The 57,500-nt window shown below is 55.3% G+C and carries 56 protein-coding genes and 1 pseudogene (2 of these 57 running past the window's edge); 24 read left to right on the top strand and 33 right to left on the bottom strand.

The genetic code is table 11. From position 1 onward, the window contains the following. The 4 genes from IPM58_15525 to IPM58_15510 all read right to left on the bottom strand — a co-directional run. Window positions 1-246 carry the 5' end (the start) of a hypothetical protein gene (locus IPM58_15525; protein MBK9308452.1) on the bottom strand. 393 nt of this gene lie to the left of the window's left edge, so only the first 246 of its 639 coding nucleotides appear in the window; it begins with the start codon at window positions 244-246; its stop codon lies off the left edge, out of view. A 291-nt stretch (window positions 247-537) separates the two neighbouring features. Further along, complete coding sequence (locus IPM58_15520; protein MBK9308451.1) at window positions 538-879, bottom strand: hypothetical protein; 342 nt, start codon at window positions 877-879, stop codon at window positions 538-540. Between the two features lie 397 nt (window positions 880-1,276). Next, entirely contained in the window at window positions 1,277-1,492 is a 216-nt protein-coding gene (locus tag IPM58_15515; protein ID MBK9308450.1) for a hypothetical protein, read from the bottom strand. After that, entirely contained in the window at window positions 1,489-1,827 is a 339-nt protein-coding gene (locus tag IPM58_15510) for a PilZ domain-containing protein (protein MBK9308449.1), read from the bottom strand. Before IPM58_15510 ends, IPM58_15515 begins: the two co-directional genes overlap by 4 nt. Window positions 1,828-1,934: 107 nt before the next feature. Here IPM58_15510 and lnt point away from each other — a divergent pair, with 107 nt between their 5' ends. The 7 genes from lnt to IPM58_15475 all read left to right on the top strand — a co-directional run bounded on the left by lnt (window position 1,935) and on the right by IPM58_15475 (window position 10,177). After that, a complete protein-coding gene (gene lnt, locus IPM58_15505) occupies window positions 1,935-3,551 on the top strand; it encodes an apolipoprotein N-acyltransferase (GenBank protein MBK9308448.1) in 1,617 nt (538 codons plus the stop codon). A 17-nt stretch (window positions 3,552-3,568) separates the two neighbouring features. Further along, window positions 3,569-4,715 (top strand): peptide chain release factor 2 gene (prfB, locus tag IPM58_15500; GenBank protein MBK9308447.1). Its coding sequence is split into 2 segments (ribosomal slippage): window positions 3,569-3,634 and window positions 3,636-4,715, totalling 1,146 coding nucleotides; the frame shifts between segments, so codons are not numbered across the junction. An 18-nt stretch (window positions 4,716-4,733) separates the two neighbouring features. Further along, on the top strand, window positions 4,734-6,218 hold the full coding sequence (gene lysS / locus IPM58_15495; protein MBK9308446.1) for a lysine--tRNA ligase: 1,485 nt from the start codon (window positions 4,734-4,736) through the stop codon (window positions 6,216-6,218). A 2-nt stretch (window positions 6,219-6,220) separates the two neighbouring features. Continuing rightward, window positions 6,221-7,498: a lipoprotein-releasing ABC transporter permease subunit gene (locus IPM58_15490; GenBank protein ID MBK9308445.1), complete on the top strand. Its 1,278-nt coding sequence runs from the start codon at window positions 6,221-6,223 to the stop codon at window positions 7,496-7,498. Between the two features lie 69 nt (window positions 7,499-7,567). Further along, entirely contained in the window at window positions 7,568-8,230 is a 663-nt protein-coding gene (locus IPM58_15485) for an ABC transporter ATP-binding protein (protein ID MBK9308444.1), read from the top strand. 180 nt (window positions 8,231-8,410) lie between these two features. Continuing rightward, window positions 8,411-9,556: a conjugal transfer protein TraF gene (gene traF, locus IPM58_15480; protein MBK9308443.1), complete on the top strand. Its 1,146-nt coding sequence runs from the start codon at window positions 8,411-8,413 to the stop codon at window positions 9,554-9,556. A 15-nt stretch (window positions 9,557-9,571) separates the two neighbouring features. Then, window positions 9,572-10,177: a hypothetical protein gene (locus tag IPM58_15475; GenBank protein ID MBK9308442.1), complete on the top strand. Its 606-nt coding sequence runs from the start codon at window positions 9,572-9,574 to the stop codon at window positions 10,175-10,177. Window positions 10,178-10,535: 358 nt separating this feature from the next. On the opposite strand, the gene cydB is transcribed toward IPM58_15475, so the two are convergent. The 14 genes and pseudogenes from cydB to IPM58_15405 all read right to left on the bottom strand — a co-directional run bounded on the left by cydB (window position 10,536) and on the right by IPM58_15405 (window position 22,811). Further along, a complete protein-coding gene (gene cydB / locus IPM58_15470; GenBank protein MBK9308441.1) occupies window positions 10,536-11,573 on the bottom strand; it encodes a cytochrome d ubiquinol oxidase subunit II in 1,038 nt (345 codons plus the stop codon). Further along, window positions 11,573-12,931 (bottom strand): cytochrome ubiquinol oxidase subunit I, encoded by a 1,359-nt coding sequence (locus IPM58_15465; protein ID MBK9308440.1) that lies wholly within the window; start codon window positions 12,929-12,931, stop codon window positions 11,573-11,575. Before IPM58_15465 ends, cydB begins: the two co-directional genes overlap by 1 nt. Before the next feature lie 1,066 nt (window positions 12,932-13,997). Beyond that, entirely contained in the window at window positions 13,998-14,294 is a 297-nt protein-coding gene (locus IPM58_15460) for a tryptophan synthase subunit alpha (GenBank protein ID MBK9308439.1), read from the bottom strand. A 61-nt stretch (window positions 14,295-14,355) separates the two neighbouring features. Further along, window positions 14,356-14,556 (bottom strand): annotated as a pseudogene (locus tag IPM58_15455) (CopG family transcriptional regulator). 131 nt (window positions 14,557-14,687) lie between these two features. After that, a complete protein-coding gene (locus IPM58_15450; GenBank protein ID MBK9308438.1) occupies window positions 14,688-14,954 on the bottom strand; it encodes a helix-turn-helix transcriptional regulator in 267 nt (88 codons plus the stop codon). Next, window positions 14,954-15,235: a type II toxin-antitoxin system mRNA interferase toxin, RelE/StbE family gene (locus IPM58_15445; GenBank protein MBK9308437.1), complete on the bottom strand. Its 282-nt coding sequence runs from the start codon at window positions 15,233-15,235 to the stop codon at window positions 14,954-14,956. The genes IPM58_15450 and IPM58_15445 overlap by 1 nt, the downstream gene beginning before the upstream one ends. Window positions 15,236-15,494: 259 nt before the next feature. After that, the gene (locus IPM58_15440; protein ID MBK9308436.1) at window positions 15,495-16,298 is read right to left on the bottom strand and encodes a tryptophan synthase subunit alpha; all 804 of its coding nucleotides are present in this window, start codon (window positions 16,296-16,298) and stop codon (window positions 15,495-15,497) included. Next, window positions 16,295-17,482, bottom strand: coding sequence for a tryptophan synthase subunit beta (gene trpB / locus IPM58_15435; GenBank protein MBK9308435.1), 1,188 nt, complete (start codon window positions 17,480-17,482; stop codon window positions 16,295-16,297). The genes IPM58_15440 and trpB overlap by 4 nt, the downstream gene beginning before the upstream one ends. A gap of 53 nt (window positions 17,483-17,535) precedes the next feature. Next, complete coding sequence (locus IPM58_15430; GenBank protein MBK9308434.1) at window positions 17,536-18,162, bottom strand: phosphoribosylanthranilate isomerase; 627 nt, start codon at window positions 18,160-18,162, stop codon at window positions 17,536-17,538. A 10-nt stretch (window positions 18,163-18,172) separates the two neighbouring features. After that, window positions 18,173-19,000 (bottom strand): indole-3-glycerol phosphate synthase TrpC, encoded by an 828-nt coding sequence (trpC, locus tag IPM58_15425; protein MBK9308433.1) that lies wholly within the window; start codon window positions 18,998-19,000, stop codon window positions 18,173-18,175. Between the two features lie 3 nt (window positions 19,001-19,003). Next, window positions 19,004-20,020 (bottom strand): anthranilate phosphoribosyltransferase, encoded by a 1,017-nt coding sequence (gene trpD / locus IPM58_15420; GenBank protein ID MBK9308432.1) that lies wholly within the window; start codon window positions 20,018-20,020, stop codon window positions 19,004-19,006. A 22-nt stretch (window positions 20,021-20,042) separates the two neighbouring features. Further along, a complete protein-coding gene (pabA, locus tag IPM58_15415; protein ID MBK9308431.1) occupies window positions 20,043-20,606 on the bottom strand; it encodes an aminodeoxychorismate/anthranilate synthase component II in 564 nt (187 codons plus the stop codon). Window positions 20,607-20,683: 77 nt separating this feature from the next. Beyond that, on the bottom strand, window positions 20,684-22,183 hold the full coding sequence (gene trpE / locus IPM58_15410; protein MBK9308430.1) for an anthranilate synthase component I: 1,500 nt from the start codon (window positions 22,181-22,183) through the stop codon (window positions 20,684-20,686). A 10-nt stretch (window positions 22,184-22,193) separates the two neighbouring features. Next, window positions 22,194-22,811 (bottom strand): LysM peptidoglycan-binding domain-containing protein, encoded by a 618-nt coding sequence (locus tag IPM58_15405; GenBank protein MBK9308429.1) that lies wholly within the window; start codon window positions 22,809-22,811, stop codon window positions 22,194-22,196. A 226-nt stretch (window positions 22,812-23,037) separates the two neighbouring features. Between IPM58_15405 and ligA the strand changes: the two genes are divergently transcribed. Then, window positions 23,038-25,101: an NAD-dependent DNA ligase LigA gene (ligA, locus tag IPM58_15400; protein MBK9308428.1), complete on the top strand. Its 2,064-nt coding sequence runs from the start codon at window positions 23,038-23,040 to the stop codon at window positions 25,099-25,101. On the opposite strand, the gene IPM58_15395 is transcribed toward ligA, so the two are convergent. From IPM58_15395 to IPM58_15375, 5 genes are all read right to left on the bottom strand, one after another. After that, a complete protein-coding gene (locus IPM58_15395; GenBank protein ID MBK9308427.1) occupies window positions 25,098-26,372 on the bottom strand; it encodes an HlyC/CorC family transporter in 1,275 nt (424 codons plus the stop codon). The two genes, ligA and IPM58_15395, sit on opposite strands and share 4 nt — an antisense overlap. 272 nt (window positions 26,373-26,644) lie before the next feature. Then, the gene (locus IPM58_15390) at window positions 26,645-27,322 is read right to left on the bottom strand and encodes a septal ring lytic transglycosylase RlpA family protein (protein ID MBK9308426.1); all 678 of its coding nucleotides are present in this window, start codon (window positions 27,320-27,322) and stop codon (window positions 26,645-26,647) included. Window positions 27,323-27,324: 2 nt separating this feature from the next. Then, window positions 27,325-27,735 (bottom strand): ACT domain-containing protein, encoded by a 411-nt coding sequence (locus IPM58_15385; protein MBK9308425.1) that lies wholly within the window; start codon window positions 27,733-27,735, stop codon window positions 27,325-27,327. A gap of 246 nt (window positions 27,736-27,981) precedes the next feature. After that, entirely contained in the window at window positions 27,982-31,518 is a 3,537-nt protein-coding gene (locus IPM58_15380) for a vitamin B12-dependent ribonucleotide reductase (GenBank protein ID MBK9308424.1), read from the bottom strand. Between the two features lie 279 nt (window positions 31,519-31,797). Next, entirely contained in the window at window positions 31,798-32,169 is a 372-nt protein-coding gene (locus tag IPM58_15375; protein ID MBK9308423.1) for a DUF4359 domain-containing protein, read from the bottom strand. A 137-nt stretch (window positions 32,170-32,306) separates the two neighbouring features. On the opposite strand from IPM58_15375, the gene IPM58_15370 reads away from it, so the two are divergent. After that, the gene (locus IPM58_15370) at window positions 32,307-32,597 is read left to right on the top strand and encodes a hypothetical protein (GenBank protein MBK9308422.1); all 291 of its coding nucleotides are present in this window, start codon (window positions 32,307-32,309) and stop codon (window positions 32,595-32,597) included. Here IPM58_15370 and IPM58_15365 read toward each other — a convergent pair whose 3' ends face one another. Continuing rightward, window positions 32,598-33,830 carry an MFS transporter gene (locus tag IPM58_15365; protein MBK9308421.1) on the bottom strand — a complete coding sequence of 411 codons (1,233 nt, stop codon included), beginning with the start codon at window positions 33,828-33,830 and terminating at the stop codon, window positions 32,598-32,600. Window positions 33,831-34,036: 206 nt separating this feature from the next. Next, window positions 34,037-34,432: a hypothetical protein gene (locus IPM58_15360; protein ID MBK9308420.1), complete on the bottom strand. Its 396-nt coding sequence runs from the start codon at window positions 34,430-34,432 to the stop codon at window positions 34,037-34,039. Between the two features lie 95 nt (window positions 34,433-34,527). Here IPM58_15360 and mtaB point away from each other — a divergent pair, with 95 nt between their 5' ends. The 3 genes from mtaB to IPM58_15345 all read left to right on the top strand — a co-directional run bounded on the left by mtaB (window position 34,528) and on the right by IPM58_15345 (window position 38,829). Next, window positions 34,528-35,904 carry a tRNA (N(6)-L-threonylcarbamoyladenosine(37)-C(2))-methylthiotransferase MtaB gene (gene mtaB, locus IPM58_15355; protein MBK9308419.1) on the top strand — a complete coding sequence of 459 codons (1,377 nt, stop codon included), beginning with the start codon at window positions 34,528-34,530 and terminating at the stop codon, window positions 35,902-35,904. After that, window positions 35,901-37,232, top strand: a complete 1,332-nt coding sequence (gene miaB, locus IPM58_15350; GenBank protein ID MBK9308418.1) for a tRNA (N6-isopentenyl adenosine(37)-C2)-methylthiotransferase MiaB — start codon at window positions 35,901-35,903, stop codon at window positions 37,230-37,232. Before mtaB ends, miaB begins: the two co-directional genes overlap by 4 nt. A gap of 679 nt (window positions 37,233-37,911) precedes the next feature. Further along, the gene (locus IPM58_15345; protein MBK9308417.1) at window positions 37,912-38,829 is read left to right on the top strand and encodes a hypothetical protein; all 918 of its coding nucleotides are present in this window, start codon (window positions 37,912-37,914) and stop codon (window positions 38,827-38,829) included. 12 nt (window positions 38,830-38,841) lie between these two features. Here IPM58_15345 and IPM58_15340 read toward each other — a convergent pair whose 3' ends face one another. Genes IPM58_15340 through IPM58_15330 form a run of 3 tightly spaced genes read right to left on the bottom strand, consistent with a single transcriptional unit; the run spans window position 38,842 to window position 40,683 of the window. Next, a complete protein-coding gene (locus IPM58_15340) occupies window positions 38,842-39,558 on the bottom strand; it encodes a ribonuclease H-like domain-containing protein (GenBank protein ID MBK9308416.1) in 717 nt (238 codons plus the stop codon). After that, entirely contained in the window at window positions 39,555-39,959 is a 405-nt protein-coding gene (gene mutT / locus IPM58_15335) for an 8-oxo-dGTP diphosphatase MutT (protein ID MBK9308415.1), read from the bottom strand. The genes IPM58_15340 and mutT overlap by 4 nt, the downstream gene beginning before the upstream one ends. A 7-nt stretch (window positions 39,960-39,966) precedes the next feature. Then, entirely contained in the window at window positions 39,967-40,683 is a 717-nt protein-coding gene (locus tag IPM58_15330; GenBank protein MBK9308414.1) for an A/G-specific adenine glycosylase, read from the bottom strand. Window positions 40,684-40,863: 180 nt separating this feature from the next. Here IPM58_15330 and IPM58_15325 point away from each other — a divergent pair, with 180 nt between their 5' ends. From IPM58_15325 to IPM58_15315, 3 genes are all read left to right on the top strand, one after another. Then, the gene (locus tag IPM58_15325; GenBank protein MBK9308413.1) at window positions 40,864-41,334 is read left to right on the top strand and encodes a hypothetical protein; all 471 of its coding nucleotides are present in this window, start codon (window positions 40,864-40,866) and stop codon (window positions 41,332-41,334) included. A gap of 211 nt (window positions 41,335-41,545) precedes the next feature. Further along, complete coding sequence (locus tag IPM58_15320) at window positions 41,546-41,905, top strand: PilZ domain-containing protein (protein ID MBK9308412.1); 360 nt, start codon at window positions 41,546-41,548, stop codon at window positions 41,903-41,905. A gap of 94 nt (window positions 41,906-41,999) precedes the next feature. Further along, the gene (locus tag IPM58_15315; GenBank protein ID MBK9308411.1) at window positions 42,000-42,362 is read left to right on the top strand and encodes a PilZ domain-containing protein; all 363 of its coding nucleotides are present in this window, start codon (window positions 42,000-42,002) and stop codon (window positions 42,360-42,362) included. Window positions 42,363-42,427: 65 nt separating this feature from the next. Here the strand turns inward: IPM58_15315 and IPM58_15310 are convergent, their stop codons facing one another. Continuing rightward, the gene (locus IPM58_15310) at window positions 42,428-42,970 is read right to left on the bottom strand and encodes an NUDIX hydrolase (GenBank protein MBK9308410.1); all 543 of its coding nucleotides are present in this window, start codon (window positions 42,968-42,970) and stop codon (window positions 42,428-42,430) included. 200 nt (window positions 42,971-43,170) lie between these two features. On the opposite strand from IPM58_15310, the gene lon reads away from it, so the two are divergent. Beyond that, on the top strand, window positions 43,171-45,579 hold the full coding sequence (gene lon / locus IPM58_15305) for an endopeptidase La (protein ID MBK9308409.1): 2,409 nt from the start codon (window positions 43,171-43,173) through the stop codon (window positions 45,577-45,579). Here lon and IPM58_15300 read toward each other — a convergent pair. The 3 genes from IPM58_15300 to IPM58_15290 are packed head-to-tail and all read right to left on the bottom strand — an operon-like array spanning window position 45,576 to window position 48,184. After that, the gene (locus IPM58_15300; GenBank protein ID MBK9308408.1) at window positions 45,576-46,844 is read right to left on the bottom strand and encodes a hypothetical protein; all 1,269 of its coding nucleotides are present in this window, start codon (window positions 46,842-46,844) and stop codon (window positions 45,576-45,578) included. The two genes, lon and IPM58_15300, sit on opposite strands and share 4 nt — an antisense overlap. Window positions 46,845-46,898: 54 nt before the next feature. Next, window positions 46,899-47,357: an LPP20 family lipoprotein gene (locus IPM58_15295; protein ID MBK9308407.1), complete on the bottom strand. Its 459-nt coding sequence runs from the start codon at window positions 47,355-47,357 to the stop codon at window positions 46,899-46,901. Further along, complete coding sequence (locus IPM58_15290; GenBank protein ID MBK9308406.1) at window positions 47,354-48,184, bottom strand: hypothetical protein; 831 nt, start codon at window positions 48,182-48,184, stop codon at window positions 47,354-47,356. The genes IPM58_15295 and IPM58_15290 overlap by 4 nt, the downstream gene beginning before the upstream one ends. 263 nt (window positions 48,185-48,447) lie before the next feature. Between IPM58_15290 and IPM58_15285 the strand changes: the two genes are divergently transcribed. From IPM58_15285 to IPM58_15255, 7 genes are all read left to right on the top strand, one after another. Beyond that, the gene (locus IPM58_15285; GenBank protein ID MBK9308405.1) at window positions 48,448-49,470 is read left to right on the top strand and encodes an alkaline phosphatase family protein; all 1,023 of its coding nucleotides are present in this window, start codon (window positions 48,448-48,450) and stop codon (window positions 49,468-49,470) included. A gap of 5 nt (window positions 49,471-49,475) precedes the next feature. Beyond that, window positions 49,476-49,949, top strand: coding sequence for a hypothetical protein (locus IPM58_15280; GenBank protein ID MBK9308404.1), 474 nt, complete (start codon window positions 49,476-49,478; stop codon window positions 49,947-49,949). After that, window positions 49,942-51,297, top strand: coding sequence for a HEAT repeat domain-containing protein (locus IPM58_15275; GenBank protein MBK9308403.1), 1,356 nt, complete (start codon window positions 49,942-49,944; stop codon window positions 51,295-51,297). The genes IPM58_15280 and IPM58_15275 overlap by 8 nt, the downstream gene beginning before the upstream one ends. A 103-nt stretch (window positions 51,298-51,400) precedes the next feature. Continuing rightward, the gene (locus IPM58_15270; protein ID MBK9308402.1) at window positions 51,401-52,498 is read left to right on the top strand and encodes a HEAT repeat domain-containing protein; all 1,098 of its coding nucleotides are present in this window, start codon (window positions 51,401-51,403) and stop codon (window positions 52,496-52,498) included. Further along, complete coding sequence (locus IPM58_15265; protein MBK9308401.1) at window positions 52,462-53,604, top strand: HEAT repeat domain-containing protein; 1,143 nt, start codon at window positions 52,462-52,464, stop codon at window positions 53,602-53,604. Before IPM58_15270 ends, IPM58_15265 begins: the two co-directional genes overlap by 37 nt. Next, window positions 53,597-54,364: a HEAT repeat domain-containing protein gene (locus IPM58_15260; protein ID MBK9308400.1), complete on the top strand. Its 768-nt coding sequence runs from the start codon at window positions 53,597-53,599 to the stop codon at window positions 54,362-54,364. Before IPM58_15265 ends, IPM58_15260 begins: the two co-directional genes overlap by 8 nt. Before the next feature lie 28 nt (window positions 54,365-54,392). Further along, on the top strand, window positions 54,393-55,097 hold the full coding sequence (locus IPM58_15255; protein ID MBK9308399.1) for a HEAT repeat domain-containing protein: 705 nt from the start codon (window positions 54,393-54,395) through the stop codon (window positions 55,095-55,097). On the opposite strand, the gene IPM58_15250 is transcribed toward IPM58_15255, so the two are convergent. Continuing rightward, window positions 55,094-56,434 (bottom strand): UDP-glucose/GDP-mannose dehydrogenase family protein, encoded by a 1,341-nt coding sequence (locus tag IPM58_15250; GenBank protein MBK9308398.1) that lies wholly within the window; start codon window positions 56,432-56,434, stop codon window positions 55,094-55,096. The two genes, IPM58_15255 and IPM58_15250, sit on opposite strands and share 4 nt — an antisense overlap. 188 nt (window positions 56,435-56,622) lie before the next feature. Between IPM58_15250 and IPM58_15245 the strand changes: the two genes are divergently transcribed. Further along, window positions 56,623-57,500, top strand: partial view of a fused MFS/spermidine synthase gene (locus IPM58_15245; protein MBK9308397.1) — the 5' portion only. It continues 673 nt past the right edge of the window; only the first 878 of its 1,551 coding nucleotides appear in the window; it begins with the start codon at window positions 56,623-56,625; its stop codon lies off the right edge, out of view.

Raw genomic sequence — 57,500 nt, 5'->3', positions numbered from 1 at the left:
AATGGTCCAAAAGAAGAAGCCGAACACGAGGAGGTTCATAAAAACGGCCATAAAAATGCCACTATATTTATCTTCGTCGCCGATGACCCTGAACTCACTTTGACGATCCACGACCAGAGGTGGCTCCGCTTGTTTGGACAGTTTCTGCCAGTTCATAAGCTGCCGTGTCGTCAGATTGTCGTAATAGACTTGATCAGGCGTCTGGCCGTCAAGCGCCTGATGCGGTCGGGTCTGGTTGTAGAACATCAGATATTGCGTAAGCCGCTGTGCGCAGCCCCAACCGTCTCGTAGGCGTCAAATACACTCCTCGTAAGATACTTTGAATCGTTCCACGAATACATATCCCGCCAACCGCCTTTGCCGTCCCTTGATCTGAGTCCCTTGGTCTTTCAAGAGCCCCGTGAACTCCTGGCTGGTGAACTGACACCCCTTGGTCGGTGTTGAAGATCTCGGGACAGCCATACGCGTGATCGTCTCTGCGGCCTGATAAAGTCCGTGGTCAACGTACCGCCAGGCTAACACCCGGCGACGACCCAGTCAAACGGCAAATGAGCCATCCATTGGAATTTGATATCGGCCGCCAGCGTGATTGGACGTGTCGTGAGATGCGGAGGAGATACGGTAGATGGTTGGCCGGTGCCGCCGATCAGATGCGGTTTCCGTACAACGCTCAATCCCATCGCGTATGAGCGTGGCCACCTGGCGCGTCCAATGGCTGGTTCTCCTGCGCAAGAGATCGCGCAACATCGCGCTTCGGCAAACGGATAGTAATGCAGCTCGTCGTCGCATCAACGCCAGCGTCGTCTGAACCGGCGTCGGCTGGTTAGGCGGTCGAGCGGGCCAGTTCAGTGCATTCGCGATGGTGCGTGCGTCGATCATCGCTTTGCGCTCGGCAAGCCGACCTGATGAGCCCTTCTAAAAAATCATTCTCCGCGCCAGTTGCCCGATCTTCCATGAAGGGCTAGTCCTCTTCGATTGAACCCGGCTCACTTACACTTCTGCTTCCATTCGGTATCTGCGTGGGTGGACACTGGTGCTCCGCCAATTCGCCCAGCGTCTAAACGATTGGCACAGCAACGACCTGCCCCTCGATCCGGGCCCCTATCGTTTGTTGATTTACGATGTCTTCGGCTTTCAACTTGGTACTGGGATCCGACTTCATACAGCGCTCAAAACGATTGGCGCTGTAACTTAAGGGCTGGAGACTTATTGGTACTAGAGAAAAGCGATATGAGGTCAGGAACAGTTTCGCGAGATACCTACTGTGGCGGAGACGCTACTTGTCTTTGGTTCGACAAAGTAGGCCGAAGGAGCTGCCGAGGGCAAGGCCGCCGAGGAAGGTGAGACCGAGGATGACACCAAGTAGCGATGCCGGTGGCCCTGCTTGGCGGCGGATATAGCGGCGGGCTTGGGAACCGACCGTCGCTTCACCCCCCATCCAACTCCGCGGGTCGTCATTCTGAGGTTCGTTCTGAGTGCTCACCAGTTTCATGTCTCTTTCCCTTCATCCAGCGCAATGCATTCGTCGATCAACGCTTCCAACTCGTCCCGATCCTGTTGCTGCACATCCAGGAATCTGACACCAAACGTCCGATCGACACTCCACTGAACCTGCGCCTGCTCGATCACGATGGGAACGTCATCACCCGGCATCAAGAGCTTCACGACAATCAGCTTTCCCGGTTCAACACTCAGCGAACTCTCGATTCTGGCGCCCCCCAGGGAAAGGTCAGTAGCCTTTCCCTCCACCTCGTGCGAGTTGGCCCGAAGCAGGCTCTTGACCTGCGTTGACACTCGACGATGCCGCCGCCGCTCCATACGAATCAAGAATACCCTATCTTTACCCCCAAAAGCACCTAGGAAGCGGCTCAAGTCACTGATTGTTCAGCCGTTCTCTTGCAAGTCGGCGAATCTTTTCGCTAAGGTACGGCACGATGGATGGAGCTCGTTCGCGCCAAATAATCTTTGCCTGCGCGAGTGGGCTGCTGTTACCCCTCTGTTTTCCAAAGTTTGACCTGGGGTTACTGGCCTGGGTTGCACTCATTCCGCTCCATCTCGCGCTCGATCAATGTTCCAAACCGCGGGCATTTTGGATCGGCTGGCTCAGCGGAGTCATCGGCTTTACCGGCCTCATGGCCTGGGTGGTCACGGCTATGACTACCTATGGCAAGGTGCCGGAGCCAATCAGTTACGCCATTCTGTTACTACTCACCACCTACCTGGGACTGTATGTCGGACTCTATAGCTTTGCGTTTGTCTGGCTCCGCGAGCTCATCCCACGATACGGCATTTTCTTCGCGCCCTGTTTCTGGGTCGCGCTCGAATTCCTCCGAACCTACCTTCTCTCAGGCCTTCCCTGGTGTCTCTTGGGCTATTCTCAATACCGTGAGCTGGACTTGATTCAGGTGGCGGATCTGACCGGTGTCTACGGAGTGTCCTTTTTAGTGGTCTTGGTGAATGTGGCTGTGGCCGAGCTGATTGTGTGGCTCATGCCGTTTTTCCGCGGCTTTCATCCGGTTAAGCTTCCCTGGGAACTCCTCACAACCGCCGCGGCCTGTATGGTGCTCTCCTGGTTCTACAGTTCGGCAGTCCTCAGCGATAGAACCTCCCAACAGACACACCCCTCCATCACAGTGGGTGTCGTCCAGCCGAACATCGATCAAGCCGTGAAGTGGGATACGTCGTTTCGCGAAGAAACGATGCGTCGCCTGGACCGCTTGACTGGACAGCTGAGCACCGATACCGATTTGATCGTCTGGCCGGAGGCCGCAACCCCGTTCATCTTGGAACGGGAAAAGGACTATCAGCTCGAACTGATCTCGTGGGCGGAACGCGCTCAAGCCCCGCTCCTGCTCGGGAGTCCGGCCCTACGGTTTTACCCTGATCGCAGACCATACCTCCTAAACAGCGCCTACCTCCTGGGCACCGACGGGACCATCCTCGGCCGGTATGACAAGCACCATCTCGTCCCCTTCGGAGAATATATCCCCCTCAAGTCATCGCTCTTGTTCTTTCTCGACAAACTGGTCGAAGGCATCGGCGACTTTGAGCCCGGTCCGGGATCCAACACCCTGTCGTTCAGTCCCAAGTCATTGAGACACGACAAGGCCGGCACCCCCCGGTCCGTGAAGTTCGGCGTCGCCATCTGCTACGAAGTTATTTTCCCGGACCTCGTCCGCCAATTTGCCGCAAACGGGGCCGAATTTCTGGTCACGATTACGAATGACGGATGGTTTGGTCCCTCTTCAGCACCGGCGCAGCACTTTGCGATGGTTGTCTTTCGGGCAGTCGAAAATCACCTGGCCTTTGCGCGGGCCGCCAACACCGGAATTTCAGGATTCGTCGATCCGTTCGGACAGATCACGCAGGCCACGCCGATTTTTACAGAACTGGCCTTGCAGGCAACGATCCCCATCAAATATTCCCGCACATTTTACAGCTACTATGGCGATGTGTTTGCCCACGCTTGTGTTATAATCTGCGGACTTTTGTGCCTGTTCGGGTATTTCCGCACGAAGGAACCAGCCCTAACGATTATCACGCCGGCATGACGGAAGGAGGACGTTCCATGTTAGAGGAGGTAGAAGCTCGCGTTCGTACGCTCACCGCGCAAGTTTCGGAATTACGGGGGCATCTTTGACTTCGCTCACATGACCGCCGAATTGGAAGAACTTGAGGCCCAGATGGGCCAGCCGCATTTTTGGAACGACACCCGCACCGCGGCGGTGGTAAGCCGAAAAAAGGCAACCCTCGACCGTGAACTCCAGCAGTGGCGTGAAATTGAATCCAAGATGGACGATTTGGGCGCCCTGTTGGAACTTGCACGTGAGAGCCGCGACGCAGGGCTCGAGACCGAATTGGTGAGTGAGCTGAATCAGCTAGAACCTCGCCTTGCCACCCTGCGGCTGGAACTACTCCTCTCAGGCGATTTGGACCCGAATAATGCCATCCTGGCGATTCATCCCGGCGCGGGCGGCACGGAGTCTCAAGATTGGGCACAGATGCTCCTCAGAATGTACGTGAGATGGGCGGAGCAGAAGAAGTTCAAGGTGGAAACGTTGGACCTCTTACCCGGCGATGAAGCGGGCATTAAGAGCGTGACGGTTTCGATCACCGGTCCGTATGCCTATGGCTACCTCAAGGCCGAAGCCGGGGTCCATCGCTTGGTGCGCATTTCTCCGTTCGACTCCAACAAGCGGCGACACACATCGTTCGCGTCCGTCTTCGTGTATCCGGAGCTGAGCGAAGATATTGATGTCGTGGTCGAAGATAAAGATCTCCGGATCGATACCTTTCGGGCCGGCGGCGCCGGAGGGCAGAACGTCAATAAGGTTGAGACCGCTATCCGCATCACACACTTGGCGAGCGGTATCGTTGTCCAATGTCAGAACGAGCGGTCCCAGCTTCAGAATCGAAACGGGGCTATGAAAATCTTGAAGGCTCGCCTCTTCGAACTGGAACAGAAGAAGAAGGAGGCAGAGTTCAACGCCATCGTCGGGGAGAAGAAGGACATCGCATGGGGCAGTCAAATACGCTCCTATGTGTTTCAACCCTACCAGATGGTGAAGGATCACCGAACGGGCCATCAAGTCAGCAACGTGTCATCCGTCATGGACGGCGATCTCGACAGGTTCATCGAAGCGTTTTTGAAGAGGAAGCTCGGAAAGGGAAGTGAGCAACTCTCCCCCGTCGGGGGAGAAGAAGATGACCTCTAGTCACCACTCGGCAATACCATGGACGAACTGAACGAGCAGCGACAACAGCGGATTAAGAAACTCGACCTGCTTCGAGAGGCCGGCGTCGCCCCTTACGGCCCCCGATTCGAAGTCAGAGATCGAGCGGGCGAATTGCTCAGGCTACATGGCGAGAAGCTCAAGGAAACCCTAGAGCAGGAGAAGGTCTCCTGTACCTTCGCCGGAAGGGTTGTTGCGTTGCGGCGTTTTGGGAAAGCCGGGTTTGCGGTCCTGCAAGATGGGGCTGACCGCCTTCAGGTATATCTCAAGAAGGACCTGCTGTCCGAACAGGCCTATGCCGTGGTGGAGCAGCTTGATCTCGGTGATTGGATCGGTGTCACAGGGACATTGTTCCGTACGAAGACAAATGAATTCACGGTTGAGGTTCATCGGCTGACGTTTCTCAGTAAGGCCCTCCGCCCGCTTCCGGAGAAGTGGCATGGCCTGACGGATGTCGAAACCAGGTATCGACAGCGCTATGTCGACCTGATCGCCAATCCGCAAATCCACCAGATCTTTTCGACCAGGAGCCGTATCATTGCCGGCATCCGAGCCTATCTGATCGAACGTGGGTTTCTTGAGGTCGAGACCCCCATGATGCATCCGATTCCCGGAGGCGCCACGGCCAAGCCGTTCGTCACGCACCATAATGCGCTCGGCGTGGATCTCTACCTGCGCATCGCGCCGGAACTCTATCTCAAGCGCTTGATCGTCGGAGGGTTCCCACGCGTGTTTGAGATTAATCGGAACTTCAGAAACGAAGGCATTTCGACGATCCATAACCCCGAGTTCACGATGCTGGAGTTCTATGTCTCGTACGCAGACTACCAGGACTTGATCGCACTCACTGAAGAGTTGATCTCTAGTCTGTCTCAGCACATTCTCGGCAAGACGGTCATTACCTATCAAGGAAAGGACATTGTCCTCACGCCTCCGTGGCGACGATGGTCCTATCACCAGGCCATTCTCGAGGTGAACAGCCTTGAGCCGTCGGTGCTGCAGGATCGAGAACAGGCATTAGCAGCCGCTAAGCGGCTGAACATCTCGGTGGACTCCAAGGCCTCTTTATTCACCATCGTGAACGAGATTTTTGAGGAAACGGTCGAGCCGAATTTACAGCAGCCGACGTTCATTACCGATTATCCCATCGAGATTTCTCCGCTCGCCAGGCGGAAGGATGCTGACCCAACCTTGACCGACCGGTTCGAGCTCTATATCGCCGGAAGGGAGATTGCCAACGCCTTTTCAGAGTTGAACGATCCGTTGGACCAACGCGAACGATTTGAAGGCCAGGCTGCCCAGCGTGAGGCAGGAGACGAGGAAGCCCATCTCGTCGACGAGGACTTCCTTCGCGCTTTGGAGTACGGAATGCCTCCAACCGCCGGAGAAGGAATCGGTATCGACCGGTTGATCATGCTGTTTACCGATCAGGCCTCGATCCGTGACGTAGTCCTCTTTCCTCAGCTCCGACCGGAGAAAGCCTAAGCGTGGCCCTTCCATACGAAATCTTCGTCGGGCTCCGCTACCTGCGTGCCAAGCGTCGCAACCGGACGATCTCGCTGAACACATTCGTCTCAATCGCCGGCATCACACTGGGGGTCGCAGCGCTCATCGGCACGGTCGGGATTATGACCGGCTTCCGGGAGGATATTCAGAGCAAGATTCTCGGCACGACAGCCCATATCATCGTCCAAGAACGCATGAAAGAAAACATGACCGATTACGATGGTCTGGCCGACAAAATTCAGACGATGCCCGATGTCGTGGCCGCCACACCTTTCGTACTCCGGCAAGTATTGTTGACCGCTCAGTCGGGCGTGCAGGGAATTGTCCTCAGGGGGATCGACCCCAAACGAGAAGCCAACGTGACCGAACTCTCACATAACATTACATCCGGTCAATTACTCGATCTTCTTACACCCGCCAAAGTGTTGCAAGCTCCGGCCGATGATCCTCAAGGAAACCTTCGTCCCGTGGAAAAACCCGGCATTATTCTTGGCAAAGAGCTCGCGCTCAGATTGGGCGTATTTGTCGGTGATACGGTCAACGTGGTCTCGCCCGTCGGCCCGATCAGCGCGATGGGCATGGTGCCAAAAATCCGAACTTTTGCGGTCGTCGCGCTCTTCCATTCCGGCATGTATGAATACGATTCTTCGCTGGCGTATATCGAGCTCAGCGAGGCTCAAAAATTTTTCAATATGAATGGAAGCGTATCTGGAATCGAAGTCAAGGTGACCGATGTGTTCCAAGCTGCAGAGACTGCTCGTGGGATCGAACAAGAACTCGGCTTCAGCCATGGTGCAAGAGACTGGATGCAAATGAACCGGAATCTCTTCTCCGCCTTGAAGCTGGAGAAGACGATGATGTTTCTGCTGCTCGTCCTGATCACGATTGTGGCCTCATTCAATATCGTCAGCACTCTCACCATGATCGTCACGGAGAAGCAAAAAGAAATCGCGATCTTGAAGGCTATGGGCGCGACCAAGCGCAGCATCCGACGCATTTTCATGCTGAACGGATTGATCATCGGGTTCACCGGGACGGCCATCGGCATTCCATTAGGCTATACCTTCCTCTGGCTGATTCAGACGTTCTGGACGTTCGATCCAACGGTGTACTATATCTCGACCATTCCCGTGCACGTCTTGGCAGAAGATGTGTTACTGGTGGCCGGCTCTGCCATTCTGATCAGTTTTGTCGCCACCGTGTACCCGGCCAATCAAGCCGCAAAGCTCGAGCCGGTTGCTGCCTTGCGCTATGAATAGAGAAGACGGACGGAGACATATTCTTCTTCAAACAATTCGAGTCTCAGCCCTCAGAACTCACACCTGAGCATGATTAAAGCGATCAACCTTCACAAATCGTTTTCGATGGGGTCCTCTGAACTGCCCGTCATCAAGGGGATCAATCTTGAGATTCAGCGCGGCGAGTTGGTGGCCATCGTGGGGGCATCGGGCGCCGGCAAAAGCACCCTGCTTCATATTATTGGGACCCTTGATAAACCCACCAGCGGGACCGTCACGTTCGATGGGCAGGACCTATTCCGCATGACGGACACTCAGCAGGCGGAGTTCCGCAATCGACGGATCGGGTTCGTGTTTCAGTTTCATCACTTGCTTGCCGAGTTCACGGCGCTGGAAAACGCCTGCATGCCGGCGCTCGTCCAACGTCGAGAGCCTACCTCGGTTCAGGCCGACGCCACAGCACTTCTCACGGAAGTCGGATTAGGGCATCGCCTCCATCACAAGCCCGGCGAGCTCTCCGGGGGTGAACAACAGCGAGTCGCCATGGCCCGTGCGTTAATACAGAATCCGGACCTCGTCTTGGCCGACGAACCAACCGGCAATCTTGATAGCCAGAGCGGGGAAGGGTTGTTCGGACTGATGCGCACCTTGAACAAAACACGCGGAACGACGTTCGTGATCGTGACCCATAACGATAAACTCTCCGCTCAATCCGACCGCATCATTCACATGCAGGACGGGCAGATCGCCTGAGTTGAGCGGACCTCTTTATCACCTCCCCCTTAGACTTACCTGTTCCCGATGTGGTGAGGCGGCTTGCGGTCTCTTGTCGTGCGTCAGACCGTCGTGGAATGAGTCGGAACGGCTGCAATCCTTGACGAACAACCGTTCCTTCTCTAGACTCGCTACGTTAGCTCTGTCCAAGGATTTGACATGCGCTGGTCGCCATCGATTCGCATAGCCGTATTGCTGGCTACCTCAGCGCTACCGTCTCAGGTATCCGCTGCAGAATTTGTCATCTCAGGTCCACGTGCCATGGGCATGGGCGGCGCCGGCGTTGCCGTTACCACAAATGCCCTTGCGACGTATTGGAATCCCGCCGGATTGGCCATGACCCAGACCGTGGATATCCGTGCCCAAGGAGGGGGACTGGCAATCGATCGCCTTGGTTTGGGCGATGCGCTGAACGACCTGGAAAAATTCAACACCAGTGACACCTCTTCGATCAATCTCGCCAAGGCTCAAGATATCGCCGATCGTATCAATCAACCGGGAGCGGCAATCTCGGTCAATGGATCCGCCGGCTTATATGTAAAAGGACACCTGGGTGAACATGCGTTTGGATTCAACCTCTCAGACGTCGCGACCGGCGGCGGATTTGTCTCGACACCGGTGCAGGCAACCCAACCAGGCGGACTCGGCACGCCCATCAGCGTCGCGGGCCAGATGGCCCTGCGCGGTCTCGAGGCCAGGCAATTGGCATTTTCCTATGCTTATGCCTTTTCAGATAAAACGTTTGCGATCGGAATTACCGCGAAGGTTATTCAGGGCGCGTCATACAATGGTTCGACCGACCTCCAGAGCGGAAGCGGTGTCAGCACGACCGATCACTTCGGCAAACCGACCATCTCTACTACCTATGGCATCGATATCGGAGCCATCTATCGCCCCTCGTCGTTGATCAGGTTTGGGATCGTCGCGAAGGATATCAATACACCGACATTCGATGCTGCGGGTGGTGAGGAGTTAAAATTGGATCCGCAAGTCCGGGCAGGTGTCGCAATGAACCCCTACTCATCCTTGACCCTTACAGCTGATGTGGATGTCACGTCGAACAAAACTTTTGTGCCTGGCGTGAAAAGTCAGCTCTTGAGCTTGGGACTTGAGCAAACGATCTTGTCTGAATTTCTATCGTTCAGAATCGGAACGTTCAAAAATATGCAGGACGCGTCCACCCCTTTCGTCCCAACTGCAGGGTTAGGCTTACGGTGGTTTATGTTTCGCGCCGATGCCGGGGGAGGATATGACTTCCGCGAAAAAGGCGCCTTAGTTTCTGCTTCCATTTCTTTCACTTTCTGATGGTATACTAGACTTATGTTGTCTCGATCTTACACGCAATTCGTAGCTGTCCTCGGCCTTATTCTGGTCCTCAGTGGCTGTGGAGGCTTACAGGAAGTGTGGGAAGGCCCCGGCAGCAGGGTATTCAGACCGCAGAGCATCGCCGTGTTGCCACCGATGTCGAGTCAATACGACAGCGCCCGCGAAGACATTCAGGAGGTCTTGGCCGTCGCACTCACCCGGCAAGGACGCATCGAACGGGTCGTCTCGCCGGAAAACGTGACGGATATCTTTCAGGCTTCCAAAGAAGCGTTCGATTCACTCGTGTTCTATTTCTCCCGCCTCGAGATGACCGGTCAATCCGACAAAGACTCCGCCGTCAATCTCGGGAAATCCCTCAATGTCGATTCATTTCTGGTCGTCAGGGTCAATTCCTGGGAATATGTGCGGAAAGAAGGCGATAACGTCGGGCGAGTTGGGCTGAGCTTAAGGCTGGTCGATGCTACGACTGGCACGACAGTCTGGAAAGCGCGCCACGAGCGGTCCAACAGCTACATGTTCATCAAGCCGAGCCTCAAACAAATCGCCAAGGACCTAGCCGACGAGATGATCAAATACATGCCTCCGCAAGCCAAACCCTGACACTCGCTCATTTTCTACTTACCCTCTCACTCCTGTTTTAATACCTGTCCCGCATTTTCATCGTCACCATGCGATAGCTAAAGACTTGTGAGCCCTCCGCTTTTTGATAGAGCGATGACCTTCCCTCGATTTCAGCGACACCTATACAAGGAGGAACAAGATGGAATCGGAGGGAAGGTCAAAAAGTGACCGTTCCAGGGGGAGGGCCTATAGAGTATTTCTGTGGTTCTTCGAGCACAGCAGTCCGCATGCGTTAGGAACTTGGTCAATAGGGCTGATCTAGAGAAACTCCCCGGTAATAGCGGGACTGTAGATCGCCGCCTATTAAGGCAGGTTTTTAAGGATGAGCGCTACACCATCAGTGCGCATCATCCGACTGTGTCTTTCCCAGAAAGCGAGAATAGAGATAGATCTGGCAGGTCAGAATGAGCAAGGCCCCAACCACGAACCACACAATCCCGACGGTTAATCCATAGGAATTAGTGGCTGCGTTATAAACGGTGAGGCTGAACGTCAGATCCGTTGTGGAGACCAAGATGTACGGATGCATACCGAACATCACGCTGGAGAGCATGAGGAAAATAAACACACATGACGCAAGAAAGGCAGAGAGGTCGCGTTGGTAAAGCCTGAAATATAGGCTGTATCCAAGCGCGATAATGCCGATGATCGGTGCAAGGTACACTACCGGATGACGGGTAAAGTTGAGACTTAAGTTCGGTTGAACCACTGGTACAGCCATCACAGTCAGCGCCGTGCACCCGGCGGACATCCACCCGAGAATCCAGGCAGCCGAGACAGCCCGCTGATAGAGGGCTCCTTCCGTTTTCGTGACGAGGTAATTCGCGCCATGAAATGCCAGGACGACCGCACTCGTCAGTCCAAGCAGCACCGTGAACCAATCAAGGATCCCGGGTGCCGATCCAGGTTGAAAATCTGTCCAGAAGGGGACAAAGAAATACCCATCTTCATTGAGAGGCACCCCACGAATCAAATTGCCCAACGCCGTACCAAAGACAATCGCCAGGAGCGCACTGGACGTGCTAAAGGCCATATCCCACGCCTGCTTCCAGAGCACATGGTCAACCTGTGCGCGCAACTCCAGCGCCAAACCACGAAAAATGAGCAGCCACAGCACCAAGATCAGTGCGAGATAGAAACCGCTGAATCCAGCCGCGTACGCTTTGGGATACGCAAAGAACAGAACGGCGCCTGCCGCGATCAACCATACCTCGTTGGCATTCCATACCGGTCCGATCGAGGTGCGCACTGTTTGGCGTTCTGTTTCGGTCCGTGCGACAAACGGATAGACGATACCGACGCCGAAATCAAAGCCATCTAACACCACATACATGGCCAGCATCACAGTGACAATGATAAACCACGTTGTTTCCATTAATGGCCCGTTCCGTGAAGACCATTCATCGCGGGCGGATCAAGGGAGACCGGCCCCTGGCGAATGATGTTGCTGACAAGCAGGATAAACAGCAGGGCGAGGAACAAATACAATCCCACAAACCCTATCAAGGTAAAGAGGGCATTCCCCGAATGCACGAGCGGCGAGGTACCGTCCGATGTCCGCAATAGGCCATACACCAGCCAAGGTTGCCGTCCCAGCTCGGCGGTCATCCAGCCAGCCGACGTGGCAATGTACGGGAACGGCGCACACAGCATCAGCCACCAGAGCAACCATCTCATATTGAATAGCCAGCCTCGCCACAAAGCGAGGAGGGCCACGCCGAAGAGAGTGACGAAAATCGTCCCCAATCCAGCCATCACATGATAGGCATAATAGAGAAGCGGAATATTATCCGGCCACTCGTCGCGAGGAAACGCATCGAGCCCTTTGACTTTGGCATAGAGATCTTTGTACACGAGAATACTGAGTGCTCCGGGAATCTCAATCGGGTTGTCGATGGTCATCGTTTCAAGATTGGGTTGCCCAATTAGATAGAGCCCGGCCTCTCGCTCTGTCGTGAAGAGCCCCTCAAACGCCGCTCCCTTGACTGGTTGATATTTGAACACCTGATCGGCATTGCCATGCCCCGTTGGGAAAATCATCAGTCCAGACGAGATCGCGCCGGCAACGACACCGGTCCGAAGAAACGTTTTTGCATGGGGCAGATGCTGACCAGATAACACATAGTACGCACCCACCGCAGCAACCACGCAGGACGCGGTGACGACCGCGGCTGTCATGTTGTGAGTGAATTGCCAGAAGAGCCACGGGTTGGTGAGTAGCCCGCTCAGACTGGTGACGAACACTCGGCCGTCAGCTGCTACCTGATAGGCGACAGGATGCTGCATCCAGGCGTTTGTGGCCAAGATGAAGTAGCCAGACAACCACGTACCAACAAAGAGCATGAGGGTGGCAAACCACTGCACCCGGCGACTGAATCGCTTGCGAAACAGCAAGATACCGAGAAACGAAGATTCCAGGAAAAAGGCGAAGACCCCCTCCATGGCCAGCGTTTGCCCGATCACGCCTCCCGCATAGTTGGAAAAACGAGCCCAGTTCGTTCCGAACTGAAATTCGAGCGGGATCCCAGTGACGACGCCGAAGCCAAAATTGAGGGCGAAGATCTTCGTCCAAAAGTCAGCCACTTCCTCAGCATGTTCATCGCCAGTGAGCAAGACCCGGCTGCGCAAATAGAGCAGCAGCAAGGCCAGCCCCATCGTTAACTGCGGAAAGAGGTAGTGGAAGGTGGCAGTAAAGGCAAATTGAAGCCGATCGTAGAGGAGCGCGCTGGTCATGCTGATGCTGAGAGTCTAAGAACAGGACACACTAAATCTCACGCTTTTTCTCACTGTAGCAACAAAACCCTGATGACCAAAGCATTGAGAGAAAACTAGACGTGACACGTTCACATCGCGGAAGACGTCAAAAGAATCAGAATTGATCTTGCTTCACAATCGTGAAGTGCTATCTCCGCCTGTGTGAATGAAGTGCTACAGATAGGCGTCAGAAACCCCTAGAAGTCCTCATAGGCCAGAAAAGGAGTTTTGCGAATTCCGTCTGACCGGAAATTCCAAATCCTCTAATGAGGGGAAGGGATAAGCGGAAACCCTGGCGGTTGCGGGGGAAGTGTATCGACTGGCTTATCGGTGTCCGGCTTTACAGCGTAAATTACCCCATCGGCTTCAATCTGATACCCAAAGGCTATTCCTTCAATTTGATACTCAGATGCTATTTTATATCTTGAATAGTCACTCCTTCGTATCCAGTACTCCTTCGGAGGGCGAAGAAAGAAATAGGACCACCCAGCCTTCTTTGCTGTCATAACGAGCAATACCGGGGAGGGTCGCTCATGAGCATGAGGATAAGTAAAAGGAGCAGTATAAAGCTTGATAACACCTACTGAGTTATTTTGAATAACGTGGTGGACGCCCCTCTTATGGGAAACGTTAATCGCATCACCAGTATGGTTGTAGACAACGAGGTCGTCAGGATCAGGATCAGGGGGCCGTACGAACTTCATCAGGAACACCGCGGTTATGCACCCAATTATGAAGATCCAAAACACTCGCTTTTCATTGGCCGACAACGCATCATACCGAGCGAACGCCGACTCAGTTTGCGGACTCATAGATTCTTTTCCAAAAATAGGCGCTTATATACCGATCACCTACGGCAAAGAGTGGTGAAGCCTAACCAGCCATGACACCACATCATAAGTATAGCTGACGTTTGTTCGGGTCAGATCACTGAGCGTGAGTAGACACGTGGAGAGGATGTTGCTGAAGCCAGTATGCCGCGGTCACGTCTTGTTCTTTGCGTCAACTTCGGTCTTCTGCTAGGGAGTCAAGTCTTGCTAGTTGCCTAGTCCGGCACCATTGCCGCTTTTAATGATCGGACAAACTCAGCCACCTGCCTGACCATCGCCGAATCTTGCCGATGAGACGCGATGCGTTTCACGATAGCGCTGCCGACGATGACTCCGTCGGCCATTCTAGAGACCTGCGCAGCATCCTCGGGCGTGGCCACGCCAAAACCGACGGCGTTGGGCGATCCGGAGACTTTCCTCAGTTTTTTGACGTTTTCTTGGATGTCCCCAACGTTGCTGAGCTTCGATCCTGTAATCCCCGTCAGCGAGGCATAGGAAGTTAGGTCTGGCATGAGTATCGGCTTGCGAAGAGGCGGAAAGCTGACACTCGCCAGGGGGTTGTCCACCAGGTGGTCAACTTGCCTTCTTCTGCTCTTCCTTCAATCGCTCGGCAATCCACAACTTGATCACGGATTGCCTCGTGACGCCAAGGCGGCTTGCCTGTGCATCCAGTGATTCGATGATCCAATTGGGGAAATCGACATTCACGCGTCTCTGTTCATGCCCCGGACGGGGCGCCTTGGAGAGCGTAAGATGAGGCGTGACATCTTTCCCCGCATAATCATCTTCTCAAGGTTCATGGCTTTCATAGTAGAGTTGATTACACCTCCGTTTTTCTGTGCCTGCGGCCTCACACCTGCAAGCGCCTCCTTCGTCTCGAAACGAATGTCAATGTGGAAAGGCTCCTAGGCAGCGGATTGTTTGGTCACGTCCCAGCCAGGAAATACCAGGACGGCGGGGTGGCACCGCAGGATACGCGCCAGCGTCTTGGCCCGCTCGACACCCAGATTGATGGTGTCGGTTTCAATGGCTGAGATGGTGGACTGAGGAATCTTCGTCCGTCGAGCTAACTCACTCTGCGTGAGCCCCTGAAGTTCACGGATAATCCGAACGGATTCTCCCACCGACACAGCCACTCGTGTTTTTTCCGGACGAATGTCCTTGCGTCTCATCATTGCCTCCGATAATCGTGCGCGGTCACGTCCATGACTATCACCAGGACACGCTGGTCCTCAACCTTGTAGATCACCCGATACTGCTCATTCAGGCGTGACGAGCGATGCCCTTGCCACTCCCCATGGAGACGTTCATCGTGGAACCCCTTGATCAGGCGTAAGCCTGCAGGTCCGGAGATTCGCACGATATCTTTCCATTTCTCATAGCGCTTAAGGATCTCAAGCGGGAGACGATCGAGGCTTTTTCCGGCTCTACGATGCTCGAACACCTCCCACATGATTGAGCATTCTATACCATATTAGATATAGCAGGTCAAAGTTTCCAGGTCGGATCTTGTTGTCTGCATGACCTGTTTGAGCCGGCGCTGGCCATCGGCTTATGAGTGCCAAGATCATCGGTCCATTCGACAAGAAGTCTTTGGCGACAATAAGCTTTGTGCCTGAGTTCCGGGAGATGATTGCATGTGGAAGCTACTACGAGAGTGAACGACTTGCACAAGAAATGATGTGCGGAGGTCCCTGTGGCCGAACGGCCAGTTAGGCTGGTGCCATCGCGGCTTTGAGCGATCGGACAAACTCAGCGACCTGCCTGACCATCGCCGAATCTTGGCGATGAGACGCGATGCGTTTCACGATAGCGCTGCCGACGATGACTCCGTCGGCCATTCTAGAGACCTGCGCAGCATCCTCGGGCGTGGCCACGCCGAACCCGACGGCGACGGGAGAGGCGGAGACTTTCTTGAGCTTTTTGACGTTCTCTTGGATATCCGTCACATTGCTGAGCTTCGCGCCGGTAATCCCCGTCAACGAGACGTAATAGACAAACCCGTGCGATTCTTCCGCCACCAGTTTTCGCCGACTGGCTGTGCTGGTCGGAGCAAGTAAGAAGATGAGCGGTAGTCCTGCGGCATCGGCCGGGCCTTTGAGCGGACCCGCCTCATCCGGCGGCATATCCGGCACGATCAACCCATCCACGCCGGCAGTACTTGCAGCCGTGCAAAACTCCTGATACCCCATCGCATGGATCGAGTTGTAGTACAGCATGAGGACGATCGGGATCTCCGTGCGCTGCCTGAGCGACTTGATTGACGTCAGAATTTTCCGTAGTGTCGTGCCGCTCTTCAACGCCCGTTCGGCCGCCTGCTGAATGACCGGCCCGTCTGCGATTGGATCTGAGAAGGGCACTCCCAGTTCGATGATATCGGCCCCCGCCTGTTCTAGGGCTACAACCAGCTGTTCTGTTTCGGGCAGCCCCGGGTCACCCGCCATGAGGTAGGCAATGAGCGCTTTCTCTCTCTTGGCGCGCAGACGAGCAAAGGTCGCCTCCAACCGACCGGTCATAACTCCACCCCCCGCATCTTAGCCACCTGTTGCACATCTTTGTCCCCACGACCGGAGAGGTTGGCAATGATGAGCTGCGACTTCTTGAGCCTTGGCGCTAACTTGACGACTTCTGCAATGGCATGTGCGCTTTCCAACGCCGGCACGATGCCCTCTTCATGCGCCAGGAGATCAAAGGCAGCCAGCGCTTCACCATCTGTCGCGTAGGTGTACTCGATGCGGCCTTGATCGTGATAGAGACTGTGTTCCGGACCGACCGCGGCATAGTCCAAGCCTGCTGAGACGGAATGGGTCAAATTGATCTGCCCGTTCTCGTCCTGCAGCAGATACGTCATGGTGCCTTGCAAGACCCCTGGTTTCCCACCGGAAAACCGCGCGGCATGTTTGCCGTTCTCAATCCCGCTCCCTCCGGCTTCGACCCCAACCATCTTGACCTTGCGATCCTCCAGAAACGCATGGAACAGCCCGATCGAATTACTCCCGCCTCCAACACAGGCCACCAGATAATTCGGCAACTTGCCCTCCGCGGCAAGAATCTGTTTTCGCGCTTCCTTTCCAATGATCGCCTGAAAGTCACGGATCATCATGGGATAGGGGTGGGCCCCAAGCACCGAACCCAGGATGTAATGGGTCGTGCGGACATTGGTCGTCCAATCCCGCATCGCTTCACTGATGGCATCTTTCAATGTACGACTGCCGGCATCAACTCCGGTCACTTTTGCACCGAGTAACCGCATGCGGAAGACATTCAACGCCTGCCGCTGCATGTCTTCTGTGCCCATATAGATTTCGCATTCCAGTCCGAACAACGCGGCCGCCGTGGCAGTTGCCACACCGTGCTGACCGGCTCCGGTCTCAGCAATGATGCGCCGCTTCTTCATGCGCATGGCCAGCAACACTTGCCCGATGGCATTGTTGATCTTGTGCGCACCGGTATGGCAGAGGTCTTCACGTTTCAGGTAAATCTTGGCGCCGCCCAGTTTTTTCGTGAGTCGATCGGCACTGTAGAGACTGGTCGGACGTCCCACGTACTGTTTGAGGTAATAAGCGAGATCGGTCTGAAACCGGCGGTCTTTCTTGGCTTTGGCATATTCTTCTTCCAATTCCAAGAGCGCCGGCATGAGGGTTTCCGGTACATACCGGCCACCATACGGTCCGAACCGGCCATGACTATCTGGAAGCATCGACATGGGATCAAGCTCTCCTCAATAACGGGTTGGCAGTATATCCGCGGCGATCAGATAGACACAAGGCGTACCGATTGAATGAAGGCTTTGACTTTGTCTGGATCTTTCTTGCCGGGGCTCTGTTCCACGCCACTGCTCACATCAACCCCATAGGGGCGCACATGGGTAATCGCGTCGGCCACATTAACTGGAGTGAGTCCACCGGCCAAGATGATGGGCGCCGAGCGAGCGGCTTCCTGCGCCAAGGTCCAATCGACCGTCTGCCCTGTCCCACCATAGGCCTGATCTGAAAAGGCGTCGATGAGAAATCCTCGGATATTCGCCCTCCCTTGGAACTCACCCAGCGCAAGAAACGTCCCGCGATCCTTCAGGCGTATGGCCTTCAATGCGGGGCGACCGAGGCTCTGACAATACAGAGCTGATTCATCGCCATGCAGCTGAGCCAACGCAAACCCACATTCATCCATAAGCCCCCTGACCTTGGCAGACTCTTCATTCACAAACACACCGATCGGCAGTACGAACGGCGGAAGTCCGGCGACAATGGCTCTCGCCACCGCAGGCTCCACGAATCGCGGGCTTTTCCGGTACATGACAAAGCCCAGCGCATCAGCGCCTGCCTGTGCTGCAACCTCTGCGTCCTCCCTATTGGTAATCCCGCAGATCTTGACTTTCATCGTGACTGGGCTAGGCAGACCGTGCGCTGTTCGGTCCGATCCCAAGCAACTCCCGGACCTTATCGGATGTGTGTTCAGCGCGAATGAGGGACTCTCCGATCAACATGGCATGAATACCGGCCTCGTTCAGCTTCACCACATCATTCCGTGTATGAATCCCACTTTCACTGATGATCAGCTTGTCCGGAGGAATTCGGTTTGCCAGTCGAAAGGTCACGTTGAGGTCGGTCGTGAAGGTCTTGAGATCACGGTTATTGATCCCAATCATTCTCGCGGTAGGAATCCACTCCAAGACCGTATCCAACTCTCGCTCGTGATGGGTTTCGAAGAGGCTATCCATTCCAAGTTCAGTGGCTAACGCATAAAAATCCATCAACTGGCGCCGTTCCAATGCAGCCACGATGAGCAAGATCGCATCGGCACCATGCGCACGCGCTTCATAAAACTGCACATCGTCGACCATGAACTCTTTATTGAGGGCAGGAATCGGTATCGCACGCTTAATGGCTTTCAGATATTGGAGATCTCCTTGGAAGAAATCCTTGTCGGTCAACACCGAAACAGCTGATGCCCCTTGTTCATGATAGGTCCGAGCAAATCCGAGATAATCAAACGCCTCTTCAAATTCAGGACGTAAAAGCCCTAGACTTGGCGAGGCTTTCTTCACCTCGGCAATCAAGGCGGGGCTAGCGAGAGGCTTGGTTGCATCTAACCTGACGGCAAAGCCAAGCGTCGGTGGCACGTCTCGAATCGCCGCTTTGAGATCCGCCAGGTACGAACGGCTCTGCTTATGCCTCAGTTCCGCCTTCTTATGTTCGAGGATACGATCCAGGATCATGAGTTAGCCGTGCTTCGTCGTAAACGCAATGAGTCGTTCCAGTTTCTCGGCCGCAGCTCCTGCATCGATGGTACGTTGGGCGAGAAGGAACCCTTCCTTGAGTGTTTTTGCCTTTTGTCCCACCACCATGGCCGGAGCGGCATTCAAACACACCATGTCTCGTTTCGGGCCTTTCCGACCCTGCACAATGTCCTGGATGATATGCGCATTGTCCTCCGACGTGCCACCTGCAAACTCTTTTTTCGAGACGCGCGGCAAATCGAACTCCTCCGGGGCAATAAAATAACTCGTCACCACTCCACTTTTCCCCTCTGAAACTCTGGTTCGATCCGACAGGGTGATTTCATCCAGACCATCCATCCCATGAATGACGAAACAATGCTGTGACCCGAGCTCCAACAAGACCCGCCCAAGAATGTCTGTCCATTTCGAATCATAGACTCCCAATACTTGATGGGTAGCACTAGCCGGATTCGCCAACGGGCCCAGCACGTTCAAAATAGTCCGAATCCCCATCTCTTGCCGAACCCCGGCACATTGTTTCATCGCGCCGTGGTAGAGCGGTGCATATAAGAACCCAATGCCGACTTCGTCGATGCAATCCGCAACGCGTTCCGGCTCCAAGTCGATCTTGACTCCGAGGACACTCAGCACATCGGCGCTGCCGGATCTGGACGAAACCGAGCGATTACCATGCTTCGCCACCGTGATGCCCGCGCCGGCCACCACAAATGCCGCAGCCGTGGAAATGTTGAACGTATTGGCCCCATCGCCACCGGTTCCGCAGGTATCCACCACGACCGACGAGCCGACTCTGATCTTCGTGGCTCGGGATCGCATCGCGTTGACTGAACCGACGATCTCGGAAACAGATTCTTCTTTCTGCCTGAGTCCCATGAGATAGGCCGCCACCTGTGATGAGGTCGCCACTCCGTCCATGATCTCGAGCATGACGGTTTCAGCCTCTTGTACGGTAAGATCCGTTCTGTCGGCGAGCTTTGCGAGTGCGTCTTTAATCATGGTCGAACGAGGATGGCGCCATTTAAAGCTTCAAGTAGTTGCGGAGCAAATCCTTCCCGGCAGTCGTCAGAATCGATTCCGGATGAAATTGAACCCCCTCGACACAGAGCGTTGTATGTCGAAGCCCCATGATCTCACCTTCGGCGGTCTCAGCGGAGATCTCCAAACAATCGGGAAGGTTGACTCGATTCACAATCAGAGAGTGATAGCGCGTGGCCTCAAACGGATTGGGCAAGGATCGAAAGATGGTCTTGCCGTCGTGTGTGATCTGCGATGTCTTCCCATGCATCAAGCGCTGCGCTCGGATCACCTCTCCTCCAAACGCAACGGCCATCGACTGGTGTCCTAAACAGACGCCAAGGATGGGTATCTTCCCACCAAATCGACGGATGGCCTCGACAGAAATGCCGGCCTCCTTGGGCGTACATGGCCCAGGAGAGATCACGATTCGACTCGGACGCAACTCCTCAATCTGATCCATCGTGATCTTATCGTTACGGTAGACCTGCACATCCTCGCCCAACTCCCCAAGATATTGCACCAAATTATAGGTGAAGGAATCGTAGTTATCGATGACGAGTAGCATGGGGATACCGATACCTTGTGGATGTTCGTCGAGAAGAACGCGCGATTGATCGATCTCCTACCTGTGGCATACGAACCCTACTCGAGCCCCTGTTCCGCCAACTCAATGGCCTTCATCATTGCGCGGGACTTATTACAGGTCTCTTCGTACTCGTGCTCTGGGTTGGAGTCGGCCACGATCCCGGCACCGGCCTGGATAAACGCCCGATGTCGGGACACGACGACCGTTCGGATATTGATACACATGTCCATATTTCCCGAAAAACTGAGGTACCCCACCGCGCCGGCATAGGGCCCACGCTTCGTCGGCTCAAGCTCTTCGATGATTTCCATGGCTCTGATCTTCGGTGCCCCTGACACGGTTCCGGCAGGAAAGCAGGCCTTCAACACGTCATACGCTGTCTTGCCCCTACCCAGGGTGCCTGTGACATTCGACACGATGTGCATGACATGCGAGTACCGCTCGACATTCATCAATGACTCGACACGAACCGATCCCCGTTCAGCGACACGACCGATATCATTGCGGCCAAGGTCCACCAGCATGATATGTTCCGCTCGTTCCTTGGTGTCGGCCAGCAGTCGGCGCTCCAGCTCCGCATCTTCTTCCATCGTCGCCCCCCGACGCCTGGTCCCAGCAATAGGACGCACCGATGCCGACCCATCTTCGCATCGGACAAGGATTTCAGGAGATGAGCCGACCAGTTCGACTCCTGCGATACGCAAGTAGTACATGTAGGGCGAGGGATTTACGACACGAAGGGCTCTGTAGAGCTGGAACGGCGGAGCCTGGAGACTGGTTTCCCACCGTTGCGATAGCACGCACTGAAAGATATCGCCGGCCTTGATGTATTCCTGAGCACGAGCCACCATCTTCTCAAAGTCAGCCTTGCTCATATTGGCCGTGAATCGAAGCGGAGATCGTCGGCGCTTCGGCTTCTGGCGCTTCAGGGGCCGGCGCAGCCTGTCGATCATGGCCTCGATTCGCCCCGTCGCTTGCCGGTACGCTGCACGCACATCTCGCTCGGAGGTAGATTTGACATGCGCATTGGCCACGACCTTGATCTTTTGCGACACGTTGTCGAAGATCAACAAGGTTTCGGTCAACAGAAATGCAAAGTCCGGAAGATCAAGATGCTCTTTTCGGCTGGACGGGAGCTCCTCGAACGTCTTCACAACATCATACCCAAGGTAGCCAACGGCTCCACCGATGAAGCGAGGAAGATTCGGAACCGTCACAGGCCGATAGGCCTCCATGAGCTCCCGCAGGCGATCGAGCGGCGCTCCTCGGCTCGGGATGCGTCGGCGGTGCGCCCCCTTCTTCACACACAGGTCTCCACGATCTTCATAGATGACCAGCGGAGACCCGCTTCCAAGAAAGGAATATCTCGCCCATTTTTCCCCGCCCTGGATGCTTTCCAGCAAGTAGGCCGACGGGCCATGGTCGATCTTTGCGAATGCTGAGACCGGCGTGTCATGATCCGCCAGGATTTCACGGAACAGCGGGATCAGGTTTCCCTGCGTGGCATAGGAGCGGAACTCATCCAGGTTGAGCGAATACGTCTCAGACCGCCGCATGTCTTTCCAGCTACTCGTCTACCAGAAGGAGTTTTTGGCCGACTTCAATGATGTCATCCGGAAGTTTGTTGATCTGTTTCAACGTCCCCATCTCTATGCCATACCGCCGACTAATGCCGAACAAGGTCTCACCCGGCTTCACCACATGCACCTTTGTGTCGGCACTGATCGACAGATCATCATAGACCTGACGCTTCCCATCCAACTCACTCGAAGCAGGTTTACGCATTCCGGTTTTCTTCTTCTTGACGGTGGGGGATTGGCCTTTCCGCTGCATATCCTCCAAGGCTTTTCGTTCGAGCACCGTCGCTTCGCGAATCGCCTCTGCCTCTTCCTGGAGACGGCCCATCTGTTCGCGTGCCATCTGCACTTGGGAAGATAATTCCCGATTCCTCGCCTCGTATTCTGCGAGTTCGGCCTTCGCGCGCCTGACGTCACTATCCAATTCAGCCGTTCGTTTTTCTTCCTGCGCCAAAAGACGTTGAAAATTCAAGCTCCGCGCTTTCTCGGCATTATACTTTTCTTCCAATACCACACACCCACTCAGCAACGACCCGCTGCACAGTGTGGCAATTAGGAGAGCGAACATTCTCGCCAGATTACGCACTGAGCGTTCATCCTTCTGCATAGATCCTCCTCTTTACCTTTTGCCCATTTTCCACGGACAAATAGCATCCTAGAATAGTGACCATCGATGCTAAAGTCAAAGTACATGATGGTCCTTTGGTTTGACCGGCTCCGCCACCTATGCTACTGTCGCGTTCGTTCACGCCTCTCTCCCGACCCATGCCCGACACTGACTGCCATTGCATCTAAAAGATGATCTCCCAGGTTCCTCATTCTTAAGGACGGCGATGCGACAGGATTCACTGTACCCAGACTCATCCTCGACTCCTGAAATCTCGACAACTGACCAAGATCGACTCACAGCCCTCAAGGCTCAAATCGGGCATCATGACTACCTCTACTACGTCAAGGACCAGCCGGAGATTTCCGATGGCGAATACGACCGGCTGTTTCGTGAACTGGTTGAACTCGAGCAGAAATACCCCGAACTAATCACACTCGATTCTCCCACTCAACGCGTCGGCGCGCCCCCTTTGGACGAGCTCGGAAAGGTTCGGCATGAACAACCGATGTTGAGTCTCGATTCCATCGTGGATCCCGACGAAGTGCTTGTCTTTGACCAGCGGATGAGACGAGCGCTTCAAACAAACCAGATTGAGTACACGGTCGAGCCAAAATTCGATGGCCTCTCGGTTGAGCTGATCTATGATCATGGACGTTTTGTTCGTGGTTCAACTCGTGGAGACGGCAGTATCGGTGAGGACATTACCATTAATCTCCGGACGATTCGTTCATTGCCGCTCCACCTGCATGGCAAGACACCTCCGGACCATCTGGCGGTGCGTGGAGAAGTCTATATGCGCCTTGATGACTTCCACGCCCTCAACCGTCGCATGACGGAGCGCGGGCTGGATGCGTTCGCCAATCCTCGCAATGCCGCCGCCGGTTCACTTCGGCAGCTCGACTCCCAGATTACCGCCTCTCGCCCGCTCGTTCTGACGTGTTATGAAGTGACGGCAACGGTGGGGCCTCGTCCAGAATCACACTGGGACGAGCTTGAGGCATTGACCCAGTGGGGGCTCCCTGTTCCAGTCCTGAGACGACGATGTGACACCATCCATCAAGTCTTGGAGTTCCATCGAGCCACAGCGCAACAACGTGACAATCTGGCCTACGAAATTGACGGAGTGGTGGTGAAGGTCAACCGTGGAGACTGGCAGGCTCGGTTGGGAATGAAATCCCGAAGTCCTCGTTGGGCTCTCGCCTTCAAATTTCCTCCACGGAAAGAAATTACCGAGGTGCAGGATATCGCCATATCTGTTGGTCGAACCGGGACGCTCACTCCCCTGGCGCTCTTAAAACCGGTTGAAGTCGGGGGGGTAACCATCAGCCGCGCAACCCTCCACAACGCCGACGAGGTCGCCAGAAAAGATATCCGGGTCGGCGACACCGTGCGGGTCGAACGTGCCGGGGACGTGATCCCGGCGATCGCGGAGCGGATACCCCTCCCCAACGAAACCAGATCGGCTCCCTTCCAGATGCCGAGCGCCTGCCCGATATGCGGTTCTGCCGTCGCCAGAGAAGGCGCCTATTATTACTGTACGGGCCAGGCCTCGTGCCCGGCTCAACTGAAGGGTGCGATCGAACATTTTGCTTCGAAAGCCGCACTCAACATCGAAGGCCTGGGCAAGAAGACCGTTGCGCAGTTGGTAGATCGAGGGCTCGTCAAGGATCTCTCCGATCTGTATCGACTCGATCAAGGGCAACTGTTACAGCTCGAAGGGTTTGCCGAACGTTCATCAACCTTGTTGCTCGACGCCATTACGCAGAGCACGACGATGCCTCTCGACCGGTTTTTGATGGGGCTTGGAATCCGTCAAGTCGGGCAACATATCGCCAAGGTACTTGCGCGGGAGTTCGGTTCGCTTGAAGCCATCATGTCGGCTGACCAGGATCGGCTTCAGAGGATTAGAGAAATTGGGCCGGAAATTTCGGCAAGCGTATTTTCCTACTTTCAAGAAAGCTCGAACCGGCGAGTCATCGATCAGTTGCAGAAGCTTGGTCTTTCGATCCAGAGCAGGCTCCCCCCCCCCTCCAGCCCAACAGATCTACCCTTCTCGGGACGAAGCTTTGTGTTCACCGGAGGCCTGACGCGGATGACGAGGAATGAGGCCGCCTCGCTCGTCGAACGACTTGGCGGCACCGTATCATCCAGTGTCAGCAAAAAAACAACCTACGTGGTGGTAGGGGACGAGCCTGGATCCAAGCGCGATCAGGCGATGAAATTAGGGGTGCAAGTTCTCAACGAAGAGGAGTTTGAACGCTTACTGGATCGGTCTGGGAACGTCTAGCCTGCAACAGATGCTTCGACCGGGACCGCCACTTTTTCCTCTTTAAAAATGTGCACGCTTCGGATCGACCGGGGATCAGCCTCATGAACGACCAAGCGGCAATTCTCGATTCGGATCTCTTCTCCGGCCAAAGGGATTCGGCCGAGAATCTCTTGGATTAAGCCGCCAATCGTCAACGCCTCATCGCCGCCAAGCTCGACTTTGAGGAAGTCGTTCACCTTCCGCACCTCGGTCCGTCCATGAACCAGAATTTGGTTCTTCCCAATACGCTTGATGAGTTCTTCCGTAATATCCGTTTCATCGACGATTTCACCGACCACTTCTTCGAGGAGGTCTTCAAGAGTCACCAGACCCATGACCCCGCCGAACTCGTTGACGACGATACCCATATGCCGCTTCTCCTGCTGAAACTGCTTCATGAGGTCGTCGGCCGTCTTGCCTGCCGGCACAAAAATGGGTGGTTGAGCGATATCCTTCAGTCGCAATTCAGTTCGTCCTTTTGCCAGTTCGGTAAGCGCCTTGGTCTTCGAGAGAATGCCCGTAATGTTATCGAGCGTCGCGTCATAGACCGGAATCCTAGAATACTTGGAATTAAAGAGTTGTTCCTGTGCTTCCTTCAGGTGAAGATTCCCATCGAGCGAAAAGACATAGATGCGCGGCGTCATCGCATCTTCCGCCGTAATGTCCTTCAACTGGAACACGTTTTTGATCATCTTGACCTCTTCGGACTCCAACTCCCCGGCCTTCCCACCCTGATCAAGCATGATCTTCAGCTCTTCTTCCGTGACCAAGGGATGCGTTAATCCCTTGCCTCCCGTCAACTTATAGATCAGGGGCACCATCAGAAAAAGAATCGGGTGCAACATGATCTGAACCCAGGAGATCGGATAGGCCAACGTCAAGGTCACAGGCACGGAAAATTTTGCCGCCAGCGTCTTGGGAATCACGTCAACCGAGACTAATAGTACGAAGGTCAAAATACCGACCATGACTGCGATGGCTTCTTCAAAAATGCTCTTCTCTCCATAGGCATTCAAGGTAATGAACGTCGCAAACATCGGGATGGCCGTACTGACGAGCCGATCGCCTACCAAGATGGTCGAAAAGAGCCGCTGAGGATCACTCCTGAGTTGCAAGGCTTTTTCGGCACGTTTGCTGCCGTTTTGCGCTAACGCTCTTAGTCGTGTTTCGTTCACCGAGAAGAAGCCGATCTCGGCAGTAGAAATAATGGCGGATAACCCTATCAACCCTAAGAGGATGAGGATGTCCATCGCCGTCTTGTATTAGGGACGCTGAACCAATATGGCTGGCTTGATGAGAAGCCGGGTGTCTCCCAGAGGATATCTCTTCGTCCACCCTTCAGAGGATCTTAAGATTAGAATGACCGAACGATTTAACATAGGAGTCACAGTAGCTAGATGTACCATAGGGATCAAAAGCAGGCAAGCAGTTCGAAAAACGTTACTGCAAAATCAAATACTTCCGGAATATCATTGTTGCAGGAGTCGGCTCAAACCCTTCGGCTCTGCCCATTGCTCTTAGTCTAGCCATCATCTCGAATAACTAATGATTTAAGGCCAACCGTTCGAGTGAACCGATCTGCAAACCGCTGCGCCTCCGACTCGGTCTGGAACCGACCAAACCGAACGCGGTAACGGCGTCCCTCAGGGAGATCGACATGCATGATCCATCCATCGGGAAAGTCTCGCCGGACTCGTTCCAACAATGCCCGTGCATTCTCATAGTCTGCAAATGCTCCAGCTTGAACTCGTAACGGACCCATTCCTTCCGGTTGAGCGACATAATCGATGACTCGAAGCTCGACTCGGTCTGTTCCGTTCTTCACCATGTCCAGTGCTCGAGCGCCGGCTAATGAAAGGTCCAAGATCCGCCCCCTCGCGAACGGCCCTCGATCGTTCACCCTGACCGTGACCTGTCGCCCAGAGGTCAAGGAACGAACCACTGCCACAGACCCGAGCGGCAGTGTTCGATGCGCAGCTGTCAGCTTATGCATGTCGTACCGCTCCCCATTCGCGGTCTTGTTTCCATGAAAACCTGGGCCATACCACGAGGCCTCACCGCGCTCCACTACGCCTACTGGATATCCGGGGAATCGATTGATCTGACGGGAAGGTCCTGTGCAGCCTTGCGCGAGAAGCCCCCCCACAAGACCTATGAAGATAATCGTCGAAGCAATACCCGTGTGCGGCCACGGCCGCACGGTCAAAACTCGTCAAGGGATTGATTGCGCAGAATAGTCAACGCTTTGTCGGTGTTGGAAACCGTCAGGACGACGAGCGCCCGTTTCCCTTCCCGTGAGGGCGTGCAGTAACCGCACTTGATGTTGATCCGACTCTTCATCAACAGTTCGGCTACTTTTCTCAATGCGCCAGGCTTGTTCTCAAGGCTCAACAGCAGAGCCGTTTCTTCCCCAAACTTGATTTTCGCCGCGCGAAGGGCCGCGCGAGCACCATCGAGATCAGCCACAAGCAAGCGCAGCTTTCCCGCACCCGTCACTTCCGGAGCGGAAAATGCTTTAATGTTCACTCCAGCTTCTCCAAGCACGGCCGTGACTCTGGCAAGAGCCCCTGGTTTACTTTGACCGCTGATGACAAGCTGCGTTGCGACCGGCATAGCCGAACTCCTCTGGGCTCGTCCCCGTTAGAACCGTCTGCGCCTCGCCAAGCGAGCCACTTGCAACGGAGACCACCCCCTCCGATGCTCACAATTCCTGGAAGAGTCTATCGGTTTTGAGAAAACCTTTCGACTCCTGACCCGCCGGATCACCAGCGCCCCCGTACCGAATCGCCTGTGCTGAATTCGCCGTTTTCTACAGCAGATGCACGATGATGGAGATTTACTTTGCATGGACTCACTCCTTTATGAGCATCCACTCGTCGCACCGCAACTGACACACTTGAGACAGGTCCCGTTCCGAACCATGGTGAACTGTTTACATTCGGGACAAGGATCGCCCTCGTAGCCCTTTACTCTAGCATCTTTGGCACTTTGTATTTCTGTCAGAGTCAGAGTCTCGCGCATGAGCTCCACTTGTCGGGCGACGCGATGTCCGTTTCCATGGCCGTTTCCTTTTCCGCCGTTTCGACGGATCGGAAAGTGTTCCGTCACGACGGAAGATTTCGCCAGCGCATCGAGATCAGCTTCTTCCTCGAAGCATTCAGGGTCCATATCGTCTTTCTTCATTGAATCCATGCGCAGATCTTCTTCTTTCACCTGCGCAAGATCATACCGGTCAAGATAGGTGACGGCAAGTTCGCGGAAGATGTAATCGATGATCGAGGTCGACATCTTGATCCGATCATTCAGTTTGACGGGACCGTTCGGCTCAAACCGCGTGAAGACGAAGGCTTCAACAAATTCTTCCAGTGGGACGCCGTGCTGAAGCCCAAGCGAGATGGCGATCGCAAAGCAGTTCATGAGACTTCTGAACGCCGCGCCCTCCTTGTGCATGTCCAAAAAGATTTCCCCGACGGTCCCATCTTCATATTCACCGGTTCGCAAATACAGCTTGTGTCCGCCGACAATCGCTTTTTGGGTGTACCCGTTGCGCCGACCCGGCAGCGGGCGGCGTTTGGCAAGGTACCGAACGAGCACCCGCTCGGTCACTTTTTCAGCCATCTCCATGACACCGGTCGTCGCTTCGATCGCCTTCCCACTGTCGGTCGATGCGCTCAATGGCTGGCTGAGCTTGGACCCGTCACGATACAAGGCCACCGCTTTCACCATGCTCTTCCAGGCAAGCAGATACGACGCCTTGACCTCATCCACGGTGGCTTCGGCCGGCATATTGATAGTCTTGCTGATCGCGCCGCTGATAAACGGCTGCGCCGCGGCCATCATGCGGATATGGGCATCGACGGCAATAGAGCGTCGTCCGATTCGTCCGCATCGATTAGCACAATCGAAGACCGCAAGGTGTTCGGCACGCAAATGCGGCGCGCCCTCTACCGTCATCGTCCCAGAACAGAAATCGTTCGCAGCAGCGATCTCTTCTTGCGTAAAGCCAAGTGCCTTCAGCATATTGAAATTCGGCTCATTGAGTTGCCCCTCGGTGAGGCCGAGCTGTTCCACGCAAAAGGCTTCCCCCAGGATAAACTTATTAAAGGCGAACTGAATTTCGAACGCCTGCCGCAACCCAGACTCGAGTCGATCTAAGGCTGCATCGTCGAATCCCTTCTGACGCAGCGTGTCATGATCGATAAAGGGCGCGCCTTTGAGCGTCTGCGCACCGACACAGTAGCGGACGATCTGCTGAGCCTGTTGGTCCGTGTAGCCGAGATTGGTCAACGCGGGCGGCAGGCTTTGATTGATGATCTTGAAGTAGCCTCCCCCCGCCAGCTTCTTGAACTTCACCAGCGCAAAGTCAGGCTCAATCCCGGTAGTATCACAATCCATGACCAACCCGATCGTGCCGGTCGGAGCAATCACCGTCACCTGCGCATTGCGATACCCATAGGCCGCCCCAAGCTCAAGCGCATGGTCCCACGCCCTTCGAGCGGCAAGCAGCATGTCCGGAGGACAGTGTTCGGGACGAATTCCCATCGGCGCAATCGTCAAGCCTTCATATTCGGTATGGGGCACTTGGTATGCAGCCCGCCGGTGGTTGCGGATCACGCGGAGCATGTGGTCCCGATTCTTTGCGTAGCCAGGAAAGGGCGACAATTCGGCAGCCATTTCCGCGGATGCGCGGTAGGCTTCCCCGGTCATGATGGACGTGATAACTCCACAAATCGCCAGCGCTTTGGGAGAATCATAGGGAATCCCCAACCGCATCAGGACGGTGCCGAGATTCGCATAGCCCAACCCCAACGTCCGGAATTGATAGCTCTTTTCGGCGATCGAGCGGCTCGGGAACGAAGCCATCAAGACGCTGATTTCCAAGGCAATCGTCCACAGTCGAACGGCGTGGCGGAAATGCTCCAATTCGAACTGCCCGTCAGCGCTATAAAACTTGGTGAGGTTGAGCGAAGCCAGGTTGCAAGCAGTATCGTCCAAAAACATGTATTCGGAACAAGGGTTGGACGCATTGATCCGGCCGTCTTCCGGACAGGTATGCCATTCGTTGATGGTCGTATCGTATTGCGTTCCAGGATCCGCACAAATCCAGGCCGCCCAGGCGATTCGATCCCATAGGTCCCTGGCCTTGATGGTCTTGCATACCTTGCCGTTTGTACGGCGTTTGAGTTGCCAGTCACCGTCGGCTTCGAGTACGGCAAAAAACTCATTGGGGATTCTGACACTGTTGTTCGAATTTTGGCCGGAGACCGTCTGATAGGCTTTGCCGTCCCAATTGGTGTCGTATTCATGAAACAGGAAATGCGTGAACCCCTGCTGCGCATAGGAGAACATCCGCTGGATGTACGCCTCCGGCACCAGATCACGACGGGCCAACGTCAACGCCTCGCGTAGGACCGGATTCGTTTTATGATCAAGATCCAGCCTGAGAGCCCCGTCACCGTCGACCGTATGACAGGCCTTCAAGACCGCGTTGAGGCGCTGCGCGCAGATCTTCGAACCCGTCACCATCGCCGCAACTTTTTGTTCTTCGACGACCTTCCAATCGATGAATTCCTCGATATCCGGATGGTCGAGGTCTAAACAGACCATCTTCGCGGCGCGGCGAGTGGTCCCGCCGGACTTGATCGCCCCTGCCGCGCGATCCCCGATCTTGAGGAAGGACATAAGCCCAGAAGACCTGCCGCCGCCTGAAAGTCCTTCGCCATCACCTCGCAACCTCGAAAAGTTCGTCCCGGTCCCCGAACCATACTTGAATAGGCGAGCCTCCCGTACCCAGAGATCCATGATCCCGTTCTCGTTCACGAGATCATCCTCGATCGATTGAATGAAACAGGCATGGGGCTGAGGATGTTCGAACGCATTGGTGGCTTTGACCACCTCCTGCGTTTTGGGATCGACGTAATAGTGCCCCTGCGCCGGTCCAGACAAGCCATACGCATAGTGAAGGCCGGTGTTGAACCATTGGGGAGAATTGGGAGCGGCCATTTGATGCGCCAGCATGTAGCACATCTCATCGTGAAAGGACTCGGCATCTTCCGTGGTCTTAAAATACCCGTGTGACTTGCCCCAATGGGTCCAGCATCCGGCCATACGCTCAAAAACCTGGCGAGCATCCCGCTCGCCCCCGAGCACCGGCTTGCCGTCCGAATCGACAAGGGGCTGACCGTTCTCATCGCGTTGGGGAATTCCCGCTTTCCGAAAGTATTTTTGTGCCAAAATGTCGACGGCCAACTGAGACCAGGTCTCTGGCACGTCGATATTGTCGAGCTTGAACACAGTGGACCCGTCGGGGTTGCGAATCTCGGACGACCGTTTCACGAACGGCAGCCCCTCGTAGGGGCTCACTCCGCGATTGGTAAATCTCCGGTCAATTTTCACGGTAGCCCTCCCCCTGGTAGGCAATGGATTGTGGGTTGCTGCTGGTCGCTGTCATGTGCGATGGATAAAATGTGTTTGTCACCAGCAGTCAACTACATATAGCTAGCATGTTTTTTTGTCAACACCAAGTATTGTGGATCTTTGGGAAGTGAGAGGAAAGGCTGTGAATAGTTGAATCGCGAATCTCACCGCCTATTTGGGGCACGTCTGAAGGAGGTTATCCACAAAAATAAGCCGATATGCGAAGCTTCCGCAGATGACCCCAGCCATTTTTTCTTTCTAAAAGGCCATTCGGCCGATTTTTAGCGCGGCTTCCTCGACTCCCTGAATCGGAATAAACCGACCACCGAGACCCAGTACGATGACTTTGGTATCCGCCACCTGCGTTTCATACTGACTCATGATTCCCCAATTGTGTCGCGCCGTATTCGGCCGAACGAATGATTCCAGTAACTTCCTACTTTGCGACCGAAACACCTGGCGAATGAATTGTTGCTCCCGGGTCGGTGCGCCCTGGTCCATTCGGTCTATCGCTTTCCCCAATTCCCGCTCAACGAAGCCCAAATAGTCGTCCATGGTTGGGTTGGACCATGCCAAACCGACTGCTCCTGCAAGAGCACCGACGATCACGGTCAAGCGAAAAAGACTCATGACTTCTTCGGGACCTTTCCTCTCACGATCTGGGATCAGGTCAACAGACCAATCCCATTTGCCGATTTGACAAACGACGGTCTGGCAATTAGCTTACCCCGGTTTCGTACCCACATTCCTTGAGCCAGGAGGCGGTTATGTTCGTCTGGAGCAAGAAACTCATCGGGGGCCTGTTAGGCACATTCGTACTGCTGTTGACCATCTTCCTGTTCCAGGGCCCTTCGGAGAGCACGAGTGTGCTCAAGACTCACACAACGCAATGGATCATCTTGAACTATGCCTGCCTGCTGGTCTGGCTCTTCGTCTGGATGATCGACCAGGCCCGCGTCCGCGGTAAAAACGTCTGGCTCTGGTTGGTACCGTTCATCCTGGCTCCGCTTCCGACTCTCATGATCTTCGTGCTCTTCCTTCAACGACGACTGTCGTAATCACTCGGAAACTTGCGAGGCTACTGGCTTCAGAGCGGGAGCACACGTACCACTTTGCGGCTCCGGCTCGATAGAACGACGGACCCGCCAGACCGCCCAGAGGCCCGGTAAAGCCACCACCACGGTCAAAACATAAAATTGCGTCCATCCTACCATCTCGACAAGATCCGCTGAGGGACGACCGGCAAAGACCCGTCCTAACGCTTCTAACGAAGACAACAGCGCGAACTGCGTCGCCGTATAGCGCGGATCGCAAAGGGACATCACTAACGCCACAAAAGCCGCCGTGCCCATCCCTCCCGTGACATTCTCGATCACAACGGCCGCCGTCAGCATCGCTGAACTCTTACCCATCAGCGACAAGACGACGAATCCCAGATTGGAAACAGCCTGCAAAACACCGAAGATCAGGAGGGAGCGCAAAAGTCCTGACTTGGTCATCAACAGCCCACCAACAAAGGCTCCTATCAACGTGGCAAAAATCCCGAGTCCCTTGACGGCACCGACCTCCGTGGCGGAAAAGCCCAGCCCTCCGATGAGAAAGGCGGTCTGGAGTGCGGACGCAAAGGCATCGCCAAGCTTGTACAAGATGATCACGGCCAGGAACCCTACTGCCGTGGGCCTGGAGAAAAACTCGGCGAGCGGTGCTCCGATAGCTTCCCTCAGACTTTTGGGGGCATCAGCGACACGCGTCGGGTCGGGGCTGACCAAGGTGATCACTACCCCCACGATCATGACGGCGGCCATCCACAGATAGGTCGCCTGCCAACCGACATAGTCGGCGAGCGCCAGTGCTCCAGCCCCGGAGGCCAAAAGCGCGATTCGATAGCCATTGACCCACACGGCTGCGCCTAGCCCCCGTTCGTGAGGCTGGAGCGTGTCCGTTCGATAGGCGTCAAAGACAATGTCCAGCGACGCAGCGAGAAATGCGACGAGCACGGCATAGGCCGCAAGCCATCCAGGATGAATCTTGGGATTGGTGAGAGCCATCAGCCCGAGGCCAACCGCGACACAGAGCTGCGTCAGAACCATCCATCCACGACGACGCCCCAACCACGGCGGAACCACACGATCCATGACGGGCGCCCAAAGGAACTTGAGTGTATAGGGAAGCCCGACCAGCGTGAAAATGCCGATGGTCTTGAGGTCGACCCCCTCAACGGTCAGCCAGGCTTGTAACGTCCCAGAGGTGAGGGCAAGCGGAAGGCCTGAGGCAAACCCCAACGGCAGCATCACAATGAGGCGCCGATTCAATAACGCAGCAAAACTGAACGACCCTTGTGTCACAGGAATTCACTCATGCGAGAGTGGATGGAGTCGGACTGGCTAGTGTGTAGCAAGCAAACCCTCAGCCGGAACGCAGAATACCATCGCGACTCGTCACATCTCAGCAGAATCAAAAAACGCGCGGGAGCAGCTTCATCCTATGGCACAGCCTGCTAACAGGGCTGGCCATTGAAGAGACAAGGCTTGTACCGCGAGAGGTCGAACTCGGTGTTTTCCTGATAGACCCTCTCGTTACCGTTGACCCCGTCCTGCTCTGGATCGTTCCACATGGTGTGGTTCCACCAGTAGAACAGCGGTTGGGATTCGGTCTGGTAGATGGGATTGCCGTAGCTGCTACGGGAGTAGTCCTGCACGAGTCGGGCCGTCACGTAGTCGATCTGACCATTCCCACCAAGGGAATAGAGCATGATGAAGAGACGGGCCTCGTGGTCGTACAGCTCATCGATGCGCGTATTGAGATCAGGTTCAGCCGGAAGACGGTCGGTGCTCCATCCCGGTAGAGAGTGGCTCCACAGTAAACTGGCAAGCGCGAGACTGAGCCTCTGCAGGCGGAAAAGCTTCACTGTCCCCCCAACGACTTGAATCGGTCGCGTTCAGGTAATTCACGCCCGCGCGAGGCAATATTCGGTAGCCGGAGGCTACCTTGCCGGACCATGCACAGACTCCCTATAATGCCACCCCTATGCTCACGAGCCGTGCCTCTCTACATACGCTTGGCTGCCGATTGAATCAAGCCGAAACCTCGATCCTCGGAGAGGGACTCAGACGGAAGGGGTTCGAGCTGGTCGAGTTCGGCCAGCCGACAGATCTTCTTGTGCTCAACACCTGTGCCGTGACGGAAGATGCTGAACGGACCTCGCGCTACCTCATTCGGAAGACTCTCAAACATTCCCCCCATGCCTTCATTGCCGTCACAGGCTGCTACGCACAAACCGGAATGGAAACCCTGAAACAGCAAGCCGGGATCGATCTCATTGTCGGCCACCAGTTCAAGCTTGAACTTCCAGCCTACCTTCCTGCTGCTCACGAGCTGCGCAAACGGTCGGTCACCGAGATTCACCACACGAAAACGATCTCCCGCGGCGACTTCGACCTGCCACACTTTGCAGAGCCGGATTCAACCCGCGCCCTGCTTAAGATACAGGACGGCTGCAACGCGATGTGTAGCTTCTGTATTATTCCGTTCGCCAGAGGACACGAGCGGAGCAGGCAATTCGAAGACATCGTGCGGGAAGCTGAGAGTTTGACGGATCGAGGCTACAGAGAGATTGTGCTCACCGGTGTGAACATCGGCCAGTACACTCAGCAAGGGCTGGACTTTTGCGCCTTGCTTCGGCAACTCGAGCGAGTCACCAATCTCAAGCGTCTCCGGATTTCTTCCATTGAACCCACCACCGTTACGGATGAATTGCTTGATCTTCTGGCATCATCAAAAAAGTTCTGCCCCTATCTCCACATCCCCTTGCAAAGCGGCGACGACACAATCTTGGAGGCCATGAATCGGCGGCATACGGTCAAGACGTTCGGTAAGCTGATTGAAACGGCACTCGCCAAGATTCCCGGCCTCGGGCTTGGAACCGATCTCATGGTTGGATTCCCCGGTGAGACAGAATCGGCATTCCAAAACACTGTGGCCATTGCGACCGACCTCCCCTTCTCCTATCTCCATGTGTTTCCCTACTCCCCACGACCTGGGACCGCTGCTCTCCGGATTAAGCAGCAAGTCTCTTCAGCGATAGCAAAAAATCGTACGGATATTCTGCTGAACTTGGATCGAGCCAAACGCCTCGTCTTTCACAATGGACAGATCGGCAAAACGCTCCCGGTCCTCTTCGAATCCGGCGGAAAGGATTCCCATCGCTTCGGCACGACTCCGAACTTCACAAAGGTGGCAGTGACGGGTACCAAAGATCTTCGGAATCAGATCATGCCGGTAACAATCACCGCTGCAACCGACCGCTGCACATTCGGCCATATCGCTCCAACCCAGCCAAGACACACCGCGATGGCAATACTATGAGTCTGAAAACCTTCCCTTACGTGCATATCGAAACGTTCGGCTGCCAGATGAATGAGGCTGACAGCGAGCTGGTTCGCTCGCTGCTGAAGCAGCAAGGCTTTGTCTTCACGGAGGACCGTGAACGAGCCGATGTCTTGCTGGTCAATACCTGCGCCATCAGAGAGAATGCTCACAATAAGATTTACGCGCACCTTTCCGAGTTGAGAGCGGTCAAGAAACAACGCCCCCTTGTCGTCGGCGTGCTGGGGTGCATGGCCCAGAATTTAAAGACCGACCTCGCGGACAAGGCACCCATCGTCGACGTCCTCGCCGGCCCAGATTCGTACCGACAACTCCCTTCATTGCTGACCACCGCGCTCGCAGCACAAGAACAGGGATTAGCGAAGAAGGGATTCGCCCTCGATCTCTCCGAATATGAAACCTATGAAGGGATCCTGCCGGACCGCGACAGCCGGGTGAATGCCTGGATTACCGTGATGCGCGGATGCGATAACTTTTGTTCGTTCTGTGTCGTTCCTTATACCAGAGGACGTGAACGGTCCCGCGATCCGGAATCCATCTTGACCGAAGCTCGTGACGCTGCCGCCCGCGGGTTTAAGCAAGTCACCTTGCTTGGCCAGAATGTAAATTCCTACCGCCATGGAGAGTGGGACTTTGCCACACTCATTAGGGCCGTCGCAGACCAGGCCAACATCGAACGGGTACGGTTTACCTCTCCCCATCCCAAAGACTTTCCACCCACATTGATCGAAGCCATTGCCACACACCCTAGGGTCTGCAAACACATCCATCTGCCGCTTCAATCGGGAAGTGATCGAATCCTCGAATTAATGGGGCGGACCTATACAGGAGCCGACTACCTAGCCTTGGTCGATCGCATCAGACACGCTATCCCAGACATCGTCCTGACCACGGATATCATCTGTGGGTTCTGTTCTGAATCCGAGGACGACTTCCAAGCCACCTTCCGTCTGGTGGAACAGGCTCATCTCGACTCAGCCTATATCTTCAAGTATTCGGAACGAAAGAATACGATTGCCGCAAGAAAATATGCCGACGATGTGCCGGACCAGGTAAAGGGCCAACGGGTATCCCAGCTCGTCGACATGCAACGGGCGATCACGGCAGACCGCAACCGCCGCCATATCGGCAAAGAGGTAGTGATTTTAGTCGAGGGTGACGCCACCCGTTCATCAAGTCAAGGAATGGGGAAAACGGATGGGAACATCACGGTGGTCTGGGACAAGCACACCGGTCACCCAGGTCCAGGTGCTATGGTGACGAAGCATATATTCGATGCCTCGGCCGCGACCCTCTACGGAAAATGACCGCCTGAGACACTTGGGCTGTTTTCCATATGAGACACCTGTCTCACATTTCGGTGCAATTCTGTACGCCCGACCTTGAAGCCGAACATTTTCTGACGATTCCACCGTCTTTCTTTTGACGGTTCTTCTGGCTGTCATACCTAGCCCTCTGCCTTGGGTCGCGTTGATCGCCGCTTCGCTCTCAAATATTTCCAGACCTCTTTTACCTCCGTTGAAGGGGATAACCCACGCCTAACAGCATGATCATTAATGACAAACTGTCTAGGAGCCGTCGAACTTTTCCCCTCCCTAAAAACCTTCCAAGCTTTCAGCGTTGACAAGATCACGCTTCATGGTTGCGCTGCTTCTTCCAGATTACCCTGAAAGCCATAAAAGGCATGAACCTTGCTTGGCTTGAAAGTCTGTCGATTGTCGCAACGATGAATTTTGCCTCTCGTTATGAAGCCCGCTGATTTGGATTCAAAGCCTAATTCCACCCCTCCCGAATCTCGCATGACACTCGAGGTGATCATTGCCGTCGGGGTCTTCGGATGGTTGGCAATAGGTATGGTCCTCATGGGATTCGATATCTGGTAATTCCAGCGTTGATTGTTAGGTACGGATAGATCGAGACAAATCGCTGTTAACCCAGACAGTCCTCACGTAGGACCAGACGGGACGAAAGATGAGGAGAACTCACATGCGCGCATATTTAACTCTTCGCAGGGCCCACTATGTCGGTGTACTGACGTATCTGAGTCTGCTCGCAGGTGGATGCTCGATGTTTTCCGGAGAGGCGACGGTTCACAAGGATGCAAAGGGATCCGTCTATCTCAAGCAAGTCGCAGATTGGTCGTTTGAAGCAAGTCACCCGGCCATGATCGACCCCATGACGATGCTGAAAGTCGTCAAAGGCGTGGTGACTGATAGTGCGTTGCAAATGCCCGCCAGTGGCAGCAAGCCGATGAGAGTATTCAGCGATGAGGACGCCGTGTTTCTTGCTCCCCTGCTAGCCCAAAGCTTATCGCAAGCGAAACCGGATCAAATTGTCGGTTTCAAGGTGTCTTCATCGGCAGGGTCAGGCGCTGAACCCACTGCGGGCACCCTCTATCTCCGTAACGGCTCATTGCATCTGACCATTGCCCCTTCGACAGATAATCGGGCATCTGGATTCGTCCCAAACTCTGTGGCTCGCCTTGAGAAGGCTCCTTCCTTTGTTGCGATGGGAAGCCGTGCGGTCACGATGATCATCGACCAACAGGCTCTCGCAAAGGTTCCAGAGCCTACTGTTGAGCCAGCGGCCATTGCTGGAAGGACTGTGCCAGAACCGGAATTGATGGCCGCCGGCCAGGACCTCCATGCGAATGGTTCTCTGTATGGGGAATTCACCGAACTGAACGGCGATGACCTGTTGAACAAGAAGCTGGATGAGCTGCGCGACGCGCGTGCGGCCAACAAAATGAAGGATTCAGAAATCGCCACCCTCAAAAAAGAAGCGGCCCGTATGAAGAAAGAGCTCCGTCAACGTGCGGAGGAAGTGAAAGCTTTGAAGGCTACCAAGGCATCGGCCAAACCAGCTCAGAAAAAGAAGTCCGCTGAGGCCCGCAAGGTCCGGTGAGCACCGTGTGAATCAGCCCACATCGTGGAGCTCGGGTTGTAACAAGACGACTTCTCGAGATAACGGCTGGCGAAAGTTCATACGGCAGTAGCACGCATACGTCACATACGTATCCTGTAAACAATAGTGGGCCAGTTCACGCCTCTGCCTCTTCTCCCACATCTCGGCGACTTGTTCCCCGCTCCCTGACTTGGTTTCTACCTGCAGCGCTCGGGCGAGCACATCGAGCTTGACCCACCCCCGCATATCCCAATTGCTCCAGATCGCCATCGTGTCATAGACCGGTTCACTCCGGAACTTGGCCAGATTGATCTCAAGACTGGGCTTCACCTGATTGATGATCGACCGTTTCTTGATGAACGGGAGATCAAACCCAAGCCCATTGTGCGTAATGTACAACGTGGGGCGGTCCTGAGCCAGGCGGGCCCAAAATTGGCGAAGCAACTCGTGTTCGTTGGCCCCATACCAAGCGACGGCGCTCCGCGCTTCCATCTGATCGGAAAACTCCAGCAGACCGATGCAGACGATGCGGCTGAAAGTCCCGTCGAACGACGATTTGGCATAGGACTCATCCTCCGCGCGACGCTGCTCCTCAGCAGCTCCAGCCGCAAAGAGATCGTACCGTTCCTCGATCAGAGAAGCTTCATCCCTTGTGGAGGGCTTCCCTACAAGACGAGCCCACTCTTCGCGAGGAGCCTGAACCGTTTCAATGTCGAGCACAACCTTCATCGAGAAGCTCCTAATGCATCACGTTGGAGAGCCTGAATGATGGCCTGGTCGGCTGGAGGGAACCTAAACCGCGCCAGCTCCTCGGGAGGCACCCACCGAATCTCCTCACAGCCGATTGGAATAGGCTCTCCCTGTTCAATAGTACAGCGAAAGAAATGCAATTCCACGATCTTATCCGGATAGTCGTGACGGACGATCTGATACGGAATCGGGAGGTCGATGGAAATACTGAGCTCTTCGAATAGCTCCCGCTGCAGACATTCCGCTAACGACTCTCCCGCTTCTCGTTTCCCACCGGGGAACTCCCAGAATCCCGCCAGATGGACACCGGGCTTTCGACGAGCGATCAGATACCGTCCCTGACGATGAATGATCCCTGCCGCAACTTCAATGACCCGCATAGTCAGCCTACTCTTGTTCGATTGAGGTCCGAGAGAACGGGTATGTCTTGCAGATAGATTTCATGGGGCACAGGAGACAGTATGGATCACGGGCCGTACACACCATCGCCCCAAAGTCCATAATGGCCTGATTAAAGTCGTACCCTTTCCCCGCTGGAATCAGGGCTTCCGATAAGTCCCATAACCTCGTCTTCTGAGTTTTTGGATCGCCTTCGGCAACAAAGATCCGGTGCAAAACCCGGATCACATTCGTGTCCAGAATCGGCGCATCTTCATTGAACGCAAATGAGCGAATCGCTCCGGCGGTATAGCGCCCAATCCCTTTAAACGAGAGCAACTCATCGGCATCATTAGGCAATTTCCCTCCATACCGCTCCACCGTTTCGCAAGCAATCCCGTGCAACCGTTCGGGTCGAATGTTGTAGCCCAGGGGGTACCAGGTTTTCTTGACCTCCGCCACCGGCGCCTCCGCCAGATCTTCGAAGCTCGGATACCGCTCCAGAAATTCGTGGTATTTGGGGATGACCCGATCGACTTGTGTCTGCTGCAGCATTACTTCGGAGACGAGTATATGATAGGGGTCAGAAGTTTTTCGCCACGGCAGATCGCGGCCATGCTCCGCGTACCACTGTAGAAGCCGCCGTTGAAATCGACGCCTCGTAGAAGAATCCGGTAAGCGAGCCTTGCGAGATTTCTTTTTGTTGGATGGAGATCGCGCGGGCATGTGCCGATGCCTTCCCACCACTGCTGTTCAGTCGATGGCATTGTAGAAGTCCCGTCCGACAAAAATCAAACACCGCGCAGCATGTGCATCATGAAGGAGCTTTCGTCACAAGCTCCCGGGCAATCTGTTCAAAGCTCCTCCCTCGTGGTAGGCTCTAGATACCCCCGCGGGGAGGGAGCCATGAACCAGAAAACGTTCCGATATCTTTCCATACAAGCCTCTATTTTGGTTGGAAGTGTGGCCTTCATAGGGTTCCCGCTTCCATCTACGGCGGAAACCCTCCACGTGCCGTGGGAGTGTTCTAACTATACTGGTGATGCACAGACGCGCTGTGTCAACGCTTTGATCGAGGCACAACAGAAAAAGATCGCCGAGCTGGAAGGAAAACTCCAAGCCCAAGAAGGAACCGTCAGTCAACTAAAAAGCCAACTCGATCGGCAATCGACCGCAACGGCTGATTTACAACGACAACTGATAGAACGTCCGACCACTAGCGTAATCCCTGTTCCCTACTCTTATGCCTACCCGTTCGGCCTCGGGTTCGGCCTTCACTTTGGGAACTCCGGACTTTACGCGTCCCCCTACTACGGTCCCTACTCCCGTCATTTCGGAGGTCACCGACATCATGGGTATTGGGGTTACCGCTGGTAACAACTGACCAAACAGACTAGACCAGTCCCCCACTTTTCTCACCTCTCCACCCATGACTGTTGGTATCCGGCTTTTCGTTGACAAGATGAGTTCGGACCAATAGTCTGCTCAGTAGAATGCTCTATAAAGACAACTTCTGATTCACGCGGACTGAATTCCGTTATGTTCGCGGGCCGGTGAGCGCCCGGCGACAAGAGATGAGGACATAGGCATGGTTGTTCGGAAATTCCCTCGCTATCCAGTTACCATATCCAGCACGTTGGTCCAAAGGGATAAGCTTCGATACAACGCCTCAGTAAAGGATCTGTCCCTGAAGGGTTGTCGGCTGGAGAGTGTCATCAAACCGTTCACCGGCATGCAGCTGGAACTTCTGGTTGACCTGCCCGGCGAGGCGACACCGATTCACATCAACAAGGCGACCGTCCGGTGGACCGGCTCTCACGGCATCGGCGTCGAATTTTCTTCGATGGCGCCTGCCGAGCAAGAACGACTGAAACGAGCGGTCGAACAGCTCTCCGTGACGGCGGGCCAGGCCGTCATACTTCCGAAAGAAGAGCTTCCCAAGACCTAGGCCAACTCCCGAGGTGTGGCACTCGCTCTGACTAGCTTCAAGTTTTAGCAACGGATCGCCGTTTCAATATTGCCTTTCTGGTAAGGAGGAACCGGTGCGGTGGTGGAAATCGTCGGCAAAAGCCAAGGAGGAACCAGCAAACCCAGGCGCTGAGCGACGAAGAGAACCCCGAATCGGAGGAAAGTTTAAAGTCCGGTACTCCGGGTCTGATGGCGATACGATCATCATCGGCAATGGGACCATCACCGATCTCAGCCGTTATGGATTCGGCATTCAGGGGAACAAACGTGTCCGGCAAGGGATGGAGTTGGGCCTGTTCCTTGAACTACCGGATTTGGAGTCTCCGCTCTGTATTCCCCAAGCCATTGTCTCCTGGGTCGACGGACGACGGTTCGGCGTTGAATTGCAGGCCGACCGCAACAAAGACCCCGAATGGTTGGAGTATCTGTCGGAGTAGAGCTACCTCTTAGTCACACCCCTCCACGACTCCCAAATCATATGGAAGAACATCGGTCTCCCTACTTAAAACGCTGGCTCGTCCGGAAGGCTGGCGAGATGGACCGAAAACTCCCCGTTTTTCGCGTCGGCGACATAGCGCCTCAAGGTTTCACCGACCACAGGGAACGCCATCGTTTCCCAGGGAATTTCTGAGAGGGGAAATAGTCTCACCTCCAAGCTCTCCAGTCCGGCCTGAAACTCTGGCGTCTTCATCCGACCACGAAATACCAAGTAGACTTGTCCAATTTTCGGGAGACTCAGCACCGCATACAGTCCCGTAATCGTCACGTCAGCACGGGCTTCTTCCTGCGTCTCGCGAATCGCTGCATGCTCCGTACTTTCTCCAAGCTCCATGAATCCGGCGGGAAAGGTCCAGAGGCCAAGCCTCGGTTCAATCGCCCGACGACAGAGGAGTATCTGGTTTTCCCATTCCGGGATGCAACCTGCGACGATTTTTGGATTCTGGTAGTGAATCTGGTCACATCGATCGCAGACATGACGAGGCAGATTGTCGCCAAGAGGAATCTTCCGTGTGACAGAGGCACCACAGTGGCTACAGTAATTCATACGAACAGGCAGCCTCAGATCGTTGACCTGAAGCAATAGACGCAGTATGAAATCCTAAGATACCACGCATGGATAGCACAAACGCCCCTACTTTGCACGTAAGGCTCCAACCTTGGCTTGGCGCAGATCCCTTGACTTCCGTGCGAGAACACCTATCAGGTTGTTATAATGTTGTGAACTCTCAGCAAGGATGGGGCACGATGGAAAACAATGATGTATTGTCCACATTACCGATATTACCGGTCAAACGTACGGTGTTGTTTCCCGGAGTGATGATGCCGTTGACAATCGGACGCGAACGGTCGATTGCCGCCGTTAATGCGGCCATGAAGACGGAAGACAAGATGATCGTCGTCGTAGCTCAGCGAGATCCTCAAACCGAGGAGCCTGGCTTATCGGATCTCTATTCTATCGGCACGAAAGCAATTATCAAGCAACTGGGCCAGTCGACAGAAGGAACGGTTCACGCTCTCGTCCAGGGATTGGACCGAGTCGTGGTCCTGAAAGAAGTACAGTCCACTCCCTATTCCACGGTTCGTGTTCGGACGCTCGAGCCTCCTTCCGACAGCGGGCCGGAAGTCCAAGCCCTGCATCGAGCGATTCAGGAATTGCTGTCCGATCTGCCCCGACTCATTCAGGCGCCAGGTGTTCAAGAAGTCACTACTGTCCTGAGCAATGAGGACGATTCTCTCTCCCTAGCGTATCGTATTGCCTCTTTAGTGAATCTCAATGTCGTCGAGGAGCAACGGTTGCTGGAATGTACTTCAACGCTCGACCTGCTGCGTAGTCTCTACGCTGCGCTTTCGAAAGAACTTCAAATCCTTCAACTGCGAGACAAGATCGCGAAAGATGCGCAGACAAAGATCGGGAAGAGCCAGCGAGAGTACATCTTGCGCGAACAGCTGAAAGCCATCCAGGAAGAATTAGGGGAACGCGAAGACGACGAGAACGAGGTGGCACGTTTAAAGAAACAAATCGCTGAAGCCGACCTCCCTGATCACGTTCGTAAGGAAGTCGAACGGGACGTCGCCCGGCTCGGGAAGGTCCCGCCGACGTCACCGGACCATCAGGTCCTTAGAACCTACCTGGAGCTGGTCCTCGAACTCCCTTGGAGGAAGGCCTCAGAAGAGCATCTCGATCTCTCCACGGTTCGTCAAGTGCTCGAAGATGATCACTACGGTATTAAGGAAGTAAAGGAGCGGATCGTCGAACACTTGGCCGTCTTGAAACTCAACCCGACGGCCAAAGCCCCGATCCTCTGTCTAGTCGGCCCTCCTGGTGTCGGCAAGACCAGCTTGGGACAATCGATCGCGAGGGCAATGGGCCGGACCTTCGAACGGTTCAGCTTGGGCGGCGTCCATGACGAGGCTGAACTGCGAGGCCATCGTCGCACCTATGTCGCATCATTGCCGGGCCGCATTATTCAAGCGATCCGACGAGCTGGCGTCAACAATCCAGTTCTGATGCTGGACGAAGTCGATAAAATGGGGCGCGATTTCCGAGGGGATCCCGCAGCAGCGCTGTTGGAGATTCTTGACCCAGCACAGAATCACACGTTTCGCGATCACTACTTGGATCTGCCGTTCGATCTGTCGAAGGTCTTCTTCATCACCACGGCCAACACCCTCGACACGATCAGCCAGCCGTTGTTGGACCGCATGGAGATCATTCGTCTGCAAGGGTACAGTGAGCGGGAAAAGGCCGAAATTGCCCGTCGCTACTTGTGGCCGAGACGGCTCAAAGAGGCAGGCATCATGGATCGCGAAGCGGTGCTTACGGACGAGGTCTTGAATCTCGTCATCTCGCGCTATACCCGTGAAGCCGGTGTGCGCCAACTCGAGCAGATGCTGGGACGGTTGACCAGAAAAGTCGCCTTGACGTTTGCCGACCTCCCGGAAGACCAGGTACGCCAACCCGTCACGATTCAGGCCGACATGCTGGCTGAATGGTTGGGCTCCGAACGGTTCATGCCTGAAGAAGCCCGGAAGAATCTTCCTCCTGGCGTAGCCACAGGCCTCGCTTGGACTCCCACCGGTGGGGACGTGCTCTATATTGAAACCACGCTACTCCCCGGCAGCCATGATCTGACCCTGACGGGACAGCTAGGGGATATCATGCAAGAATCTGCGCGCGCGGCACGGAGCTATCTCTGGTCGCACGCGGAGAGTATGGGTTTGGACATTTCACGTTTTAAGCGAAATGGCATCCATATCCACGTCCCTTCCGGAGCCATACCCAAGGACGGCCCCTCAGCGGGAATCACTATGGCGACCGCGTTGGCGTCGGTGTATGAGGGTAAGGCGGTACGAAGCGATACGGCCATGACGGGCGAAATCAGTCTGAGCGGACTAGTCTTGCCGGTGGGCGGCATCAAAGAAAAGGTGCTGGCCGCCCACCGCGCCGGCATCACACGCATCATCCTGCCGAAGGCGAATGAGAAAGATCTCAAAGATGTCCCGCAAGAAGTACGCGACGAGTTGACCTTTATTCTGGCTGAGCGAATCGAAGAGGTGTTACCAGCAGCCTTCAATCCTGATTCGCATTACGCCTCAGTCGGCAGCGGTAAGAACCCTCTGACAACCTCTGGCACCGACAGCGCAGATACTTAAGCTTCATAGAAGGCACGAACAATCTGTGTCGTGTTGAACAATACGGCATGCTGCCTGGTATAGACGGCGTGACCATAGTAATGGTCGCGAGGATTGCTTGAGCCGATGCTGTCTTTGTAATCGACCAGGAGACAGCGCCCTTCACTCGGAATGCGCACGGCGCGCCTGGCACATTCCAGCCAGCGCTCGAATCCATCATACGGCTCGACCATCTCCCACACCCGTTTGTTTGCCGCTTTAGCTGACTCCGTCTGCGGGACGGCATCAGTGCCGGCCACCGCCAGTTCTTGAACATAGTCTCCGCCCCAAGCGATCGGCATCTCCATCGTAATCTGCGGCAGCTCCATTTTCGCCAGCCAGCTTTTTCCATCGGTTCTCAGGTTACGGTGATTCACGATGTGGAGCAAGTTCCCGATCCCGGACGGGTCCCACCCATAGCGGACGGGCGTCCCATAGGTCACGATGTCGAGCGAGGCTCCGTTGAGGAGTGTGGCCGTCGCAAGCAACGGCTCGATTCGGCCTACAATCTCGGCGACCTCCGGCTGGTTGGTCTGTTCTGCATAGCCACTGAGAATACTAAGCAGCTTGGAGCGTCCGGTGATTGGGCTCGAGCAAAGAAAATTCGACACGAGGGCCAGAACCAGCCCCGCTTGCCCATGTCCCTGTATGAGAATCCGATGTCCCTGCTGCAGGTTCTGCCTCTCACATAATCCATGCAGTTTGGCAAGTAACACCACCGCGGCAAGCGCTCGCCCAAGATGATGATGCTCCGATGACCAGAGTAGCCTGTCACAGGAGATTGGCTGAGCCAGATTTGTATTGATGGCCCTCTTGAAAGATTGAACGTTGGCGTCCATAAAGTTGCCTGCATCACCAACTTGCTCATCCAGCAAGGCTTTCGTCTCATCATCGTCTTTGAGCGGCGGCTTGCACCCACCCGGCAGCAACGGGATACCATTGCTTTCTTCACGCATCGCTGCGAGCAAGGCATCGACCCCCGATACACCTCGCGAGTACCCTCGTTTGAGCCCGCCCACCTCGTCCAGCCGCTGCATACCGAACACATCAGTACCGTGGATTGAACCATGGATGAAGACAACGCTGGCAACACCGGCCTGAGCTAGACGTTCCCCAGACCGAGCCATTGCCTCGCCCCATTCTGGGGAATCCGGAGAAACGGTATCCGCCAGGTCGGCACTACTCAATCGCTCGCCCGGGTTCTTCCGTGACAGCTCATCGTGCTGGAAATTATTCTCAACCGGCATGTCCGATTACATATCTGATATCGGTTGGAAGCTGCAACAAGAGCATTGAGACAACTACGGAAGACGAGCAGGGGCGGATTCTTGATCGGGAGCGGGGGCCGATTGAACACGGTTCTTGGGCATCACAGCAGTGGCGGTACACATCTTATTTTCCTCATCGATTCGGCGGTCGATGATCTTCACATCTTGCAAATATTCCTGCACAAGCTCCTCACGGGTCAGCTCGATATCCTGCTCGCTCTCGCGCCCCGATCGTTCGCGGACACGATCGATCAGATGTTCCTTCACAAGCACGCGAATCTGCTTGGCTAAATCGGTTCGAGCCGAAAGCTCCGACACCCGTTGGCAAACCATCTTGCCTTTCGTGAGATCGCCCTGTCCTCGACCGATCCAATACTGATCTGAAGAATAGCCACCGTTGTCGGATACTGCTGCTTCCAGCCTGTTGGGGCCCCAGCCTGCATTGATCCAGAATCCAAGAGCGACGATGAGAATCCCAACCTGGTTTTTCATCGTCGTTCGCCTCCCCTCGGATGGTTTACCTGAGGAGGCCTCGTCGGAGCACGATGGATCATTTCATTGGGCGTGCGCGAAGCACCTGAGACGCCAGGCGGCGGAATCATTTCGTGTTTTGGCATCTGCGGTGGCCTGCTTCCAGGTGTAGGCGGTTGTCCAGGGACCCGTGGTTGCCGGTAGGCGATAATCTGCTGCGCAACTGCAATATGGGGGTTGGCAGGTGAGAGTCCGCTCGCGCTATTCAGTAGACCTTGAGGAACGCCACCTGGCGAGACAAGCACCCAGCTCGTCCAAGCTTGTGACACCATGGCATTCGACTGGACACGATTGAGAATCTCCTTCCGCTTTTGAGCCGCCTGCTGGACTTGCTCAGGAGTCGCCGCAGTGCCCAGCGTCTGAGTTACGGTATTCAACTCTTCTTGGAGTTGTTCGTTCTCTCTTTTCAGCACAGCCAGTTGTACCCGTGCATCTTCGTTTTCCCGAAGAGCTGTGATCGCCCGCGCCACTTCGTCCGTGTCCATCTGTGCAAGCAGATTCGCCTGTATCACCACGACATCGCCGTCGAGAGTGGTCGTGACCTGTTGGGTGAGCACGATTACCAATCCGGCCGTGTAGGTACGGATTTCATCCTTGGTCACGTCCATATCACTGACGACGGTGACACTCTCCAGGTAGACCGCAACTTGCTCGAGAGCGTTTCGCTTGGCGGCGTCGACGGCGAGCTTGATCGCATCTTCACGAGTATCACGGTCTCCCATCCGATGTTCGCCCTGTGCATTCACGACTCGGATGTCGGCCAGCGCTGGATCCTCGAATGAAGACATCACGATGAGAGCGCTGCAAAAAGGAAGAACGCGAAAGAGTTGGTATGGCAGGCCGTTCAACATCACCTCAGCTTCCCCTGTCACACAATCGGCTTGGGTACAAGCCTAGCAAAAACGCTTCTCATTCAGCATAACAGTAGGACGTCGGCCTAGCCAGCATTCTGCGAAAGCATTGCCCCACCTTGCCTTCCAGAAAATTTGCATGTTAGGGTACTAGGTCGTCGGCTCCTACATCGCGTACATATTGAGGGTTATTCTTGGTCATGCAACAACTTTCCCGGTATTTTTCTCTGGTTTTTCTTGGGTTACTAGCTTTCTCCCTTGATATCGGGATCCCAACCAGCAGCCAGGCAGCGCCATCCACCGGCAAAAGGACCGCGTCTTCCACCCCTCAGGCCGAACATGTCGTCCTGTTCGTTCTAGAGGGGTTTAGCCACGATTCGCTCAAGGGTGCGGCAATGCCGGTCTTGAAGAAGCTGATCAAGGAGGGATCCGTCACCTGGACCGCGGGAGGAGTGGAGCCGGCCTTGCGCCTGCCCACCATGGCCTCCCTAATTACCGGCATGCCGGTGGAGAAGCATGGAATCACCTGGAATTCGTTTGAATTCAGCCGAGGCTATCCCCGCCCACCCAGTCTGTTCGACTACCTGGACTTGAGCGGAGGCCGTGATAGTGCCATTTTCTTTATGGATGAATCTCTCTACCAGCTGGCGAAACCGACACCCTATACGGATTATCAACTCTGCGGGGCGTTGCGGCCCGAGTGCGGCCCGCAAAAACTCGTTGCCTACATCCAGCAGTATTTCCAGAAAGCCACGAGCGGGCATGGCTATGGCCATGCCGTCCTTGCATTGCCCCACTTATTGGTGGTTCATCTTCCGGAAGCAGGCAGGGCCGGTCTAACCCACGGATGGGATTCGAAGGAGTATCGAGATGCCCTACAGGCCGTTGACGCATCGATGAAATCCGTGCTCGATCTATTCACGCACTATAAACTCTTGGACCGGACCACCGTTCTGGTTACGGCGCTCAGTGGAAAGGGAACCGACCCTGGAGGCGAGACGCCGCAAAGCGATGCACCGGTCGTTCCATGGATCGTCTCCGGTGCGGGGATCAAGCGCGGCCAAACCATCAATCAGCCGGTATCCATTATCGACACCGGGGCGACGGTAATGCGGATTCTCAAGCTTGAGACCCACACTGAATGGGACAGTCAGGTTGTGGAAGAAATTTTTCAGCCACCGGCGACAGCTCGGAAGTCCATGCCTCGGGTGAAGAAACGTTAAGAACCATGCACGACGGCGTTGCGATACCACGACGGTTCCCGGCGTTCCGATGGACGTTGGGCATCTTACTCATCTTACTGATGATCGGTTCTTCCCAATGGAGCTATGGGGGGGAGCCTCCTGCGCATCTCAAACAACACCTGATTACCATCGACGCAACGAAGCTGGTACCGACTTCATGGTGGCAAGTGCCGGGGATCACCCCTTCCATCTGGAACTCTGATCCCGAGTCATTGGATGCCCCGAAGACATCGGAACGTCGTGAATTACCGTTACGGCCGGGAAAGTATAAGTTCATCAGCTTTACCTTTGACTTTCCCTTTACCGTTAATCTGAACGGCACGCTTGATTTCTCAGCGTCATTGGACCAATGCGTCCAAGGCCGAGGAACCGCGACCCTGGTAGTCCTGTGCAAACGGACATACCCTCACGGTGGACAACCTGACCCGTACTACGAGCAGACCCCTAACCATGGCTGACGTTCTCGAAGATCTCTTAGAAGCCCTTGAAGACGTGGACGATGCCACCCGAGAGGAAGCGGCAAAGACCCTGGCTGACCTGGGTGACCCCGCTACCTTGGATGCGCTGATCGGCGCGTGCAGCGATGACTTCTGGTCCGTTCGGGCTCACGCCGGTTGTGCGGTGTCAAAAATCGGAGGGCCGAAAGCCCTCGAAGCCTTGATCGGGCTGTTCAACGATCCCATCATGGAAGTTCGCGATCAAGCGGTGGACGCAACAGTGCGAATGGGCCCAAGTGTACTCGACCGCCTGCTGACAAGTCTGAAAGACGAACGTTGGCGCGTACGTGAACATGCCGCGAAAGCTGCCGGCAAGATGGGAGACCCACAATCGGTCGATGCCCTGATCCTCACGTGTCGCGATCGTGATGGGGCGGTTAAGAGCGCTGCTGCGGAAGCACTGGGCAGGATCACCGATCCGAAGGCTGTTCCGGCCTTGGTCAAACTGTTCCGAGATTCATCTAAGATTGTGCGCGAAACCGCGGGAACCGCGCTGGTGTATATCGGGCAGCCTTCCGTCGATCCGCTGATTGACAGCTTAAAGGACAAAGACTTTGTGGTTCGATGTCACGCCGCCCGCGCGCTAGGGGGGATGACGACCGACTATCAAATCGGCAAAACCTGGGTCCGCGATGCCAAGGTGGTCGATGCCCTGATTACTGCGCTGAAAGATTCTGATCGCGCCGTTCGTGAAGATGCCACGATTGCGCTCGGGATGATCGGCGACGCCCGGGCAATCAACGCGCTGATGGAAGCGATGAAAGACGGAGCCGTGAAGCGGCATGCCATTGCCTCCCTGGGCATGATCGGCGATTCACGAGCACTTCCCGCCGTGTTGGACGCGTTGAAAGGAAAAGGGATCAAGCAAGAGGGCTCGCCGACGCCTGGGTGCATCGTCAGCGAGGACGCCTTCATCAAGGAGGCGGCGGCAACCGCCCTCGGACAATTTCGCGACGCTCGTGTCATTCCGGATTTGATCATGCTGCTGAAAGACGGGGTGTTGCGTGAAAAGGCCGCGGCAGCTCTGACCGTCATCGGCGACAGCGCCATCGAACCCTTGATCGCCTTTCTCTATGACCCTAAAGCGTCCGAAGTTGAGGCTGAACAGGAGCGTGTGCTGTCCTATGCTTCGGTTCGTCTGACGGCAAAAGACGCTCTCAAGCAGATCACGCTCGAAACCCTGGAAAAACTTGGCTGGACACCTCTCGATGAAGCAGTGGAAATCAGCTCCAGCCAAGCGGACAATCTACGTATCGATCGGCCATTGGGTCAAACCGGACGCTTTGGCCCGTCCGGCGACATCGTCTGATTAAGCCTGGGCAGACAACAATCTGCCGACAACCGCTACATCAGGTGGTCATGACATCACCCCGATCTCATCGACCCGATCGGAGTCTGTAAGGATACAGGATATGACCGACTCGGTGATGGAACAGATCGCTGCACTGAGGGATGAAGATTGGGCAGTCCGGGAGGATGCTGCTCGCCTTCTCGGCACGTTCAAGGATCCTCGTGCCGTGACTCCTTTAATCGCGTTACTTCGAGATCAGGACCGTTCCGTTCGTGAAGCGGCGATTGAAGCCTTACGTGCTATCGGGAAAGAATCGGTCGAGGCTCTGGGGACCTGTCTTGATCAGCCTGACCTGTCAGTCCAGGAAGCGGCATCGGCCATTTTGTCCACCATCGCCGATGAACGTGTGCTTCCTTCGCTGATCCAGGCACTCCGGAGCAGTGATTGGATCGTCAGGATGCACGCGGCCAAGGCGTTGGGGTTGATCCGCCATACCGACACCGTCGTGCCCCTGATCCCACTGCTCCAGGACAAAGTAAAAGCGGTGCGTGAGGAAGCTGCTGCAGGACTGGCGGCCATCGGCGACCCAGCCATTCCATCGTTGGTAGACGCCTTGAGACAGGAAGAATGGCTGGTTCGTCTGCATGCCGTAGAGGCATTGGGGAAGAGCCGATCGGCACAAGCGGTTGAACCGCTGTTGTCGGTCTTGTTCAACGATCATGATTCCGCGGTTCGTGAAGATGCCGTGCGGGCGTTGGGAGCAATCAGGGACCCCAGAGCCGTCGAATATTTGTTGACAGCCATGCGTGAACCGGGGCTTCGAACTTTGGCCGTTGAGGCACTCGGCCGGATCGGCGACACACGCGCCGTTCCTGTCCTGATTGAGGTGCTCACAGGAGCGAAGCCTCCCGAAGCGACACGGGCCGTCGCTGGCTGTGGGGATCAGTGGAATGAAGAGTTCATCACGCAAGGCGCGGCGGCACGCGCCTTAGGCCTAATCGGTGACGAAGCGGCTATCCCTTCGCTGGTGAACGCACTGGGCCAGACCTATACCCGTGCGGACGCGGCAGCAGCGTTAGCCGCATTCGGAGCGAAGGTCGTTCCATTCCTGATTCCGCTGTTAACCGATTCGACGGATGACAATGTTCAATTCCATGTTCGTGAGACGTTGACCCTAGCAGGATGGAGGCCTCGACGGGCCTCGACCATCCACTCCTGAACGCCATGTCGAAAGAAACAATCGAGACCCTGGTCTCCGAACTGGTTCATGAAGAAGACTGGCGACGCATGCGCGCAACAGCAGCCTGCGTGGCGGGTGGACCACGGTCCGTTCGCGCACTCATCGAAGCTCTCCGGTCTGGGCCGTCGGAGTTGAAGAAAGAAGCCGCTGCGATGTTGGCTCGAATTAAGGATCCGCAAGCCGGCGTGGCGTTGGTCGAACTCCTTGAACATGATGAGGAGGCGGTCCGAGGTGCCGGTGCGGCAGCCCTTGAGCAGATGGCAGGAATGGTCGATGCCGAGACGGCCCAGGCCTTGGTTGCCTTGCTTCCCAACACACCCGATGGCCAACGAAAGCGGGTGCTGACTCATTTGATCGGGGCAATTCCCACCGCCATCGTTCCACTCTGCGAACTGTTGAAACATCCCGATCAAGAGGCACAGGTTACTGCCGCGTCAATGCTGGATCAGCTCTTAGATCCTCGGTCGGTCGATGCGTTTATCGATGCGATGGGCCAGCCGGCCGTCCGAGACCTCGCCGTCGGCACGTTGAAGAAATTGAGTGCGATCCGGGAGCGGATCGATGCAACGTTCAACGAGTTACGGGAGGTCGAAGGAGCCAGCGAGCGTGAGGAGGCGCGGATGGCCACGGTCATCAATCTCTTGGGGATCGGACGTCCGAGCGTCGAGATCCTCATCGAATACTTAGAAGACGATGACTGGCTCGTACGCGAGGCGGCCGCGGACTTATTGGGAAAGATCGGGGATGTGCGGGCAGTTGAACCATTGATGAAACGGCTCGAACATGACAAGGATACCGGCGTGAAAGAGTTGGCGATCAAGGCGCTCGGGTTGATCGGCGATGCCCGTCCGAGCCAGCTCTATCTTGACGCCCTTCCGATCCGACCCTTACGGGTGTACGCGATCGAAGCCTTGGCCAAGATCAAGGATGTGGGAATCTTGCGCCCGCACAAAGAGCTGTTTGATCAGCTGAAAACCGACCGTGATGGACTGGTCTCCTACAATGCCGGCCTCATCGCCGACAAGCTTGATGCGATCACGGCCAGCGAAACCCACAGCCACGCAGAGGACACAGCGCATGACTGAACAGGGTGCCTCCGGTCGAATTGAACAGCTGATACAGGCGTTGCACGATGAGAACGAAGCCCTTCGTGATCACGCGATCGCAAGCCTTGGCCAGGCCGGTCTGGAGGCGCTTCCTCGCTTGATCGACTTGATGTCCGATGAAGATGCCGTCATTCGTGAAGCCGCAACCAGTGCGGTCGTCCGCATGGGACCGCCGGTCGTGGAGCCGATGCTCGATGCCTTACAGGACGATTCATGGGCGATCCGAGAACAGGCGGCTTCGGCACTCGGGAAATTGCGTGACAGGCGTGCCGTGGAGCCGTTAGTCAGAGCCATAAAAGACCGAGACGGTGCGGTCCGTACGGCAGCCGTCTGGGCTCTTGAGCGTATCGGGGATTCACAAGCGGTGCCTGGACTCATCGATGCACTCATGGACAGCACCCTGCGCGAGGATGCGGCTCGAGTCCTGAAAAAGGTCGGCGATGTACGGGCGGTTGAGGCCTTAATCAATGGGCTTCTGGGCTCTAATTGGATGGTGCGCCGTCATGCAGCGGAGGCGCTTGGGAAAATCGGCGACCCGAGAGGAATCACCCCACTGATCGATTCACTGAAAGATGAGGATTGGTTGGTCCGACGAAATGCGGCGGAATCGCTCGCACGACTCGGCGCGACAGACGCTGTCCAGCCCTTATTGCCGTTACTTGAAGACGAGAACACGATGGTCCAGGAAACGGTTGAGGCAGTTCTGGCGAGTCTTGGATGGAAACCCACAGCGCAATAATTCATTATTAAATAGAGGATAACGACCCATGGCGGACGAAGCTCCAAAGCTGATTCAGATTGCTCCGAAAGGTGGAGAGAAGAAAGATGGTTTCAATCTGGTGACGGAACGGGTAGTTGCGGTCAACCTGGAAAGTCGACAGCTCGAAGTTGAACTCCTGGCCTACGACGGCAAGACCGTCGTCCTCGATGTGGCTGAGGAGGCCCTGGATGATCTTAAGAAACTCAAGGCCGGTGATGGAGCAACCATCCGTGTGGTGGAGGAAGGTGGGAAGCGAGTCGCCACACACTTTAGGATCCGGCCTAAGGATCCGAATACCGCCAGAGCCGACGCCATGCTGCTCGACCTGAATGACTCACACTGGTTGAACCGCAAGTATGCCGCAGAAGTGTTGGGTGAGCTAAAAGACCCGCGCGCCGTCGATCCCCTCGTCGCGTCGCTGAACGACGAGGTCGGCGATGTTCGGCAACGTGCCTATGATTCACTGATCAAGCTAGGCGGCCCATCCGTCCCATCCCTGATTCCACTGTTGGTGTCCGAAGAAGACGAGATTCGCCAATCGGCAACCGAGATCCTTCGGAAGATCGGCAAGCCGGCCGTTGAACCGTTGGCGACCGCGTTGACCGACGCCGACGACCGGCTAAAGACGCGGATCATGAAGGTCCTTGACCGAATGGGATACAAGCCGAAAACGAAGGAGTCAGTCAAGACCCAGTTACCGAGACTGACCTAGCCTGACACAGGCGACCCCTCTGAGGAAGGGTGCTCGCTGGGACGACCAACTGAGATGTAGTGAAAGCCAAACTTCACGACACGGTCGGGGTCGTAGACATTGCGTAGATCAATCAGCACCGGGTTTTTCATGATCCCTTTCAATCGCTCAAAGTCCAGGTTTCTGAATTGATTCCATTCGGTCATAATGATCAACGCGTCGGTTCCTTCTGCAGCATCGTACGGGTCCGCACACGGTTGTAGCGCTGATAGGGTCCGGCAGGCTTCATCGAGTGCGATCGGGTCATAGACACGCACTTTCGCCCCTTCCTTCAGCAACAGTTGACTGATCGCAAGCGCAGGGGCCTCTCGAAGATCGTTCGTGTTGGGCTTGAAGGAAAGCCCTAGCATGCCCAACGTTTTGCCTTCGAGCCCGCCCACCGCATCACGAATTTTCTCCACCATGCGGTGCCGCTGATCTTCGTTCACCTTGGACGCAGCGAGTGCAATCTGCACGGGATACCCAGCATGCTCTCCGGCCTGAATGAGCGCCGCCAGGTCCTTTGGGAAACAAGATCCGCCGAATCCGGCGCCGGCATGCAGAAATTTCGAGCCGATACGATTGTCCAGCCCCATTCCTTTTGCCACCATCTGCACGTTGCCACCAACACGCTCACAGAGATTGGCCATTTCGTTGATGAATGAAATCTTGGTGGCAAGAAACGCATTCGACGCGTACTTAATCAGCTCTGCCGTGGGGATATCGGTCACCACAATAGGAGTCTCGATCAAATACAGCGGGCGATAGAGGTCTTTCATGATCGCGACGGCATGATCGCTATCGGCCCCAATGACCACCCGATTCGGGCGCAAAAAGTCTTCGATGGCCGACCCTTCGCGTAAGAACTCCGGATTCGACACAATATCGAACTGGAACGCGTTCGTTTGGGACTTCTTGATGACTTCACGAAGTCGTTTACCGGTACCCACCGGGACCGTTGACTTCGTCACAATAACTTTATATCCGGTCATGTGGCGAGCGATGCCCTTGCCGACTTCCTCCACATACGACAAATCGGCCGACCCATCACCTCTCGGTGGCGTTCCGACGGCAATAAAGATGACCAGTGCTTTGTCGACTGCCTTGGCAATATCTGTCGTGAAACTCAGCCGACCTTCTCGAACCCCTTTGGCCACCAGCTCGGAAATGCCGGGCTCATAAAACGGAACATCACCCTTTTCAAGCTTCTCAATCCGTCGAGCATCATTATCCATGCACGTGACATGAACGCCGAACTCGGCGAAACAGGCCCCGGTAACGAGTCCGACATAACCGGTCCCAATAACACTAATATGCATGCCCGCCTCCTTACATTAAGTAATACCATCGTGAGTATAGCAACCTGAATGGCCACGAGCAACGAACTCTCGGATAAGCCCCGAGCAGACCCGTGTCCTGATCTCGTTGACTCTTGAAAAACACGTTGAGTACAATCCAACGCGCCTCCGTGCTGGTATGGAGCCTTCGTATCTCCTCGATCTACTCAATGCCCGCTCCAAAGACTTCCAAAATTCCCCGTTGGTTCTTGCTCCTGACTGCTCTGGTGACCGGCGCGGTCGTCATGGCGCTGGAAATCCTCGGCAGTCGTCTGTTGGCGCCGGTGTTCGGCAGTTCGTTGTTCGTGTGGGGCGCCTTAATTGGAGTGATTCTGGCCGCCATGAGCAGCGGATATGCCTTCGGCGGGTGGATCTCCGATCGCTACACCGATGGACGCGTGCCGGCAGCATTATTACTTTTTTCTGGAGCGTGGACCTTTCTCATCGCCTGGGCAAACCAACCGATTCTCTTCGAAATCGAAAAAGTGGTCCAGGACCCTCGCTTGGGTCCCTGTCTAGCGGCATCCATACTGCTTGCACCGCCTGCCTTCGGGCTGAGTGGTGTGCTACCGGCCATGCTACGACTGGCAGTGGCAGACATCGATCATCTTGGTCGGCAGACTGGACGGATGATCGCCCTGTCGACGGTGGGAAGTCTGGCCGGCACCTGGGGAACGGCATTCTTCCTCCTGTCCTGGCTCGGCAGTCAATCGTTGGTCGCATGGCTAGGCGGCATACAGGTCGGACTCGGGGTCTTGTGGCTTGTGAAAGGGACCTCGGCCAGCCGTCCCATCTTGCTGATCGTTCTGGGCTGCTGCTCCCTCTTAGGAGCGAACGCTCTTCAGCCGATTGAACGGTTGAAAGTCCCGATCCACCAAGAGGAAAGTCCGTATCAGCAGGTTCGGATTCGAGAAGATGATCTCTTTCGATATCTGGTATTGGATCGAACGTTTCATGCCACGATGTGGAAAGCCGACCCGGTGTATCTCTTTCTCCCCTACAGCCAAATGATGGTGTCTTCGTTGGCGTTGACTCCACAACCACGACG

Origin of the sequence: Nitrospira sp. (genome assembly GCA_016715825.1) — a bacterium.
GTDB lineage: Bacteria > Nitrospirota > Nitrospiria > Nitrospirales > Nitrospiraceae > Nitrospira_D.
The sequence above is the reverse complement of the archived record's forward strand: the minus strand, read 5'-3'. Positions and strand labels throughout refer to the sequence as shown.

Bases quoted from the DNA above. Each gene is read 5' to 3' on its own strand.
- IPM58_15265 (MBK9308401.1), top strand. From the start codon at position 52,462: ATGGAGGCCTCGACGGGCCTCGACCATCCACTCCTGAACGCCATGTCG.
- IPM58_15475 (MBK9308442.1), top strand. From the start codon at position 9,572: ATGTTGTCTCGATCTTACACGCAATTCGTAGCTGTCCTCGGCCTTATT.
- trpB (MBK9308435.1), bottom strand. From the start codon at position 17,482: ATGCTTCCAGATAGTCATGGCCGGTTCGGACCGTATGGTGGCCGGTAT.
- IPM58_15260 (MBK9308400.1), top strand. From the start codon at position 53,597: ATGACTGAACAGGGTGCCTCCGGTCGAATTGAACAGCTGATACAGGCG.
- IPM58_15395 (MBK9308427.1), bottom strand. From the start codon at position 26,372: ATGGACATCCTCATCCTCTTAGGGTTGATAGGGTTATCCGCCATTATT.
- ligA (MBK9308428.1), top strand. From the start codon at position 23,038: ATGCGACAGGATTCACTGTACCCAGACTCATCCTCGACTCCTGAAATC.
- IPM58_15295 (MBK9308407.1), bottom strand. From the start codon at position 47,357: ATGAAAAACCAGGTTGGGATTCTCATCGTCGCTCTTGGATTCTGGATC.
- cydB (MBK9308441.1), bottom strand. From the start codon at position 11,573: ATGGAAACAACGTGGTTTATCATTGTCACTGTGATGCTGGCCATGTAT.
- trpE (MBK9308430.1), bottom strand. From the start codon at position 22,183: ATGCGGCGGTCTGAGACGTATTCGCTCAACCTGGATGAGTTCCGCTCC.
- IPM58_15345 (MBK9308417.1), top strand. From the start codon at position 37,912: ATGCGCGCATATTTAACTCTTCGCAGGGCCCACTATGTCGGTGTACTG.
- IPM58_15270 (MBK9308402.1), top strand. From the start codon at position 51,401: ATGACCGACTCGGTGATGGAACAGATCGCTGCACTGAGGGATGAAGAT.
- IPM58_15445 (MBK9308437.1), bottom strand. From the start codon at position 15,235: ATGTGGGAGGTGTTCGAGCATCGTAGAGCCGGAAAAAGCCTCGATCGT.
- IPM58_15325 (MBK9308413.1), top strand. From the start codon at position 40,864: ATGAACCAGAAAACGTTCCGATATCTTTCCATACAAGCCTCTATTTTG.
- lon (MBK9308409.1), top strand. From the start codon at position 43,171: ATGGAAAACAATGATGTATTGTCCACATTACCGATATTACCGGTCAAA.
- mutT (MBK9308415.1), bottom strand. From the start codon at position 39,959: ATGCGGGTCATTGAAGTTGCGGCAGGGATCATTCATCGTCAGGGACGG.
- trpD (MBK9308432.1), bottom strand. From the start codon at position 20,020: ATGATTAAAGACGCACTCGCAAAGCTCGCCGACAGAACGGATCTTACC.
- IPM58_15320 (MBK9308412.1), top strand. From the start codon at position 41,546: ATGGTTGTTCGGAAATTCCCTCGCTATCCAGTTACCATATCCAGCACG.
- IPM58_15275 (MBK9308403.1), top strand. From the start codon at position 49,942: ATGGCTGACGTTCTCGAAGATCTCTTAGAAGCCCTTGAAGACGTGGAC.
- IPM58_15370 (MBK9308422.1), top strand. From the start codon at position 32,307: ATGTTCGTCTGGAGCAAGAAACTCATCGGGGGCCTGTTAGGCACATTC.
- IPM58_15430 (MBK9308434.1), bottom strand. From the start codon at position 18,162: ATGAAAGTCAAGATCTGCGGGATTACCAATAGGGAGGACGCAGAGGTT.
- IPM58_15385 (MBK9308425.1), bottom strand. From the start codon at position 27,735: ATGCCGGTCGCAACGCAGCTTGTCATCAGCGGTCAAAGTAAACCAGGG.
- IPM58_15340 (MBK9308416.1), bottom strand. From the start codon at position 39,558: ATGAAGGTTGTGCTCGACATTGAAACGGTTCAGGCTCCTCGCGAAGAG.
- IPM58_15465 (MBK9308440.1), bottom strand. From the start codon at position 12,931: ATGACCAGCGCGCTCCTCTACGATCGGCTTCAATTTGCCTTTACTGCC.
- IPM58_15310 (MBK9308410.1), bottom strand. From the start codon at position 42,970: ATGAATTACTGTAGCCACTGTGGTGCCTCTGTCACACGGAAGATTCCT.
- lnt (MBK9308448.1), top strand. From the start codon at position 1,935: ATGGATGGAGCTCGTTCGCGCCAAATAATCTTTGCCTGCGCGAGTGGG.
- IPM58_15375 (MBK9308423.1), bottom strand. From the start codon at position 32,169: ATGAGTCTTTTTCGCTTGACCGTGATCGTCGGTGCTCTTGCAGGAGCA.
- IPM58_15255 (MBK9308399.1), top strand. From the start codon at position 54,393: ATGGCGGACGAAGCTCCAAAGCTGATTCAGATTGCTCCGAAAGGTGGA.
- IPM58_15520 (MBK9308451.1), bottom strand. From the start codon at position 879: ATGATCGACGCACGCACCATCGCGAATGCACTGAACTGGCCCGCTCGA.
- IPM58_15250 (MBK9308398.1), bottom strand. From the start codon at position 56,434: ATGCATATTAGTGTTATTGGGACCGGTTATGTCGGACTCGTTACCGGG.
- trpC (MBK9308433.1), bottom strand. From the start codon at position 19,000: ATGATCCTGGATCGTATCCTCGAACATAAGAAGGCGGAACTGAGGCAT.
- IPM58_15405 (MBK9308429.1), bottom strand. From the start codon at position 22,811: ATGCAGAAGGATGAACGCTCAGTGCGTAATCTGGCGAGAATGTTCGCT.
- IPM58_15280 (MBK9308404.1), top strand. From the start codon at position 49,476: ATGCACGACGGCGTTGCGATACCACGACGGTTCCCGGCGTTCCGATGG.
- lysS (MBK9308446.1), top strand. From the start codon at position 4,734: ATGGACGAACTGAACGAGCAGCGACAACAGCGGATTAAGAAACTCGAC.
- IPM58_15450 (MBK9308438.1), bottom strand. From the start codon at position 14,954: ATGAGACGCAAGGACATTCGTCCGGAAAAAACACGAGTGGCTGTGTCG.
- IPM58_15440 (MBK9308436.1), bottom strand. From the start codon at position 16,298: ATGACCGGTCGGTTGGAGGCGACCTTTGCTCGTCTGCGCGCCAAGAGA.
- IPM58_15365 (MBK9308421.1), bottom strand. From the start codon at position 33,830: ATGCTGCCGTTGGGGTTTGCCTCAGGCCTTCCGCTTGCCCTCACCTCT.
- IPM58_15285 (MBK9308405.1), top strand. From the start codon at position 48,448: ATGCAACAACTTTCCCGGTATTTTTCTCTGGTTTTTCTTGGGTTACTA.
- IPM58_15300 (MBK9308408.1), bottom strand. From the start codon at position 46,844: ATGCCGGTTGAGAATAATTTCCAGCACGATGAGCTGTCACGGAAGAAC.
- IPM58_15515 (MBK9308450.1), bottom strand. From the start codon at position 1,492: ATGAAACTGGTGAGCACTCAGAACGAACCTCAGAATGACGACCCGCGG.
- traF (MBK9308443.1), top strand. From the start codon at position 8,411: ATGCGCTGGTCGCCATCGATTCGCATAGCCGTATTGCTGGCTACCTCA.
- miaB (MBK9308418.1), top strand. From the start codon at position 35,901: ATGAGTCTGAAAACCTTCCCTTACGTGCATATCGAAACGTTCGGCTGC.
- IPM58_15330 (MBK9308414.1), bottom strand. From the start codon at position 40,683: ATGCCCGCGCGATCTCCATCCAACAAAAAGAAATCTCGCAAGGCTCGC.
- pabA (MBK9308431.1), bottom strand. From the start codon at position 20,606: ATGCTACTCGTCATCGATAACTACGATTCCTTCACCTATAATTTGGTG.
- IPM58_15485 (MBK9308444.1), top strand. From the start codon at position 7,568: ATGATTAAAGCGATCAACCTTCACAAATCGTTTTCGATGGGGTCCTCT.
- IPM58_15460 (MBK9308439.1), bottom strand. From the start codon at position 14,294: ATGCCAGACCTAACTTCCTATGCCTCGCTGACGGGGATTACAGGATCG.
- IPM58_15290 (MBK9308406.1), bottom strand. From the start codon at position 48,184: ATGTCTTCATTCGAGGATCCAGCGCTGGCCGACATCCGAGTCGTGAAT.